Origin of the sequence: Mycobacterium sp. P7213, assembly GCF_900604305.1 — a bacterium.
GTDB lineage: Bacteria > Actinomycetota > Actinomycetes > Mycobacteriales > Mycobacteriaceae > Mycobacterium.
In genome coordinates, this window is the sequence record NZ_UWOA01000001.1 from 115,224 (window position 1) to 168,621 (window position 53,398).

Sequence of the window (53,398 nt, forward strand, 5' to 3'; positions counted from 1 at the left end):
GGTTGGGGTGGTCCCGGCGGCGGCGGGGGCTGCGTGCCCGGTGTGGGCTGCGGAGGGTGGCCGTGATCGACCGCGCCCTCGGGTAGTCCTCACAGCACAGCCGGAAGCCGGCCAGCAAGACAGCTGGCCGGCTTCGGTTCTGTCAGCGGCCCGAAGTTCTCGGCGTCAGCGCTGACAGGACGGGCACCAGAACTGAATCCGCTCGCCGTTGCGGTCGGACACCACACCGGTACCGCATCGCCGACACGGCAGGCCGGCTCGGCCGTACACCCACAGCTGTCGGCCCGGTCGGGTGTCGCCGGTGGTACAGCGCGACCAGCGCAACCGGTTCGCCCACAACATCTCGCGTGCCCGCGACACCAGCCGACGCGGATCCTTCAGTTCGGCGACCGGTGTCATCGGCAACCAGCCGACGACGAAGCACAACTCGTTGCAGTAGACATTGCCGATCCCGGCCATCACCGTCTGATCCAACAGCGCCGAGGCCAGCGGACGCTGCGGATCGGCGACCAGCCGTGCGGCGGCCGCCGCCGGATCCCAGTCGGCGCCGAGCAGATCCGGCCCCAGGTGCGCGACGGCGTCGTCGTCCTGGTGGCGGTCCAGCACCTCGAGCACACCAAGGTCGATACCGGTGGCACGAACAGGGCCCGCCTCCAAGATGATTCGTACCCGATGATCGAACGGGCCGGGTCGGGCAGGACGTCGCCCCACCCGCCAGCTGCCCTCCATTTTCAGATGCGAATGGATGCTGGCCGGTCCGACCCGGACGAACAGATGCTTGCCGCGGCTGATCACCTCGTCGACGCGCCGACCGCTCAGATCGACACCGGCGTACCGCGGAACCCGGATATCGCAGCGGGTCAAGGTCTTTCCCGTCAACGCGGCGGCCAGCACCGTGGCGGTATGAAAAACGGTATCCCCCTCGGGCATCAGCGCATCCGCAATCCGCGCGGGGTACGGGAGAACCCGGCCTCGGTCAACGCCTCCAGTGTCGGCGAGTCGGGCAACTCCAGGACCGGCACGCCGTCGACCCGCTCGATGAGAATCCCGTCGACCCGCCGGTCGCTGATCAGCCGCGTCAGCGCCCCGGCGGCCGCACGCTGCGCCTCGGCGGTGCCGGCGAAGTTCAACAGCGTCCGGCCGCCGCGCTCCACGAACCATGCCAGCTCCCCGTCGACCAGGACCACCAGCGCACCCGCCTTGCGACCCGGCCGGGCCGCCCCCGGGTGCGCCGGCCAGCTCAGCGCCGCGCCGTACGGGTTGGCCGGGTCGGCGGCGGCCAGCGCCACCGCGTGGTAGTCGGGCCGGGTCGGGTCGACACTGTCGAGATAGCCGCGCAGCCGGTCCACGGTGGAGGCCAGCGCGAATTGCGCTGCGCCCAATGACTCGATGAAATAGCCCCGCTGGCAACGCCCGGCATCCTCGAACGCGGTCAGCACCTTGTAGACGTTGGCGAAACCGCCGGGTATGGCCTCGGCGGCGACCGCCCCGCGGGTCAGCACGCCGTAGCGGTGCAGCAGCATCTCAGCGGTGTGATGCGCCCGCAGAGTCGAATCCTCCTGTGGGGCAGGCAATAGCGACCAGCGTCCGGCCACTGCCGGGTCGGCGGCGCGGGCCGTGGCGTGGGCGACGCTGTAACGACTGAGCCGGGGTGGGCGTCTGCTGCGGTGCGCCGGGGTGGCGCGTCGGGTGCCGGCCAGCACCGCGCGCACCGGAGCGAAGGTATCGCCGGTGATCCATCCAGCCCAGATCAGTTCCCACAGTGCCGCTTTGCGTTCCGCCTCGCTGGCGTCACCGCACAGTTGGCGGAAGAAGAAGGCGCCGCCGCCGCCCAGGGCGTCCAGAATCGCCCGGTGCGCGTCGCCGAATTCGATCGGTGTCCCCGGTGTCAACGTCAGCGGCGCCGAATCCGCGGTGTGAAAGCTGATCCAGCCGTCGGTGGCCGGGGCGCTGCCGGCTGGGGCGCCGGCGCCGGACCACAGCACTTCCCCGGAAGCCAGCAGTTCGTCGAGCATGGCCGGTGAGTAGTCGCGCACCCGCGGGCCGAAGATCAACGGCTCGACCGCCGACGCCGGCAGAGCCACGCCGGCCAGTTGCTCGATCACCCCGGCCAGCCCGTCGACACCGCTGGCGGTGGCGTCGGGGGTGCCGATCTGCTGCCAGGCCGGCAGGAAACGTCCGTAGGCGGCCGGTGACACCGGTTCGATGGCCGAGCGCAGCGCGGCCAGTGACCGGCGCCGCAGGATCCGCAGCACCTCGCTGTCGCACCACTGTTCGCCGGGGGAGTCCGGGAAATCGGCGAACTCGCCGCGCACCACCCGGGTGTCGGCGGCCAGTCGACCGAGCGCATCGGCCGCCACCCGCACACCCAGCCCGAATCGGTCTGCGGCCTGCCCGGTGGTGAACGGCCCCCTGGTGCGGGCGAATCGGCCCAGCAGGTCGCCCAGCGGATCGGCAACCGGGTCGGTGAAGCCGGTCGGCACCCCGGGTGGCACCGCTACCCCGAGGCCGTCGCGCAGCCTCCCGATATCCTCGATCGCCGCCCACCAGCGGTGCCCGCCGAATGCCACCGTGAGCACCCGCCGGGTGGCCAACAGGTGTTCCAGCCAACCGCCCACCGCCGCGCCCGCGGCGCGGGCACTCACCTCTTCGGTGGTCAGCGGACCGAGTAACCGCAGCAGATCGGCCACCCCTTCGGCATCGCGGGCGGCCTTCTCCGGCGTCAAGTGCTGCAGTTGTTCGGTGAGGCCCTTCATCACGTCGGGGTCGAGCAGTTCGCGCAGCTCGACTCGGCCCAACAACTGCGCCAGCAGCGTGGGATCCAGGGACAAGGCCGCCGCGCGGCGCTCCGCCAGCGGACTGTCGCCTTCGTACATGAACGCCCCGACGTAACCGAACAGCAGTGACGCCGCGAACGGGGACGGGGTGGCGGTCTCGACTTGGAACACTCGCACCCGGCGTTGGGCGATCTGCGCCATCAGCGCCGTCAGCGCGGGGACGTCGTAGACGTCTTGCAGGCATTCGCGCACCGTCTCCAGCACGATCGGGAAGGTTGGATATCGGCGGGCCACGTCGAGCAGTTGGGCGGCCCGCTGGCGTTGCTGCCACAGCGGTGTGCGCCGGCCGGGGTGCCGGCGGGGCAACAGCAATGCCCGGGCCGCGCATTCCCGGAACCGGGAGGCGAACAAGGCGGAGCCGCCCACCTCGGCGGTGACGACCGGCTCGATCTCGTCCGCGTCGAACACGAAGAGTTCAGCGCCGGGGGCTTCTGCACCGGAGTCGGTATCGGGCAGCCGGACCACGATACCGTCGTCGGAGGCCGTCGGCTTCTCGTCGATGCCGTAGCGCTCGTGCAGTCGCCGGCCCACCGCCAATGCCAACGGCCCGTGCACGCGCAGCCCGTACGGCGAGTGCAGGACCACCCGCCAGTCACCGAGCTCGTCGCGGAACCGTTCCACTACCAGCGTGGTGTCGGTGGGTACCGTCCCGGTAGCGGCACGTTGATCGTCGAGTAGCCGCCTCAGATTGTCGACCGCGTAATCGTCGAAACCCAAGCCCGCGCAGCGCTTGTCGAACGACTCTGGGTCAAGCCCGGCCAGCTCGCCGGTGAGCGCGCCGAGCGCCGCACCCAGCTCGGCGGGCCGCCCGACACCGTCGCCGTGCCAGAACGGCAGTCGGCCTGGCTGGCCGGGGGCGGGCGCTACCAGCACCCGGTCGTGCGTGATCTCGGTGATCCGCCAGGTGGTGGCGCCCAGCGAGATGACATCGCCGGGACGCGACTCGTAGACCATCTCCTCATCGAGTTCGCCGACCCGGGAGGGCTTTTCCGCGCCCGCCAGGTACACCGCGAACAGTCCGCGGTCCGGGATGGCGCCACCGGAGGTGACGGCCAGCCGTTGCGCGCCGGGCCGGCCAGTCAGGGTGCCGGTGTCGCGGTCATATACCAAACGTGGCCGCAGTTCCGCGAATTCGGTCGAGGGGTATTTACCGGAGAGCAGATCCAATGTTGCCTCGAAGACACCGCGCGACAGAGTGACGAACGGGGCGCTGCGGCGCACGGTGTCGAACCAGAATTCGGCATCCAGTGGCTCCAGCGCGGCCGCGGCCACCGTGTGCTGAGCCAGGATGTCCAGGGGATTGGCCGGTACCGTCAGGGTCTCGATCTGGCCCGCGAGCATCCGGTGTACCGCGACCGCGCAGCCGATCAGATCGGTCCGGTGCTTGGGAATCAGTACGCCCGAGGAGATCTCGCCGACCTGGTGTCCGGCCCGGCCGACGCGCTGCAGGCCACTGGCCACCGACGGCGGTGCCTCGATCTGGATGACCAGGTCGACCGCACCCATATCGATACCCAGCTCCAGGCTCGAGGTCGCCACCACCGCGCGCAACCGGCCGCTCTTGAGGTCCTCCTCGACGTCGGCTCGGGTCTGCAGTGATACCGAGCCGTGGTGAGCTCGTGCCAGGGGTGCGGTCGGCTCCGTGGAGTCGGCGTAACGTTCTGCGTGAATTTCGTTGAGCCGAGCGGTCAGTCGCTCGGCGAGCCGCCGCGAGTTGGTGAACACGATCGAGGACCGGTGGGCCTCGATCAGGTCGACGATGCGTTCTTCGACCTCGGGCCAGACGGTGCCCTCGGCCGGATTGGCCATGTCGGGCACCGGGACCTGCACCGTCAGATCGAACGTCTTGGCGGCGGGGGGAGTCACGATCGTGGTGGGGGACTGCCCGGACAGGAACCGGGCGACCTCTTCGGGCGGGCGTACCGTGGCGCTCAGCCCGATTCGCTGAGCGGGATGCTCGAGCATCGCGTCGAGGCGTTCCAGGGACAGTGCCAGGTGCGCACCACGTTTGGTCCCCGCCACCGCGTGTACCTCGTCGACGATCACCGTGCGCACGTCGGTCAACGTCTCCCGCGCCGCCGACGTCAGCATCAGAAACAGCGACTCCGGGGTGGTGATCAGAATGTCGGGCGGCTTGGCGACCAACTCGCGGCGCCGCGCCGGTGAGGTGTCGCCGGAACGCACACCCACGGTGATGCCGGGAGCGGGCAGCTCGCGGCGGGCGGCCATCCGGGCGATGCCGGCCAACGGAGTGCGCAGGTTTCGCTCGACGTCGACGGCCAGCGCTTTGAGCGGCGAGATGTAGAGCACCCGGGTGCTCTGACCGGGCTGCGCGGTCAGTTGATCCAGTGCCCACAGGAAAGCCGCCAGCGTCTTACCGGACCCGGTTGGGGCGACCACGAGGGTGTTGTGGCCGTCGGCGATCGCCGACCAGGCCTGCTCTTGCGCGGGCGTCGGCGCGGTGAAGGTGCCGGTGAACCAGTCCCGGGTTAGCGCCGAGAACCGAGCCAGCGACGCCGGGGTTCCTCGGTCTTGTGGGCTCACCCAGCCATGGTGCCAAGTTCGCGGCCGGAATGCTCCCGCGCTGCGGTTTTGGGCTCGTCGCCGCAGGGTATCCGGACTCGGTGATTTCGGTGATCGGAGGCGGGGATGATCATTCTGGATGACGGTGCGACGGCGGTCCGGCCGATCTTCGCCGATGCACACCCGCGCGCGGCAGGCGCCGCGCCGCCCGAGGCGCCACCCCGCGATTGGACGTGGGTGAACTGGGCGCTGTCGCTGCTGACCGCACCGGCCGCCGCACTGCTGATGGCGTTCGCGCTGGCCAGGGTGTCCGGCACCGCGCTGTGTAACAGGGCGGCGTGCCCGGACCTGAAGGTGAACGGCTCGCTGTTCGGCGTGCTGTATCACGGAGCGGCCGGCGTAGCGGCGCTGACGCTGTTCCTCGCCTTCTTCCTGGCGACGCATCCCCGCGGGATGGTGGTCTGGGCGTGCGGGTGGACGCTGTTGCTGGCCGACTTGGCCGCTTTGGTTGTGATGTTCTGACGGATCCGGCCTGCGAAAACCACTACCGAGTTCACTCCTCGACGGTGAAGAACGAGTCGCCGTCTTCGGGGGTGCCGGACACCTGCGCTCGGTGTCGACCGCCCCCTACCGCTTCGTCAGCTTCGTCGGGATCGTGGTCAGGACCGGCCACATCGGGTTGCTCGGCAGCCAGTTTGGCGTCCAACGACTCGTGCGCGGTCTCGCTGTCGGCGGCTTGCCAGGCGTCCGGTGGACCGACGGTTGCGTCGCCGTCGTCGTCGCGCAGCTCGTCGGAGTCGGTGGCCTCGCTCGGCGGCAGCGTGTCGTCGCCGGTGGTGTCGGTGGCCGCTGAATCGGAATCGGGTTGCTCTGTCATGGTGTCTGGCTCTCTCAGTTGGCGATGGCCCATTGCGGCTGGGGCAGTTCCGGCGCCATGTATCCGACGCCACGGACCGTGTCGATGATCGACTCGTGGTCGGCGCCGAGCTTGGCGCGCAACCGCTGCACGTGAACGTCGACTTTGCGACGGCCGCCCTCGCCGCCCCATATCTCGCGCAGCAGCCGGGCCCGGGTGAATGCTTGGCCGGCGTGCTGTACCAGGTAGCTGAGCAGTTTGAATTCGGTGAGCGTGAGGTCGAGATCGCGATTCGACAGTGACGCGTTGAAACTGTCCGGGTGGATGACCAAGGCGCCGAAATGCACCGCGTTAGAGGCGGGTTCGCGCCGACGGGCCAATGCCAGGCGCAGCCGCGCGCTCGCCTCGGCTGAACCCGCGGTCGCGATCAGGACATCGTCGACGTGCCAGTCGAGGCCGACTGACGGGAAGTCGTCGGCGGCGACGACGGCCAAGACGGCGGCCGACGGCGCCCAGGCTCCGAGTTTGCGACAGCTCTCCCGCGCTGCCGTCACATCAACACAGCCGTCCACCAGTACGGCTTTCGCGTCACGGCAGTCGGCTCGCGCGGTGACGGTCAGCGGCCTGCGGACGATCGAATGCCCGAAGACAGCCAACCCCGACAGTGACCCCGCGAATTCGTCGCGGTCGGTCAGTAACACGATCTCCATCGCCTGGCTCCAACCCATGGATGCTATGCAGCCTCAAGGCTTTTACTACCCGCTGCACCCAAGAAGTAACCCCTTCACGCGGCGACAGGCCCGGCCCGCCAGGCGGACCGGGCCTGCCTTCCCCTCGGGCTACTGGTGCGACTGCTCGCGCGCCTCGGCTGCCTTGGCACCCGCCCGGGCCGATTCGGCCTCGGCTTGGTGTTTGGCGGCGTCGCGCTGCGCTTCGCCCTTGTCCTGCTGCGCCCGGCCCTCGCGGGCCAGCTCGTCGTTGCCGGTCACGGCCCCTAGTGCTTCCTTGGCCTTGCCCTTGACGCCCTCCACGGCGCCGCGGATGCCGTCCTCGGTAGCGCTGTTCTTGTCGTCCGACATAGGTGCTCCCTTCGTATTCTGTGACAGCCCCCGCGGTGTAGAGGCCCGCCACAACGGCAAGGCTTCCCGGGTAACCGTGCGCCCAAACGTGGACCCAGGCGGATGAATCGCCTTGACGCAGAGCTGATCAGCGCGGACGGTAGGAGATGTGACACCGCGCACACCGCCGCGCTCCACGCCCGGTGGCGACCGACTGGGCCAGGAGGACCAGGAGGTCCGCGCGGCCGCTCGATTCGCCGGAATGATCACCGCCACCGCGCTGGCGTTTGTCGTGATAGCGGTGCTGTGGGTGGGCACCTGCGAACCGCACTCGGTCACGGCGGGGTGCGGACGGCCCTACCGGACCGTTCTCGCCGTCGGCGCCCCGGTGATCCTGGCCGCCGGTGGGTTGCGTGCGTTTGTGCGCACCTACCGGGTTTGGCGCGCGCGGGGTACCTGGTGGGGCTGGCAGGGCGCCGGATGGTTCCTATTGACGTTGATGCTGGTCGTCTTGCTGGTCAGCGCGGTGCCGATCATGGGGGTGGAGTGATCCGAGCATTGGCATCGGCATCGCTGTTGTATGACTGTGAACATCCTGCAAACCGGGCGCCCGCCCAATGTATCGGCATACGATAGTTTCGGGTCGCGGACGGGTCACGTCACATGGGTTGACTTCTGGGGCGGCTCCGGGTTGCTGTCCAGGAGGAGGAATTGCAATGGGCGACACGTTTCATGACCCCGTCGACCATGTCCGGACGACGCGGCCCCACGCGGGCCGCGCCATGATCGACGTCTTGGGTTGGCCGGGCTACTCCCTGCTGGTGGTGGGCATGGTGGCCGGTATCGGTTGCCTCGCCGCATTCGGGACCGGACACGACCGGCAGGGTGTGGAGGTCGCGGTCATCGCGGTTCTCGCCGCCGCCCTGGGCACGGTGTGGCTGCTGCTCGAGCATCGCCGGATCGGCAGGGTGAACCATCAGTGGCACTTGGCGCACGCCGAGCTGCGTCAGCAGCCCTCCACGAGTTAACCCGAGGGGTCAAGTCGGCCCGGCCGGTATTCCGGCCGGGCCGCGCTGTGGCCGATGTGCGAGATCGATGATTGAGTTCCCCGGTGATCGGGTACAGACATCCCATGACTGATCTCCGGGCAGCCGGCGTTGGGTGCTGACGATGTCGGCTGAAGGCGGAATACGCGAGGGTGCCTGCAGGCGAGGGTGGTGAGCAGTCGATTGACACGCAGCAGTAGTCTCGGTCCGATTTCGCCGGGAGGCCTCATGACCGACATTGACAGTGACCGGGCTCAGCGTTCTTGCAGTGAGCGGGCCGTCGAACTGCGGGTAAAGCCCAGGCTGGAAAGTCTGGCGGTGGTGCGCATGCTGGTCGGTGCGATCGCCACCTACGAGGATCTTGACGTCGACACCGTCGCTGATCTGCGGCTGGCGATCGACGAGCTGTGCACCCAGCTGATCCGGAGCGCCGCCCCCGGCGCGATGCTGTCTGTCGTCATCGACCCACACGACGACCATGTGACGGTCCAGGCGTCGGCAGCCGGTGACGGGGCCGGCGTACTGACCCCGGGAAGCTTCAGCTGGCACGTGCTCACCTCGCTGGTCGATGACGTCGAGGCATTCCGGGACGGGCACGACTCCAACGGTGCGGGTGAGGTATTCGGTGTCACGTTGACAACCCGCCGGGCGGACTCCGGGCGGTGAGCCCGCGTGCCGCCGGCAGCGGCTCACAGTCCGGATCGGAATACGCCGACGTCGGCGACATGTTTCGCGAGCTCGCCCAATATGACGCCGACTCGCCCGACTTCCGGAACCGCAAAGACAAGATCGTGGAACGGTGTCTGCCGCTGGCGGACCACATCGCTCGCCGGTTCGAGGGGCGCGGAGAGCTGCGGGACGACCTGGTTCAAGTAGCGCGGGTGGGTCTGGTCAACGCCGTGACGCGCTTCGACGTCGAAACCGGCTCGGATTTCGTCTCGTTCGCGGTTCCGACGATCATGGGCGAGGTCCGCCGGCACTTCCGCGACAACAGCTGGTCGGTCAAAGTGCCCCGCCGGCTCAAAGAGCTGCATCTTCGGTTGGGCGTCGCCACAGCTGAGCTGTCGCAACGCCTGGGGCGGGCGCCGACCCCCTCCGAGCTGGCGGGCGAGCTTGAGTTGAGCCGCGACGAGGTGGTCGAAGGACTGGTCGCGGGCAGCTCGTACAACACGCTGTCGATCGACGGCGGCGGCAGCTCGGACGAGGACGACGTCCGCTCGATCGCCGACACCCTCGGCGACGTCGACGCCCGGATGGACCGCATCGAGGATCGGGAGGCGTTGCGGCCCTTGCTGGATGCCCTGCCGGAGCGCGAACGCACGGTGCTGGTGCTGCGGTTCTTCGAATCGATGACCCAGACCCAGATCGCCGAGCGGGTTGGCATTTCGCAGATGCACGTGTCGCGCCTGCTGGCCAAATCGCTGGCTAAGCTGCGCGATCAGCTGCAATAGGCCTGCTCGTCGGCGGCTGCTCAGCTGCCGGCGGTCAGGCCGCGGGTGGCCGGGCCTTCCAGCAGGGTCCCGTCGGGAGCGAAGCGCGACCCGTGCAGCGGGCACTCCCAGGCCCGGTCGGCGTCGTTCCAGGTGACGATGCCACCCAGGTGGGGGCAGACCGGGGAGAGGCGGTGTTCAACGCCGTCCACCCGGCACTTGGCCTGCAGTCGCCACGGGGGTCCGCTGACCACGCCCGAGTCGGTGCCCAGGCATTGCTGGCCGATGTGGGCCGTCGGCGTGATCCAGCCCTTCGCCAGATTGAGGCCGACCGAGAGATTGGCTGCCAGGGCCGTCGGCAGGCCGCGTAGCTCGCTGGTTCTCCAGCTGGCGAACGCTCGGTCCCACTTCGGTCGTTTGCCGAGCAGTCGGCCCGACAACGCCAGCGCGGCGGCCGCCCCGTTGGTCATGCCCCATTTGTTGAACCCGGTTGCCACGTAGATGGTTTCGTTCTCCGGAAGAATGGGGCCGACGTAGGGCAGCTCATCGACGGGTGCGTAGTCCTGCGCGGACCACAGGTGCGTGCGGATGGCGCCCGGGTAATGCCGGACCGCCCACGACTCGAGTTCGGCCAGCGCATCCGTCGGGTGCTTTTCGCGGCCGACGGTGTGGCCCGCCCCGCCGACCAGGAGCAGTTCCGAGCCGTTGACCGGGGCGTAGCGCAGCGACCGCGTCGGCGAATCGGTGGAGATCATCATGGGCCGGGTGACTTCGCCGGGCACGTCGAACGCCATGCAGTAGGACCGGCTGGGTTTGACGCGGGCAAAGTATCCGCCGCGGTCCAGGATCGGGATTCCGGTGGCCAGCACCAGTTGAGTGGCCTGCACTTCGGCCTGCCTGTGCGGGCCGCCGACTTCCAGTCGAACTCCGTGCCGGTTGCTGGAAGCCTGCTTTACCCGGGTGTGTTCCAGAAGTTGGCCGCCGCGGCCGAGCAGCTCGGCGCGCAGCGCGTCGAGGAACGGCATGGGGTCGAACTGTGCCTGTTCGATCAGCCGGACACCGCCGTGGTAGTCGAACGGTACGTCAGCGTGCGCCTCCCACGTCGCCGGCAGACCCAATGCGCGGCAGGCTTCGAACTCGGCCCGCGCCGCCGCCACCCCACGCTCGGACTGGGCGAAACTGTAGGCGTCCTCCCGCTGGATCGGCACTCCGGCAGCCGCGCAGAACGACAGCAGCCAGTCCTGGCCGGCGCGGTTGCCGTCCAGGTAGGCAGCGGCCAGGCTTTTGCCCTGCTTCGCCGAGACCGTCGACAGCTGGGTGCCCTGCAGCAGGCTGATCTTGGCGGTGGTGTTCCCGGTCGCGCAGGCTCCGACCGTCCTGGCCTCCAGCACCAGCACGTGCCGGTCGGCGCGCGCCAGCAGCACCGCGGTCATCAAACCAGTGATGCCGGCGCCCGCCACCACCACGTCGGCGACACCGGGCACATCTTCGGCGGCCGAAGCCGGTGAGGTCTCGATCCGGTCGGCGAGCCACAACGAGGTCATGGTCGATCAGTACCCCGCGAGGCGGTGGTGAAACGTGCGGGTGCCAAGGAGCGCGGGTTTCGGTCCTATCCCGGCGGGTATGCGACCAAGCGGGGTCGGATCCGGACCCGCCAGCGAGGGGAGGAAACCCGTGGACGCATTGAGCTTTCTTCGCGCCGACCACGAGAGCGTGTTGGGCATGTTGCAGGTACTCGACGGCGCGCCGCAGGGCGACGGGGCGCAGCAGAGCGGCTTGGCGACCATGGTCACCAACTTGGTGATCGCCGAGTCCCAGCACGAGTCTGTCGAGGAACAGCTGTTCTGGCCGGCGGTCCGCGCGGCCCTCGAAGATGGCGATGATCTTGCGGACCACGCGATCGCTCAAGAGGAAGCGGGCAAGGTGCTGCTGCAGGAGCTTGAGGACGGTCAGCCGGGTGAACTCGAGTATCACCGGGCGCTGAGCGAATTCGTCACGGTGGCAAGGGAGCACATCAGTTACGAAGAGAATGTGGTGTGGCCGCGGTTCAAAGGGGCGGTCAGTGCAGACGATCTTGAGCAGCTGGGTGACAAGCTGCAAACCGCCAAGAAGATCGCGCCGACCCGGCCACATCCCAATGCCCCATCGGGCGGCTTGGCCCAGAACACCGTGGGAATGGCCGCTGCCATAGTCGACCATCTGCGCGACCAGTTGAGCGGGCGGGTGGCGGACAATCCGCCCGATGCGCCTAAGAGCTGACGAGGGCGCCTAATCGGGCGGCTCGTCCGGGACGCCACGTTTGGGCGTTTCGCGTGCCCTGGATTCGGTTCCGTATTCTTCGGCGACCTTCTTCTCGAGGCGGTCGACGGTGCTCTCCGAGGACGTCTTGTTCTTGGGCTGTTCGTCAGGACGGTATGTCATAGATGTGGCTCCCATGTGCGGCCGCGACGCCGGCAGGCTGGGCTACGCGGTGGCGGTGTGCTGTTGGTGCGCGAAGGGCTTGTCGGCGTCCACAGCGGGACTGCCCTCCGGGTTATCCTGCGGCCCAAGGTTTTTCCGTACAGAACCACCGAGCCAATCCCGGGACGGGCGCTTGACGTAGTCCCACTCCATGCCATTGGGCCACGGGCCCTGGCCTTGGTTCCACGGTCCCCGGCTGGTCTCGCCTTCGGACATGTTGAATGCCACGTTCTGAAAGCGCTCGTCGCCGGGCGCCTGGCCGGGCGGGAAGTTGACCGGCAGCTCGTTGAGCGCGGCGGTGAATTGCTGGAAGTGGGTGACCTCACGGGTCATCAGGAAGGTCAGAGTGTCCTGAACGCCGGGGTCATCGGTGAACTGCTTGAGGTATTCGTAGACCACCTTGGCCCGTGATTCGGCCCCGAGGTTGCTGCGCAGGTCCACCGACGGGTCGCCATTGGCGTTGATGTACGCCCCGGTGAAGGGTGTGCCCATTGCATTGCTGACGTGCGGGCCGCCGCCGGTCTCCACGAAGTGCAGCGGATTGAGCGCAACCTGGTGGATGATCTGCTCGCGACCGTCGCGGCCGGCCACCGCGGGCATCCAATCGCAGCGCTCGTTGGCGTTCTTCAGATCGTCGTTGAGGCCGTCGAGCAGCATGGTGATCAGCGAGCCGACCATCTCAAGGTGGCTGAGCTCCTCGGTGGCGATATCCATGAACAGGTCATACATCTTCGGGTTTTTGCGACGCAGCAGGAACGCCTGGGTGAAGTACTGCATCGCCGCCTTGAGCTCACCGTTCTCACCACCGAACTGCTCCTGCAACAGGTTGGCGAACCGTGGATCGGGCCGTTCGACCCGGACCTCGAACTGCATCTCCTTGTTGTGCACGAACATGTTGGCTCCCTAATAGCGGTGCTGAATCGATGACGGCTGCGTACCCGTGGGCACCCCGGCTAAACGTGCGACTCGGACCCAGTCGACGCGTGTTTGCGCCGCGCTGCGGGCGGGTAGCCCGGCGGTGTTCGCGCGATACGACGGAGGCGACCCGATGCGGGCAGTCACATGGCAGGGCAAGCGCAAAGTACAGGTCGACACGGTCCCCGACCCGGTGATCGAGAAGCCGACCGACGCCGTCATCGAAGTGACGACGACCAACATCTGCGGGTCGGATCTGCATCTCTATGAGGTGCTCGGTCCGTTCATGGATCCCGGCGACATCCTGGGCCATGAGCCGATCGGCATCGTGACCGAGGTCGGTGGTGAGGTCAGCAATCTCAAACCCGGTGACCGGGTGGTCATCCCGTTTCAGATCGCCTGTGGGCATTGCTGCATGTGCAAACGCGGTCTGCCGACCCAATGCGACACCACCCGGGTCCGCGAGCAGGACACCGGCGCTGCCCTGTTCGGTTACTCCAAGCTCTACGGGCAGGTTCCGGGCGCGCAGGCACAGTACCTGCGCGTGCCGCAGGCGCAATACACCCACATCAAAGTTCCCGACGGGCCGCCGGATTCGCGTTTCGTGTATCTGTCCGATGTGCTGCCGACCGCGATGCAGGCGGTTGACTACGCGGCGATACCCGACGGCGGCTCGGTGACGGTGCTGGGACTCGGACCGATCGGCGACATGGCGGCCCGCATCGCCACCCATCAGGGGGCCCGGGTGATCGGCGTGGATCTGGTGCCTGAGCGGCTGGGCCGGCTGGCAAGGCGGGGGATCGAAATCGTCGACCTGAGTGAGGTATCCGATATCGGTGAGGTGATTCGTGACCGCACGGACGGCCGCGGCACCGATGCCGTGATCGATGCTGTCGGTATGGAGGCGCACGGCTCCGCCGGCGCCAAGGCCGTGCAGCAGCTCAGCTCGCTGCTGCCGGACGCCGTGGCCGGACCGTTGATCAACAAGGCCGGTATCGACCGGCTCGCCGCGCTGTACGCCGCGATCGATATTGTGCGCCGCGGCGGCACCCTCTCGATCGTCGGTGTGTATGGCGGCAAACTCGACCCGTTGCCGATGTTCACTTTGTTCGACAAGCAGATCACGGTGCGGATGGGGCAGGCCAACGTCAAGCCGCGCGTGGACGCGCTGATGCCGCTGTTGACCGACGACGACCCGTTGGGTGTCGACACCTTCGCTACCCACGAACTGCCACTGGAGCAGGCGCCACAGGCTTACCAGATGTTTCAGGAGAAACGCGACGGCGCGGTGAAGGTCGTGCTCAAGCCATGAGATGAGCCGTGATGGAGTTGCCCAACACGTGCGCGGACTCGAACAGCAAGGCGTGCGCGAACGCCTGCGGCAGGTTGCCGCGCAACTGACGTTGCCCGACGTCATACTCCTCGGCGAGCAGTCCGGACGGGCCGCACGCGGTACGGCCCCGTTCGAACCACTGCAGTGCGGCAAGGTTGTTGCCCTGCTGATGATCTGCCAGCGCCATCACGAAGTTGCACAACAGGAACGCCCCTTCGGCCTCCCCGAGGCCGCGCTGGTCGGGCCGGTAGCGGTAGACGAAGCCATCCTGGGTGAGCTCGTCGCGCACCGCGGCCAGCGTCGCCAGGGTGCGGGCATCATCGGCAGGGACGGCTCCGCGTAGGGCCGGAAGCAGCAGGGCCGCGTCGACTCCGGAATCCTGCGGCGCGCGTTGCCACCTGCCGTCGCGGTGCAGGCAGTCCGTGCTGGTATCGCTGACTAGCTTGTCGGCCAGCTGCTGCCAGCGGGCACCTTCGGCCAATGACGCCACGCCGGCTATTCGGCGCAGTCCGGCGGCGCACATCAGCCGGGAGTGGGCCCAGCGTTGGTCGTCCAGTTCCCAGATTCCGGCGTCTGGCTCGGCGCAACGCTTTTCGATTGCGTCCACCAAGACCTGCACCGCACGCCAATGGGTGCTGTCGAGCCGGTCCAGGCGTCCTGCGGCGGCCAGCAGCAGCAGTGCCTCGCCGAAGTTGTCGAGCTGGAACTGGTCGCCGACCCAATTGCCGGTTTTGACGGCCGCGCCCGGGTAGCCGGGCAGTGGCAGATCGTGTTCCGGCGGCGCCATCGTGGCGTCGACGCAGTAGGCCGGTCGCAGGTCAGGTCCGTCGTCCAGGACGCGCTCGGTGACGAACCGGACGGCGTCGTCGAGCAGCGGGTGCGGGCCCGCGGCGGCGATCGCCTGTCCGGTGTAACACTGGTCGCGAATCCAGCAGTAGCGATAGTCGTAGTTGCGCCCTTCACTGGCCCGCTCCGGCAGCGACATCGTGGCGGCCGCGACCATTCCGCCGCCAGTGCTGGTCAAGCCCCGCAATACCGCATAGGAGAGTTGCGCATCGACGTCGGCCAGGGTGCCGGTGATCTCCGGAACAGCTTGTTGCCAGGCGTTTTCGGTGCCGTCCCAGGCCAGGTCTGCGCTCACCGGTTGCGCCGGCAGTTCGCGATCGGACAACTCCAGCACCAGGTCGTGATCGCGTCCGGGCGCGACGTCGAGCACCATGCGCAGCGACCCGTCGGCGGCGCGACGGGCCTCGGCGCCGCCCGTCCACCGGAAACGGTGCGGCCCCGACCGCCCGGTCCAGAGCCCCCCTTCGCAGGACAGTTCCGACATCGCGGTGGCGCCGAACTCGGCGCGAACGTCGAGCGCGACCTGCATTCGCATCGGCCGGTCGAGTGCCTGGATGCGGCGTAACACCACGGCCGTGTGCATGTCCCCGGGGAAGGCCAGGGCCTCGCGGCATTCCACGATCCCATCGGTGGTGACCCAGCGAGAACGCCAGATCAGCGATCGCTCCTCGTATCGGCCGCCCCAGACGTAGCGCAACTCCGGGGTGACGGCATAGACCCCCGGCCCACCGAGGAGCGAACTGAACACGGCCGGACTGTCCCATCGGGGCAGGCACATCCAGCAGAAGTCGCCTCGTGGCCCGACCAGGATCCCGCGCTCACCGTCTGCGATCAACGCATACTGGCGCAATACCTGCGGCGGGAAATGTTCGAGCAGCGGAGATCCCTCGTCCATGGCCGGGGCATACCCGCTGCCGGGGGCGGCTAGTCACCGATGGTCATGCAGGTTGCGGTGCCCGCCAGGCCGGCGCGCCGCGCGGCCCGGCTTGACGGTCAAAGCGACTGACCTGGATTGCTTCCCGGCTGCACCAGGTGCTCGACGACGAAGTCGGCCGCTTGCGCTGTCATGCCGTTAGCCGCGTATGCCGCGTGGGCCGCGCCATCGCCGCCCGCCGAGCAGACCGGATCGCCGAGCGCGCACAGATCGATCGTCTTGGCCGCGTAGCCCGGCCCCACCGTCACCGGTGGCGCACCGATGGAGTTCAGGAAGGCCTCCGACGGCCTTCCCAGCAGCGCCACGGCGGCGACGTGGTCCGCCGCCTCGGGCGGCAGTGGGTCCGCGAGCCCACCGGCCGTCGTTTCGGTGACGTACCCGATCAGCGCAGCGCCACGCGAGTACCCGCCAAGGACCAGCTGGGTACTCGGACAACCCGCTGCCATGTCGCGGATGTGGCCGGCCGCGTCGGTGACTCCGGCGGCGGACGGGCCGAAATCGGGTACGGCCGGAAAGTTGACCGGGTAGACGTCGACTTGGCGACCCCAGGTGCGCCACCGCAGTGCGTCGATGAACTGCTGGCCTATCCATCCGACGTCAGGCGGTTCGCCGGTGCCGCGCGCGAACACCACCTGGACGTCCGGGCAGCCGGCGGCGACCGCTTCGCCGCCGGCCGGCGAAGACAACAGCGTCCAGCCAGACAGCATCGCCACGGTGAGAATCCGAGTAATCACAGCAATTCGTTCGATACCCAATACAACCGAGGGGCAAACCGTGGTTTAGCCCGGGCGAAAACGGCAAGCCTAGTTCGGTGCCGTCGTCGACGGAACATGTGGCAAACGTGAATTGCAGGATTGAAGGGGAGAATCCAATGATCACAACGTCTTTGACCAGGCTTGCCGCCGCCGGCGGCATGGCGCTGGCGTTGGCGAGCGGCACCGGACTGGCAAACGCCGCGCCTACCCAGCCGACCCAGCCGACCCAGCCGGCCCAGCCGGGGCAGCCGACTCAACCGGCCCAACCCGGACAGCCGGTCCAACCGGGCCAACCGGGCCAGCCAAGCCAATGGTCGCAGAACCCTGCGGTGAACACGACATGCAGCTATTCCCAGGTGGTAGCGGCAATGAATGCTCAATCACCTGATGCCGCAGCACAATTCAATGCGGCACCGATGGCGCAGTCGTTTCTGCAGAACTTCCTCGCCTCACCGCCGCCGCAGCGTGAGCAGATGCTTGAGCAGGCCCAGGCGGTGCCGGAGGCGGCGCAGTACGTCAACCTCGTCGGGCCCATCGCCAAGACTTGTGACAAGTACTGAGCGGTGACTCAATCGACCGGGGCCGGCAGCACCCTTGCGGACGCGGCCAAGCGGGAGGCCGACGCGTACCGCGGCGACAACCCGCGTCCGCTGGGGGGATACGTGATGGTGCTGCTGGTCTATGGCGGGTTGGTCGCGGCGGTAACCGTGGCCGCCGCGGCCACCGGCCGCCGCCTGCCGCCGGGCTGGTCGGCCGCCGACCTGCTGACGGTGACGCTGGGGACCCACAAGCTGTCTCGCACGTTGGCTAAGGATGCGGTGACCAGCCCGCTACGCGCGCCCTTCACCGAGTACACCGGCACCGGCGGCCCCGCCGAGGTGATGGAGCAGACCAGACACTCCAGCGGGTGGCGTCACAGCCTGGGGGAGCTGTTGACCTGCCCGTTCTGCCTGGACATGTGGGTGGCGCGTGCGATGGCTCACGCTTCGACGTCTGCGACGGTGCGCTGCTGCGCGGGCCGGCCACCGGACGCCAGCCGGCCCTGCAATGCCGGGAAGTCGGCGGCCGGATCGAAGTTTGCAGGGTAGACCCGCAATGAGAAGCATCGCGTTCAACCTGCCGCGCACTGTCACGCTGGCCGCTGACGCCGCGCTGCTGGGCATGGCGGGTGTACACGCCTACCTGTTGGCCACCGCCATCGGTGCTCCCGGCTATTTCCAGGCCTACTGCGTCGCGCTGATCGCCGGCTGCCTCGTCACCAGCGGCCTCACCTGGATCGACATCAACGACATCGTGCCGACCGTGGGATGGTGGGCCGGCGGCGCCCTGTGCACCGCATTCGTGATCGGCTATCCGATCAGCCGCCTGGTGAGCCTGCCGGGCCTGCCGGCGCTGACAGGGCGCTGGGACCTGGCCCCAGGAAACCTCGCGTTGGCATGCGCCGGGGGCTTCCTGGGGCTGTATCTGACGGTGCTGTCCGGGGTCAACGTGGCGTTCGGGCAGCGCACAGACTGGTACGACTGATGACGCTCGACTTCCCGGCCTGGTTACGAATCGACCACTGGCTCAACGTTTTATTCCTGACGCTGCTGTTGCGTAGCGGCATCGAGATTCTGTCCACCCATCCGAAGCTGTACTGGCACGCCGACAGCGCGCCCGGAACGGAATGGGCCCGGTTCACCCGCAAGACGATGCCCACCGACCGGCTTTACGACACCCTGGACGAGGAGGAGGACTACCACCCGCTGATCGCACTGCCCGGCCACAAAGAGCTGGGGATGGGCCGGCACTGGCACTTCGCCGCGGTCATCGGCTGGATTCTGGTCGGAGTGTCTTATTACATCCTGCTTTTCGTGACCGGGCAGTGGCACCGGTACTGGCCGTATTCCTGGTCGATCCTTTCCGAGGCGTGGAACGACATCGTCACCTACGCCAGTTTCAACCTGCCGCCGCTGTTGCCGGGCGAACCGCTGGACGCCATTCAGAAGCTGACCTACGCCGGTGTGATCTTCGGCCTGGCGCCATTTCAGATACTCACCGGTGCCGCGCAGTCACCGGCGATCGAGGCACGGTTCCCGCGATACGTGCGGATGTTCGGCGGCCGGCAGGCCGCCCGCAGCCTGCATTTCCTCGGCCTGGTGGCGTTTATGGTGTTCATCGCGATCCACCTGTCGATGCTGTTCTTCTGGGGTTGGGGCCGACTGACCGCCTTGATGATCTTCGGGTCGGTCCGCAACGTGTATCTGGCGACCGCGCTGTCGTTGCTCATCGTGGCGGCGATCGTCGCCATCCACGTCGCGGCGACGGTGTGGAGTCAGCGCAACCCGCCGTCGGTGCGCCGCGTGCTCGGGGCCCTGATCGCCGTGCCGCGCAAGGGGCTGTTGCGCCGCTTGGACTCCCGGCAGAACTACCCGGAGCGAATGTTGTCCGCGGAGCACCGGGTCAACGGCAAGCCGCCGACCGCCGAGCACTACAAGGTGATGGCGGTGCACAACTTCGTCGACTGGCGCCTGCGGGTCGGGGGATTGGTGGAGCGACCGGTGACACTGGATCTGACCGCACTGCGCGCGCTGGCGGAGCCGCAGACCCAGCGGGTGCTGCACAACTGTGTGCAGGGCTGGACATCTATCGGCGAATGGACCGGTCTTCCGCTGGGCGCCCTGGTCGATCTGGTGCGGCCGATGCCGCAGGCCCGCTACATCTGCTTTATGAGCATGCAGGACAACAGCACCGACGAGCCGAGCGCGGAGGGCGAGGGCCAGTTCTACGAGGTCTTCGATCTCCAGCTGGCCCATAAGCCGCAGATGCTGCTGGCGTACGCCATGAACGGAATGCCGCTGCCGATCAAGCACGGTGCGCCGTTGCGGCTGCGGGCCGAGACCCAGGTCGGCTTCAAAATGGTCAAGTGGATCAACCAGATCGAGTTCGTCGACGACTACGCCCACATCGGGAAGGGACGCGGTGGCTGGCGCGAGGACAACGTCTACTACAGCATGGACGGGGAGATCTGACATGACAGCACTCGAAGAGGCCCGCCCGGAACTGATCGAGGTGGGCCAGGCCGCTCGTGATCGAGTATCGGAACTGGTCATGGTACGTGGCGGGCACTGTGCGGGCTGTGGTGGAACCGACTTCACGGTGGGGCGCGCGCTGTACCTGGGTTTCCTGTTCCTCGATGAAGAGCATGACGCCTACCTCATCGCGCTGACCTGCCGTAACCCCTCCTGCCCGCAACCGCGAGCCGCGATTCGGCTGCGATACCAGGAATTCCTCGGCTAGCTGCCCGGCGTCGGCCCTGCGCCCACGGCGGGGTGAACTCGCGCGCTTGCGCCGTGGACGCAGAGTCATTCAGCGGGGTAGGTCGGGGCGGGCCAGATCGAATCGCTTCACCAGATCCGCCACCTCGCGAAGCTCCTCGCAGACCACCGCAAAGCGGCGCTCGGCGTCGTCGCCGAGCAGACCACGGCTGTGGTAATACACCAATCGGCGAAGCCGCCCGGCCATCGCGGTGCCCCACCGGATGCTCAGGTCGTAGACCTGTTCGTCGTCGATTTCGCTGTGCTGCCCCAGATCCTGAAGCGCGCGCAGCTGCTCGGTGAGCACCGCGACGTCGTCGTCGATGTCGATGGTGCTCATAGCCGCGGTTTGGCGACGCTGGCCACGACCGGCTGGCCCCGCAGGGTCAGATATATCCGGTCAGGGCCGATCGCCATGCCGGACAGAGGGGCGGACCGGGCCGGCCCGGACGGTAGACCGGCCCGGTAGTCAATGACGCGCAGCACCGGGATGCTGGCGTGGGGATAGCCGGTGAAGGCTGCCGACTCGAAGACCGTCACGCCGGTGTCGGTGGCGGCATACACCCGGGTGTCGTCGGAGCCGAGGTAGCGGATCGGCGAGGAGACCGGAGTCCGGCCGATCTGTTCCAAGCCGTCCCCGCCGCGTGAGGCCTCGACGGCGTACAGCGTGTCGCGCCGGGCGTCTGTCAGATACACCCGGCCGGCCGCCGTACCGTCACCCGCGGCGGCGAAAACGGTTGTGTCGTAGTGGCCGCGCGGCTCCGGTGGTGAGGACGGCCCCTTGAAGTAGGAGACGCCGTCGGGGCCGTAAACGTGGAATTCGATCGCGCGGCCGCGATTGGCGCCGTCGATCACACCGGTGCCGCCCGCCGACACCTGCGCGCTCGGCAGCTTCCGTAGACCCAACTCGTCCACCGGGGTCACCGTCGCGCCGTCGGCGGACAACGCGAGCAGCACCCGCATCCCGGCATCTTCGGCCAGGTAGGCGGGAGCGGGCCCGGCGTCGATGTCGCCGACTTGGCGCAGGCCGGTCAACTCGACCTCTGCTACTCGGTTGCGCGCCGGCTGCGGCACGAACACGGTCCGATCATCGGCGCGACTGATTTGCATGTTTCGTCCGGCGTCCAGTGGATCCGACCACCGGGTTTCCACCGTGTCGGGGTTGGCGGGGTGATCGACTGCCGCCACTCGCCCGTCGTCGGTGAGGGCGAGCAGCGCCCCAGTCGCATAGGACCACACCGGTGCGTGTAGCGGCATCTGCACCTGCACTGAAACGGCTGGCGGTGCGCTCTGCGAGCCCGGTGCTGCGCAGCCGGCACACGCCAGTATGCCGACCACTGCCGTCCCGAACTCGGCCCGCCAATTCATGACCGCCGGGTACCCCCACACGCGCCCTCCTACACCGCTTCGTTTGTGGGCCAGGGGGGCCGGGTATGCCGGTCGGTGTTGGGCGCGCTGTCCGCAGCATGGAAAGGAGAGGTCATGTCCGGATCGCTGGAAGGACGACGGGTCGCGTTTCTGGTGGCGCCCGAGGGTGTCGAACAGGTAGAGCTGACTGAACCGTGGCGTGCCACGGCGGAAGCCGGTGCACATCCCATGCTGGTGTCGACAGCCGAGGGGCCCGTTCAGGCCTTCAACCATCTGGATCCTGCCGACAAATTCGGCGTCGATCGACAAGTCAAGGATGTCTCGGCGGACGACTTCGATGCGCTGGTCCTGCCGGGCGGGGTGGCCAACCCTGACCAGTTGCGCACCGATGAACGCGCGGTGTCGTTCGTCCGGGAATTCTTCGAGGCCGGTAAACCGGTCGCTGTTATCTGCCACGGTCCGTGGACGCTGGTGGAAGCCGGTGTTGTTGCCGGCCGGCGCATCACCTCGTGGCCGAGTGTGCGTACCGACATCATCAATGCGGGCGGCGATTGGGTCGATGAGGAGTTGGTGCGCTGCGACTGCGGGCCGTCGATCCTGTTGTCGAGCCGTAAACCCGATGACCTGCCGGCCTTTTGCGATGCCCTGGTGGAGGAGCTCGCGGTACGCGGGGCGACGCTGTGATGGCAGAGCCGATGCCGGTGCCGGTCAAGACCGACAACCGTCGTGCGCGGCTCTGGGTCAACTGGGTGTCGGCGCTCTTGACCGCCGCGGGAGCCGCGTTGGTGATGGTGGTCGCAATGGGTGCGGTGATGAGTACCGCCGCCTGCAGCACCGCCGACTGCCCCGACCTGGGGCCCAGCGGCGTGGTCTTCGGCCTGCTGTACTACGGCGCTCCGGCCATCGCCGCACTGACCATCCTGGCTTCGTTCGTCACGGCGGGCCGCCGGCGCGGGTTCCTGGTGCCGGTGGCCGGGTGGGCGCTTTTGGGGATCGATCTGTTGGCGCTGATGATCGCCTTTAGGCGCTGACGGGCAGGCGGCCCGCCGATGGATCAGCGCCGAGCACCTGTGCTGGAAGCCCTGGCCGATTACCAACGCAAGGATCGGTACGGCTTCAGCCCGCCGGGACACCGCCAGGGCTGTGGTGCCGACCAATCGGTGCGCGACACGTTGGGGCGCGATCTCTTCCGCGCCGACGTGCTCGCCCGCGGCGGTTTGGACGACTGGGAGGCGCACGGGAACGTTCTGACCGACGCCGAGCAGTTGATGGCCGACGCGGTCGGTGCCGAAACGGCGTTCTTCTCCACCTGCGGCAGTTCACTGTCGGTTCGCGCGGCCATGATGGCGGTCGCCGGGGGCTCTTCCGGGGGTCTGCTGCTTCCTCGTGACAGCCACAAGTCGATTGTCGGCGGGCTGATCTTCTCCGGAATCCAGCCCCGCTGGATCACGCCGCGCTGGGACGCCGAACGGCATCTGTGCCACCCGCCGTCACCCGATCGGGTCGCCGGTGCCTGGGAGGAGAATCCCGATGCCGCGGGCGCGCTGATCGTCAGTCCCTCGCCGTACGGCACTTGCGCGGACCTGGCTGCCATCGCCGAGATCTGTCATCAGCGCGGCAAACCGCTGATCGTCGATGAAGCCTGGGGAGCGCACCTGCCTTTCCACGGGGACCTGCCGACCTGGGCGATGGACGCCGGTGCGGACGTTTGCGTGGTCAGCGTGCACAAGATGGGCGCCGGATTCGAGCAGGGCTCCGTCTACCACCTCCAGGGTGATCTCATCGATCGGGCAAGACTGACGGCATGCGCGGATCTGTTGATGACCACCAGCCCCAGTGTGCCGATCTACGCGGCGCTGGACGGTTGGCGGCGCCAGATGGTGCGGCACGGCCGCGAACTGCTGGACGCCGCGTGCAAGCGGGCGCGTGACGTGCGTCGGCATATCGCGGAGATTCCCGATGTCGAGGTGCTCGAGGACGTCCTGTTGGGCGCCGAGGCATCCCACGATCTGGATCGGCTGCAGGTGCTGGTGGATGTGTCGGCGACCGGGACGTCGGGCTATCAAGCCCGCGACTGGCTGCGCGAACAACGCCGCCTCGATGTGGGTTTGGCCGATCACCGGCGCATCCTGGCCACCCTGTCCTTTGCCGATGACCGCGGAACCGCCGACCGGCTGCTTGATGCGCTCACCGGTTGGCGCAGCGCCGCAACCGCTTTCGAACCACCGCCGCCGATCCGTCTGCCTTCGCCGCAAGAGATTCAACTGGAGACCGTGCAGCTACCCCGCGACGCGTTCTTCGGCCGCACCGAGATGGTCGCCGCGTCGCAGGCCGCCGGACGTATCGCGGCCGAACAGATCACGCCGTACCCGCCCGGTGTGCCGGCGGTGGTGCCCGGCGAGCGCCTCAACAGCGCGGTCATCGACTATCTGCGGTCCGGGCTGACGGCCGGGATGGCATTGCCCGACGCCGCCGATTCGTCGTTGGAACACATCCGGGTGGTGGCATAAGGCCCGGCGCGGGTTTTGCCCCCATCTGGTCGGGGTAGCCCAAAGCCATGGCACAGACGACATTGCACAGCAGGAGTGACGTAGTCGATTTCCTCACCGAGCAGCACCAGCGCATCAAGACGCTGTTCGACGAGACATTGTTGGCGGCCGGGGACGAACGCGAGGAGTCCTTCATCCGGCTGCGCCGGCTGTTGGCGGTGCATGAAACAGCCGAAGAGGGGATCGTGCATCCCCGGGCCGCCCGCGAACTCGACCACGGCCGTGAGGTGATCAGCGCGCGGCTGGAAGAGGAGAAGCAGGCCAAGACGATGCTGGCCCAGCTGGAGGACGTCGACGTCGATTCGGAGTTCTTCACCGAGAAGCTGCGGGAACTGCGCGACGACGTGATCGACCACGCCGAACACGAGGAACACGAGGAATTCTCCGAGTTGCAGGCCGAACTCAGCGACGACGAGCTGCAGCGGCTGCAGCGGGCGGTCAAGCTCGCTGAGGCGATCGCGCCGACCAGGCCGCACGCGGGGGTCGAAAGCGCGCTGGCCAATGCGCTGGTGGGGCCCTTTGCCTCGATGATTGACCGGGCCCGTGACGCGATCCTGGGGTATGACTCGTGATCGGCCTCGGGTTGTTGCTGCTGATCCTGGGGCTGGTCTTCAACGTCTACGTCCTGTGGGCGATCGGGATCGTCCTGCTGGTCGTCGGAGCGGTGTTCTGGCTGCTGGGAGCGGTCGGGCGCCCGGTTGGCGGCAGACGCTACTGGTACTGATCCACCGTGCCGGCCGTGTTTGAGCGCAACGTCGCCGACGGAGTCCACCGGCTGGCACATGCGGCGGTCAACGTCTATCTGATCGAAGATGACAGCGGTGTCACCATTGTCGACACCGGTTTACCGGCCACCTTCAGGCACATCGAATCGGCCCTGGGTCAACTCGGGCGCTCCGCCGAAGATGTGGCAGCCGTGGTGTTGACCCACGCGCATTTCGACCATGTCGGCTCGGCCCGACGGGCGCGTCAGCGGTGGCAGGTGCCGGTGTGGGTGCACGCTGCGGATCAGTACCTTGCCGCGCATCCCTATCGATATGCTCACGAACGCAGCCGCTTGATGTATCCGCTGCGCTATCCGAGATCGATTCGCTACCAGGCGAAGATGGCAGCTTCCGGCGCTCTGTTGGTGCGTGGCATCACCGACACCACCTGCTATGGCGCGGGCAGCGTGCTCGATGTACCCGGCCGGCCGCGGGTGGTGTTCAGTCCCGGTCATACGCTGGGGCACTGCGGATTGCACCTGGCAGACCGCAGCACCCTCATCTCCGGGGACGCGCTGGTCACCCTGGATCCCTACACCGGCGTGGCGGGTCCGCAGATCGTCTCGGGTGCCGCCACGGCGGACAGCAGCGAAGCGCTGGCCTCGTTGACCGCGCTGGCCGACACGGGCGCAAAAACCGTACTTCCCGGCCACGGCGAACCCTGGCTCGACGGCGTGGCATCGGCGGTGCAGGCGGCGTTGCGGGCAGGGCCGTCCTGAGCCAGGTCGCCTGTCAGACGGTCAGACTCGGCCTCCCGCTCCCAGCGTGCCCTGCATATCGGGCTTCATCGCCACCAGCTGGGCGTTCCAGTAGCCCCAACTGTGCACTCCGGCAGCGTCGATGTTGAAGGTCGCATTGTGACCGCCCGCCCCGGTGTAGGCGTCGCGGAAGGCGACGTTGCTCTGCATGACGACCTGCTCGATCACCTGGCCGGGCAGGCTTCCCTCGCCGATCTCCGACGGGGTGCCGTTGCCGCTGTAGATCCACAGCCGGGTGCCGTTGCCGGCCAGGCGCCCGGCTTGGACCGTGGGGTCGTTGCGCTGCCATCCGGCGCTCCCGGAGGGGCCCCACATGTCCTGGGGGTTAAAACCGCCCTCGTCATTCATCGCCATTCCGATCAGCGTGGGCCCGTTGCCGCTGGACGGTGTCAACAACGCCGAAAGAGATGCGGCATAAGCGAATTGCTGCGGATGGTAGGCCGCCAGGATGAGGGCCGACGACCCGGACATGGAGATGCCCACCACGGCGTTTCGGGTGGATCGCACGCCCTTCCCGGCAAGGAAATTCGGCAGCTCACTGGTCAGAAACGTCTCCCATTTGTAAGTCTGCCCGTTGGCCGACCCATACCAGTCGGTGTAGAAGCTGGAGCGTCCGCCGACCGGTGCCACCACCGAGATCCCGGAGCCGGCGTACTCACTGAACGCCGGTGTCTCGATGTCCCAGCCGCTGCGATCGTCACGGGCCCGCAGCCCGTCCAGCAGGTAGACAGCCGGCGCCCCGCCGCCCTGGAACTCCACCGTGATGTTGTGGCCCATGCTCGGCGAGGGCACAGACAGGAACTCGGGCCCGGCGGCGCCGGCTGGCGGGGCCGATGCGCCTAAGCCGATCAATGCCGGCAGCAACGCCGCCGCGGTTGCGACCACGCCGACCCGGCGCGTTAGGTCATTCCACATTGTTCTCCCCTTTCGCGCAGACCAGAGCGCCAAGGCCCGTCGGCCGGGTGTGCGAGAGGGGAGAGATCGACACAGGGCCCGGAGGCTTTGGGTCCGTCCGTCGGCATTGCTAGATGCCGCGGATGGCTGCCCTGCAGTCTGAAGACAGATATCTGACTTACTTGTCTTAACAAAGTGGGGGAACGTTGTCCAGAGCGTTCGTCATAGCGCTACCGAAAAAAATTTCCCTGCATGCTGTTTGAGGCGGCGCCACGGCGGGCACCTACACCGACATGTCCGAGCTTGACCCCACCTCCTTCCTTGGCGCTCTGGCGATCGCTGCGTCGGCCGCCGGTGCCACAATGCTTTTCGCCCCCGCTGTTCCCGCCGCGCGGGCTGCGCCCTGTCCCAACACCGAAGTGGTTTTCGCGCGCGGAACCGGTGAGCCGGCCGGCGTAGGACCGACGGGGCAGGCGTTCCTCAATGCGCTGAACGCACGCCTGGGCTACAGCCCGGCCGTCTACGCGGTCAACTACCCGGCCACCGATCAGTGGGACACCGGAGTCGATGGCGTACGGGACGCGGGGGCGCACGTCGTCTCCCGCGCGACCAATTGCCCCAACACAAAGATGGTGCTGGGTGGCTACTCCCAAGGCGCCGCGGTGATGGGTTTCGTCACCTCTGCCCAGGTACCCGACGGGGTAGATCCGGCAACGGTACCCAAACCCCTCGATCCGGACGTCGCCGATCACGTCGCCGCGGTGGTGTTGTTCGCCATGCCCAACGAGCGCGCGATGAATTTTCTCAACGAGCCGACTATTGTGATCGGACCCCTGTATCAGGCAAAGACCCTGCAGGTCTGCGCGGTAGAGGACGCGGTGTGCTCCGACGGCATGAACTTCGCGGCGCACGACAGCTACGCCGGCGACGACGCGACCATGGTTCAGCAGGGAGCCGACTTCGCCGCTCGTCAGCTGCTCCAGGGCCGCGTGGGATAGCCCACTGGCCGGCCGCAGGAACCGCCGAGGACGCTGGCGGCGCGAGCAGATCCGGGTCGCCGATCCCGACCAAGTCCGGCGCTCGATCCGCGGCACCGCCATCGGCAACTTCATGGAGTGGTACGACTTCGGTGTCTACGGCTATCTGGCCACCACCATCGCGCGGGTGTTCTACCCGGGCGGCGGCGGCCTGATCGGCGCGTTCGGCACCCTGGCCGCAGCGTTCGCGGTGCGCCCCATCGGCGGATTGGTCTTCGGCCCGCTCGGCGATCGGATCGGACGTAAACCGGTGCTGGTCACCACCCTGCTGCTGATGACGCTCGGCACCACCGCCACCGGGCTGCTTCCGAGCTATAGCGCTATCGGCGTCGCGGCCCCCGTCCTGCTCGTCGCGACGCGAATGGTGCAGGGCTTCTCCGCCGGCGGTGAATACGTCGGCGCGATGGTCTACGTCGGCGAACAGGCCCCCGACAACAAGCGCGGCATGATGGCCGGATTTCTTCCGCTGAGTTCGCAGGCCGGCTACGTCGTCGCGGGTCTGCTGGTCACCGCACTGCAGAGTCGGCTGAGTGACGAGGCAATGGTCAGTTGGGGGTGGCGAATTCCGTTGTTGCTCAGCGCTCCGCTCGGGCTGGCCGCTCTCTACCTCCGGTTGCATCTGGACGAATCACCGGCTTATCAGCAGGCGGGCGGTCGGCGCGATGAGCCCGACGACTCCGCCGCGAGGCAGCTGCGGCGCACCGCCAAGCAGTGGCGGCCCCTGCTGCTGTGTGTCGCACTGGTCTTGACTTACAACGTCACCGACTATCTGCTCACCGGCTATCTGCCCACCTACCTGCAGACCACCGCGAAGATTCCAGACACCGCCGGCCTGTTGCTGATCGTGCTGACGCTGTTGGTTCTGATGGCCTCCGTGGTCTTGGTGGCCCGGTTGTCCGATCGCATCGGGGTCAAACCGGTGCTGTGGACGGGATGTGCCATGCTGCTGGCTCTTTCGGTTCCGGCATTCGGCCTGATCCGGTCCGCCCACAACTATCCAACGGCATTCGCCGGGGTTCTACTGGTCGGGCTGATGCTGCTGTGCTTCGATGCGACATTGCCGGGGACGCTGCCCGCCCTGTTTCCCACCCGGGTGCGCTACGGGGCGCTGGCTATCGGCTTCAACCTATCGGTCTCGGCGTTCGGCGGCACCACGCCGCTGATAGCCGAGACAATGGTCGCCCGCACCGGTAATCCGATGGCCCCGGCCTACCTGCTGGTAGCCGCCGGAGCCATCGGAGCACTCGCGCTGGTCTTCACCCCCGAAGTCGCGGGAAGGCGACTGCCCGGCTCAGGGCCGGCCGTGGAGAGTGAGGCGCGGGCACGCCAACTCGCCGGGGGCAGTGAGGGTTAGTGGACGCGTTGGAAGCCCTCCACTCCGACCAGCGCGTCGGCCACAGACGAGGTGGTCGGCACGGCGTTATCCGGGTCGCAGATTCGCAGCAGCCGCGACATCGCGACGCCAGGAACCGTCGTGCAGTGGACCAAGGCCTCGGCGCATCGGTCGGTGATCGTCTTGAGTGCCGAAAATGCAGCCGTGCCAACGAATTCCAGATCGTTTAGGTCGAGCACCAGCCACTCGCAGTAGCCCGCGCACCGTTGCGCGTAGTCGGCCAACTGGTCTGCGTTGGAGGCGTCCAGCTCGCCACGAACGCTGATCACGGCACCGGAGCGGCCCCAGCGGGTGACCGAACGGGCGGTGCGGCTCGCCCAGGTATCGGAGGGGGGAGAATTTATTCGGCTCGCCGGGGACACTGATCCGGCGGTCTTTAAAGCGGGCATTGAATTACTCCATCAGTCGAAACTCGTACTGTGGATCGCGTCGATGCGAGTTACACCTTCACGGATGAGATACCGGGAGCAAGCCCCCGGCTAGCGTGGGTGACGCGTCTTTCCGGGTGGCTGTGAACTCAACCTGCTAACGAACCTACGCCGATCCTCGTCACTGTGCAACGGTTCGGTAACGGCGCATCTGCTGACCGTCCGCGAATTCCCTTGCAGCAAAACGTTTCGGGGGGCATTTCCACGTTTAGACGCCGGCGCCTGGGGTAACAACCGATTGTGGCATCTCCGCAGATCAACCGGCGTTCGGTGCTCGCCTGGCACGTGCACGGCTCGTGGATGGACTCCTTCGTCGCCGGCGAACACCGCTACCTGATTCCGGTCAACGCCCCGGGCGATCCGGACGGGCGCGGATTGTGCGGTCGCGACTGGCCGCAGGCGCGAGAGGTGCCGCTGACGGCATTGCGTGACCAAGAGATCGATCTGGTGGTGCTGCAGCGACCGCATGAGCTGGAATTGGCTGCGCGGCTGCTGGGCCGCCGGCCCGGGATCGACGTTCCTGCCGTGTACGTCGAGCACAACACCCCGCGGCCGTTCGTGGTGGAGAGCCTGCACCCGATCGCCGACCGCGATGACATCCCGTTGGTCCACGTCACCGCCTTCAACCAGCTGATGTGGGACAACGGCCGGGCGCCGACCATGGTCATCGACCATGGGATCGCCGACCCTGGCCATCTGTATACCGGGGACATCGCGGCGGCCGGTGCCCTGATCAACGAACCGCTGCGGCGGTGGCGCACCGTCGGCGCGGACCTGCTGGGCGCGTTGGGGCAGTCTGTGCCGGTCGACGTGTGGGGGATCGGAAGCGAGGACCTCAACGACCCGGCGCATCGGTGCGCAGGTGTCGTCGGCCACGGGGACCTGCGCACCAACCAGCTGATGAAGGAACTGGCACACCGCCGGGTCTACCTGCACACCGCGCGCTGGACGTCGCTGGGTCTGTCGCTGCTGGAGGCCATGTTCCTGGGGATGCCGGTGGTGGCGGTGGCGGCCACGATGGCGCCGATGGTGGTGCCCCCGGAGGCGGGTGTCGTCAGTGCGGACATCGACACGTTGCGGGCTGCCCTCAGTGGGCTGGTCGCCGACCGCTACCTGGCCGAGGTGGTGGGCAAGGCGGCCCGTAACTACGCCATGGAGCACTTCGGTCTCGACCGATTCCTGCGGCAGTGGGATGAGGTCATCGAGGCGCAATGCCGCGCCGGGAGTAGCGGGGGAATACTGCCGTGAAGATCGCAATGATTTCCGAACATTGCACGGTCCGACCACGGCCCACTCGGGTCGCCCGCGCATCGTGGCGGTTGGCAGGTTCTTCCCACGCAAGGGATTCGACACGGTGATAGAGGTACTGACCACGGTGCCCAGCGCCGAGTTGGTGATCGCCGGCGGGCCCCCGCGGGCCGAACTCGACACCGTTCCGGAAGCCTGCCGGCTGCTTAGGATGGCCGCCGAACCCGTTGTCGCAGAACGGGTGTCACTGTACGGCCCCATCGCCCGCGCCGATATGCCAGCGCTGCTGCGGTCTGCCGATGTCGTTGCCTGTACGCCCTGGTACGAGCCCTTCGGCATCGTGCCACTGGAGGCGGTGGCGCGCGGGGTTCCGGTGGGGGCGTCGGCGGTGGGAGGCATGCTCGATACGGTCGTCCAGCAGGGCCGGGGCGCATCGCGGCCCGGGCATCCGGGGCGCGGGGATGGCCCCCGCTCCGTGTAACACCTGAGCGTTATCTGGCAAGCCGCTTGGTTCCGGCCCGGATCGGCGTACGCAACGTTGGAAGTGGTTGCTGCGGCTGGATGATCGGAGGAACATGGATGCATCTATTGGGGAAGATGGGCGGAGCGACGACATGGCGGTGACGAGCCGCAACGACATGATGCGCGACGTGGCGGACCTGGTGCAGACCTTGAATCAGCGCTCGGGCGTCGAACCCGAGGGCGCGCTGGATGAGCTATTGGTGAACCTGCTGGCACATATGCCCTGTGCTCAGCATGCCGGTGTCACGCTCACCACGTCGACCGGTGAGGTGCATACCCTGTCGGCCACCGACCCGTACCCGGCGGCGCTTGACGACATTCAGCGGAAGCAGCGCGAGGGGCCGTGTCTGGCCGCGGCCTGGAAACAGCATGTGGTTCGCCTGGATGACGTCTGCTCTGAGGAGCGCTGGCCGTCGTATTGCCGGGAGGTCGCGGCCACGACACCGATTCGGTCCATCCTGGCGTTCGAACTGTTCACCGGTGAAGGCAGCACCGGCGCACTGAACTTCTACTCCCAGACCGACAACGCTTTCGACGATGACGCGGTGGAGTTGGGTTTGATCCTGGCGACCCACGCCGCGCTGGCCTGGCACATGGTTCGCCGCGACGAACAGTTCCGCAGTGCGCTGGCCTCCCGCGACGTCATCGGTCAAGCAAAAGGCATGCTGATGGAGCGGTTCGGCATCGACGCGTTGCAGGCCTTCGAGCTGCTCAAGCGACTGTCGCAGAACTCCAACACCCCGTTGGCCGGCGTGGCACAGCAGGTGGTGAGTCATCGATGAGCCCGTCGGCGGCGGTTGCACGCGGCGAGCTGGCGCGTCTGCGGGCCCAGGAGCTGCAGCTGCGACGCGCCGAGTTGGCTGCGGGGATAGCGGTGACCCCGAACAATGGGTGATTACCACCAGGGTGTCCTCGCCGGTCGCCACGATCTGCGCCACCGGCCTTGCTCGAAATGCCAATTCCCGCAACGTCACCAGACCGGCAAGCTGACCGTGCCGCTCGTACGTCGACGCCGCCGGGTCGTAGTGATCCAGGCCGCTGTACGAGCCGGCCACCTCGCGGAAGATCCGATGCTTGAGGCTCAGGGGGAAACGATCGCTGTGGCTCAGCAGCATCTCGGCGTGGCCGAGAAACTGGGTTCCCTGCGCTGGCGATGTAAAATGCAAGCGGCCCAACACATTACGTTGCATCTCTGCTTTCATTTACATCAAGGTGTTGCGGCACAACAACAGGTCCACCCGCGAGACCGGCGCGTCCCTGACCAGGTCGTCGCGACCGAAGATCACCCGCGGCGCAAGTCTTTGTGAAAGATGTACCGTCGGTTGACCTGGTCGCAGTAGCGGTCCAGATGCTCCGGGCACCGATTCGACGGCTTTGGCGTCGTAAAGTCGAAGCCCCGGGAGTCTCGCAGGTATCACAACAGGGCCCGCGAACGCCTCGTCCAACCCTTCGTTCTGCCCGTCCATCTCGCCCCGGCCGCGCGGAGAATGTGCGCTGACGCACACACTACTCGCGGGACGGTCCGGGTCGGTGAAGGTCAAAGCCGGTCCTCCGGGCCGAGCATCGCCCACACCGTCTTGCCGCTCTGCGTGGGGCTGCTGCCCCAGGCGCTGCACAGGGCACTGAGCACCGCCAGGCCGGAGGGCCACTCGGGGCCGCCGCCGACGCCTTCGCGGAGCATCGCCGGGCTGGAATTGGTGTCCTGGACCGCGACAGTGACTGTGGAGCCGGCGTATTCCAGCAATAGCACCGGTGGACTGTCGGTATGGCAGAGCACGTTCTCCACCAGCACGTCGACAACCACTTTCGCCGTGGGGATCACCGGGACCTGCGACCAGTTGGTCAGCCACTCGGCCACGAAGTCACGGGACCTGCGCAGACTGCTCAGCGAATGCGAGAGGGCGATACGAGCTCGGCGCCGTGGATACGGGCCCTCCGCCAGCGACGCCACCGCGGACTCGACATCGGCATGCACCGCGACGTAGCGGGTCACGCCGGTGCTCGAGATCCGGGCGGCCACCTTCGGTTGCGGACAAACCAGCAGGATCGGAATATCCGGCCAGGTGCTGACATGCCAGCGAGCGCTGGTGAACACCGACCACGCCGAGGGCGCCGGGACATCGAGCCGGCTGACGTCGACCAGCACGGCGGGGGGTTCGTCGAGCGCCGCCTTGATCACGCTGTCGCGCAGCTCGAGATAGTTGCTGCTGTCCAATGTCCCGGTAGCAGTCAACAGACACACACCTGCGACGGCGGCCACTGTCACCGTCAGCTGACTCGGTGTGCTATTCAGGGCCGTCCTCCTGCGCACCTTCGACGGGGGTCAACCGCCGGCCGAGCCCCGAGGTCGCGTGTTAGGCCTCGCGGGCCAGTACCTCGTAGTGGTCGCTCAAGATGCCGGGGCGGACCTGGTCGGCGAGCCGGCACGACAGTTTGACCTTCTCCAGGCAGGTCGCCGATCCGTGCCGCCGGCGCCTGTTGTTCGACCATGCCTGCGTTGATCGTGTTGTTCGGCATGGCCGGGAGCATTACGTCAGTGGGCGATTGGGCGATCGTCGCCCCGCCGCGCGATCGGCGGGCGGCCAACCCCACCACCCCGTCGTCCAGTACTCCGGACAGCAGCACTCCGATAGCACGGTGGCCATGGGCCAGCGCGATCGACCGAAACAGCGCGTTGATGGCGGGTCGGTGCCCGTTCTCGGTGGGACCTTCCGACAGCGCCATCCGCCCGTCGTCGGCTAGGAGGTGGTGGATCGGCGCAGCGACGTAGATCTTGCCGTGCTCTATGGGGGTCCCCGCGGTCGCGGTCTCTGCCGCCAGCGGGCCGGCCCGGTTCAGGATCCGGGCGAGCACACTGGGCGCTCCCGGTGGAATGTGCAGGGCTACCAGAACGGCGCAGGGCAAGCTCTTCGGCAACGCTGCCGTGAAGCTCTTCAGCGCCTCCACCCCGCCGGCCGACGCGCCTACGCCGACAACGTTGAGGGGACTGGGGTTCCCTGCCATCGCACTCTCCACCTTCAGGTGGCTACCCACTCCGGCTGCGCAGGCAACCTCAGCGTGCGGTGCGATTGAGCGCAGTCTTCGCGCGGTGTTCAGGTAACGGTCAACAGGGTGTGGTCCAGATCGGAGAGCGCAGCGGCCGGCAGCCTGCCGGTGTAAGCGGCCAGGAAGCGGGCTGCCAGGTCGCGCACCTTGATGTTGGTCTCCTGGGAGCGCCACACCAGAATGTCGAACGCGCGCTCGGCGGAGATGCCGTACGCCACCATCAGCACGCCCTTGGCCTGCTCGATCACCGCACGTGACTGGGCGACCTCGGAGACCGCAGCGCTGACGTCGGCCTGCAACACATCGGTGACGTCCACATAGAAGCCGGCCGTGCCGGTCACCGTGTCGTGGTCGTCGAGCATGCGATCCCCGACCACGATCACCCAGTGCACCTGCCCAGCGGTGTCGATAATCCGGTGCCGGCTGCTGAACGGCTCGCCCTGCACGACGCGCTCGAGCACCGCTGCCACCTCGGCGCGGTCCTCGGGATGTTTGTGTTGCAGCAGCAACTCGGTGCTGGGTGTCACCGTGCCCGGCTCGTAGCCGTGCATGCGGGCGACCGTATCCGACCACTCCCAGCGCTGCTCGCCAAGCCAGTAATGGAACCGGCCGACCCGCTGCGGCTCGCCGTGGCCGACTACCAGATCGAGATCACTGTGGATCTCGGAGTCATCGCCCATTGGCGTCGTGAACGACGCGTTGACATCCCCGACCACCGCATACCCGCCTTCTCGTACTCCAACAGTATGAGCTGATTCCAACGGCCGGCGGGCAAACCGCAGCCTGGAATCGCAGGAATGAGCGCACGGACGATCCAGACTGGCGCTGCATCCTGAACGCCCGAGCGACGTAACTATCCACAATTTCCAGACGCTGCGCAACTACCACCGGGTTTCCCCGTCGGCCGGGCAGGGTACGCGTTGCGGCAGGTGTGTTCCAGCAAAGCGGACCGCCACTGAAATATCGACTCGATGGAAGGAGTCAGAAGTGAAGCTCTCCAAGACTGCAGCCAAGACGGCCGCCGGCGCGGCAGGAATCGCCGCGGTGAGTGTTTTCTCCGCGACCACCGCCATGGCCGAGCCGGCGATCCAACCGTTCGGCATGCCCGAACAGCTCAATGATGGGGCGATGGCAACGTCCTACACGGTCAGCAACCTGGGCCCGGCCAACATCACCATTCCGGGCTACCAGCCCCGAGGCAAGCTGTATCAAGCCGACGTGACCGCGCGTGCCGATCGTGGAACGGTGACCCCGGTCGTCTCGGACTTCAACGCCAGGGCGGCCAACAGTGAGACCTACCGCGTGATCAACACGGTGCCGACGCCCGGCGGCATCAATCCCGGGCCGATCGGTCAGGGGGCTGCCGCCAACGGCAAGATCTACTTCGATGTCACCGGCCCACCGCCGGACGGAGTGGTCTACAACGACGGTGTGCAGGACGTGCTGATCTGGACCAGCAAGGCCTGACGCCGACCCGAGATGGGGCCGATCGGGGGGTCGGGCCCATCCGGATGTGGTTGCCATGCGAGCGCTGAGGCGGGTACTGATCACCGGCGGTGCCGGGTTTCTCGGCAGCCGGCTGTGTGTGCGGCTGCTCTTTGCCGACCCGGCCCGGTTCGGGCCGGTGGGACGCCGTCTTCCATCTGGCCCCGCCGCTTCGCCGCCGGACTATCTGCGATTGCCGATAGCGACCTTGCGTGCGAAGACGGCGGCGCTGACCTGTGTGCCGTGGAACGTGCGTTGGCTCGGCTCGCCGACACGCTGCCACCCGGGTCTGCGGGCGCGGTGAAATCCACAGTCCCGGTCGGTGGCGCCGGAATGGCCTGCGTGGGCAACGGATCTGAGCGCGGCAGGTACGCCGGCGATGTTGATGCTCAGGCTCGCGCTCTGGACGCGCGAAGATGATTCCGAACCGCTGACCACGATTAGCCCCCGCCACGACGGGTATGTCATGACTCATGACGACTCTGGGTTATGCGTTGTCGTGCGAGGAGTTCCCTCCCAACGAGCTGGTTCGCCAAGCTGTCCGGGCGCAGCAGGCGGGCTTCGAGGCGCTGTGGATCTCCGATCACTTCCATCCCTGGAACGACCGGCAGGGCAACAGTCCGTTCGTGTGGTCGGTCATCGGCGCGCTGTCGCAGGCGTGCACGCTGCCGATCACCACCGCGGTCACCTGCCCTATCGTGCGGACCCATCCGGTGGTCATCGCGCAGGCGGCAGCGACCAGTGCCGCGTTACTCGACGGCCGCTTCACCTTGGGGGTCGGTACCGGCGAGGCGTTGAACGAACACATCACCGGCCGCCGCTGGCCCACGGCCGCCATCCGGCGCGGCATGCTCGACGAGGCGGTCGCGGTGATCCGTGAACTGTTCACCGGCGCGCAGGTCAACCACCACGGGCGTTACTACACCGTGGAGAACGCCCGGCTCTACACACTGCCGCCACGGCCGACTCCCATCTATGTTTCGGGCTACGGTCCGCACTCGGCGCGGCTGGCGGGCCGGATCGGCGACGGCTACCAGTGCAGCATGCCGGCGGCGGAGCTGGTTTCGGAGTTCCATCACGCCGGCGGTGTGGGCAAGCCCGCTCAAGCGGGGTTCAAAGTCTGTTACGGAGCATCGAAAGAGGATGCGGTGCGTACCGCGCACGCCACCTGGCCGATTGAGCAGCTTCCCGGCGAACTAGGTCAGAACCTGCCCACACCAGCGCATTTCGAGCAGGCGTCGAGCCTGGTGACCGCCGAGGCAGTGGAACGATCAGTTCCTGCTGGGCCGGAAGCGAAGCCGTATCTGGACCGAATCCGCGAGTTCGTCGACGCCGGTTTCGACGAGGTATACGTTCAGCAGATCGGAGCGGACCAGGAGAGCTTCTTCGCCTTCTGGGAATCCGAGATCGCGCCCGAGCTCGCGGAGTCGGCGTAATGGTAGCGACGAAAGAGACTGGGGCGCAGCGCTACCTACCGGAGCGGCGGACGCTGGGCGCGCTGCGTCAGGCGGCTGCCCAGTGCCGCGGTTGCACGCTCTACCGTGACGCGACCCAAACCGTGTTCGGTGAGGGGCGCCGGGGTGCGCCGCTGATGCTGGTCGGTGAGCAACCGGGCGATCACGAAGATCTCGAGGGTCACCCTTTCGTCGGCCCGGCAGGGCGGTTGTTGGACCGTGCGGTGCGCGACGCGGGCATTGACCCGGCGCAAATGTATGTGACCAACGCGGTCAAGCACTTCAAGTTCACTCGCCGCGAGGGCAAACGCCGGATCCACCAGAAGCCCGGCCGCACCGAGGTGGTGGCGTGCCGGCCGTGGTTGATCGCTGAGATCGACTCGGTGCGGCCAGAAGTGGTGATCTGCCTGGGCGCCACGGCGGCGCAGTCGCTGCTGGGTGCGTCGTTCCGTGTCTCGACCGGGCGCGGTGAGCTGCGGTGCCTGCCTGGTCTGGCGGGTTCCAACGGTCGGCCCAGGGTCCTGGCGACCGTTCATCCCTCGGCGGTGCTGCGCGACCGCAGCGACCAGCATGCACAGGCTTACCAAGCGTTCGTCGACGACCTGCGGGTGGCCCGCGACGCCGTGACCAGAGGTGGGACACCGCTGGTGCACCCCGCCGTTTGACAAAACAAGGGGCGGGTAACCGTTTCGCGTTGAAGGGAGCAACCAATGCCGAAAACCGCGGATTTCATCCTCGACAGGCTCCGTCAGTGGGGGGTGCACCGGATCTTCGGGTATCCCGGTGACGGCATCCTCTCGATGCTGGGCGCCTTGGATCGCGCCAACGGGGACCCGGAGCTGATCCAGCCCCGCCATGAGGAGATGGGTGCGTTCATGGCCACCGGCCATGCCAAGTTCACCGGCGAACTCGCCTGCTGTCTCGCCACGTCCGGTGGTGGCGCGATCCACCTGCTCAACGGGCTCTATGACGCCAAACTCGACCACCAGCCGGTGGTCGCGATCGTCGGCCAGCAGAAGCGGATGTCGCTGGGTGCGGCTTTCCAGCAGGAGATCGACCCGATGTCGTTGTTCAAAGACGTCTCGTCGGACTTCATCCAAACCTGCATGGCGCCGGTACAGGCGCGCCACCTGGTAGACCGGGCCTGCAAGGTGGCGCTGACCAATCGGACGGTCGCCACCATCATCCTGCCCGAGGACGTCGCCGAAGAGGACGCGGTGCCGTCGCCGCCACGGATGCACGGCGCGGTGTTCAGCAGTGTCGGTTGGTCTCGGTCACGGATGCTTCCGGCGCAACCGGAGTTGCAGAAGGCCGCCGACATCCTCAATGACGCCGAGAAGGTGGCGATTCTGATCGGGGCCGGCGCGGCCGACGCGTCGGACGAAGTGGTGCAGGTGGCCGAGCTGCTTGGCGCCGGGGTCGCCAAAACCTCGCTGGGGCGGGCCTCGCTGCCCGATGATCTGCCCTATGTGACCGGTCCGATCGGGCTGCTGGGATCCACGGCCAGCGAAGCGATGATGTCGGGCGCCGACACCCTGTTCATGATCGGTTCCAGCTTCCCCTATTCCGAATGGCTTCCCAAGGAGGGCCAGTGCCGGGGTGTGGAGATCAATCACGACGGCCGGATGATCGGAGTCCGGTATCCGATGGATGCCAATCTGATCGGCGACTCCAAAGACACCCTTCAAGAGCTGATTCCACTGCTCAAGCGCAAAGACGACCGGTCCTGGCGGAAGAAGATCGAAGGCGAAGTGCAGGAGTGGTGGCGGGTGCTCGACAAGCGGGCCCACGACAAGGCCAGCCCGCTCAACCCCGAGCTGGTGGTGCATGAGCTGTCCAAGCGGCTGCCCGACAACTCCGTCATCACCACCGATGCCGGCTCGGTGGCCAACTGGTGGGCTCGGCATCTGCGGCTGCGCCCGGGAATGGCCGCGTCGCTGGCCGGCAATCTCGCCACCATGGGACCCGGCACGCCGTATGCGATCGCCGCCAAGCTGGCGCACCCGGGCCGGCCGGTGATCGCCCTGGTCGGCGACGGGGTCTTCCAGATGAACGGCATGGCCGAGATGATCACCGTCAAGCGGTATAAAGAGCGGCTGTCCAAAGGCCCGCTGATCTTCTGTGTGTTCAACAACCAGGACCTCAACCAGGTCACCTTCGAGCAGCGGGCGATGGGCGGGGAGAAGAAATTCGAAGGGTCACAAAGCATTCCGGATGTGCCGTACGCCGAGTTTGCCAAGCTGCTGGGGCTGACCGGCATCCGCTGCGATGACCCGAAGGACATCGGGCATGCCTGGGATCAGGCGCTGGCCGCCTCGAGCCCGGTGGTGCTGGAGGTGGTCGTCGACCCGGATATCGCACCGGTGCCGCCGCAGATCCGGATGGACATCGCGAAGAACACCGCTAAGGCGGTGATCAAAGACCCGGACCGCGTCAACATCGCCACCAAGAACGCCAAGCAGAAGATCCACGAGTTCACCGAGTCGGCCAGGCAGGCGGTGCGCGATCTGCGCGACACGGACGACTAATGAGTTTGCTCAAACATCGCCATACCGGGCAGGTTCCCGCCCGGCCGGACACCCGGTTCGTAGCGGGGATGGCGGCGGTAGACCGGGTCAACGTGATCGGGCTGGAAAAGCAATTGCGCCTCGCGGCTGGGATAGCAGCCGCTGCCTTCGGATTCAGGCGACGCGGAACTCGTCGAGGTCGACCTGTTTGACGCTCAGCCCGTGTCCGGGGGAGGTGCGGTCCGGGCGTAGCACCCCGCCGGGCTCGGGGGTGATCACACCGTCGAAGGCCAGCCCTTCGATCCGGACATGGTCGTGGAAGTACTCCAGATGGCGCAGATGCCACAGTGCCGTGCCGACCTGAGCGCTGATCTGCGGCGCGCAGTGCAGCGACAGGTCGACGCCGCGGGCGTCGCAGAGCGCACCGACTTTGAGCACACCGGTGATACCGAGCGCACGGGTGACGTCGGCCTGCAGGCAGTCCACCGCGCCGGCGGCCAGCATCAGCTCGAAACATGGCAGGTGGTAACCGTATTCTCCGGCGGCGATGTCCATCCCGGGCGGCCCGTTGCGACTCAGCTGGTGCAGGCCCTCAAGATCATCAGAGCTGACCGGTTCCTCGAACCACCGCACGTCGAAATCGGCGAAGCGATGAGCCCACCACAGGGCCTGCTTGCGGTGGTAGGCGCCGTTGGCGTCGACGAACAACTCGATCCCGTCGCCGATCGCGGCGCGCGCCGCCGACACCCGGTTGGCGTCGGCATCCGGGTCGCGACCCACCTTCATCTTGACCCGGGGGATGCCGGCGTCTGCCCAGCCGCACAACTGCTCGCACAAGATGTCGTTGGCATAGGAGGTGAATCCGCCGCTGCCGTAGATCGGGGTGGTGTCGTGGACGGCGCCGAGGGTGATGACCAGCGGCTCATCGAGCAGGCGGGCCCGTAGATCCCACAGTGCGATGTCAACCGCCGAGATCGCCTCGGCGACCACGCCCGGTTTGCCCAGGTTGCGCACCGCGTGCTGCATCGCGGCCCACCGGGCCGCCGGTTGCAACGCGTCCTCGCCGGTAATAACGCCGGCCAGCTTGGCTTCCACCACGGTGGCCACCGCCGTTCCGCCGTAGGTGTAGCCGGTTCCGACGAGCCCGCCGGCGCGGACGCTGACCAGCACAAAGGTGGTGGAGTCCCAGCTCAGCGTACCGTCGGACTCCGGGGCGTCGGTGGGGATCGCGTAGGCCGAGACGTTCACGGACTCGATCGGGATCGCGGAAGCTGCGCGCAAGGTCATCGATGATGACTACCCGCGACGCGGATCGGGTATGCCCGCGAACGTGGACTGAGCAGTGCCTGCAGTCCGCGCGTGATCATCATCGGCGTTTGTCCGCCGCTGTGGCCGGGTAAACCGGCTAAGTGAACCCCATCACCGCTACCTGCCCTAGCAGGCCTCAGTTGCTGACCCATACGGGCGTCTATGCCCCGCAGCAGGATTCGCACCTGCTGATCGACACGATGGAATCCTCGGGCCTGGCCCGGCGGAGCAGGGTACTCGATCTGTGCACCGGGTCCGGGGTGGTGGCGATCGCGGCTGCTGAACTGGGCGCCGACAGCGTCACCGCGTACGACATCTGCCCGCGCGCCGTGCGCTGTTCGCGGGACAACGCTCGTGCCGCGGGAGTCGAGGTGGATATCCGGCACGGCCCGTGGACCGGCGCGCTGGCCTGCGAACCCTTCGACTTGGTCGTGTCCAACCCGCCCTATGTGCCCAGCCCGCGCCACAGCGGCCAAATCCCCGCCGCGGGCGGCCCGGAGTGGTCGTGGAACGGCGGCATCGATGGCCGGGTCATCCTCGACCCGCTGTGCCGCGCGGCCACCACGCTGCTACGCAGCGGCGGTTCGGTGCTGCTTGTACAGTCCGCACTGGCAGACGCCGGCCGGTCGCTGAAGGTGTTACGAGAAAGCGGTATGGATGCCAAGGTGGTGGCGTCCCAATGGATTCCGTTCGGCCCAGTGCTCTCATCGCGCGCCGACTGGCTGGAACGAACCGGGCGAATGCCCCGCGGCTGCCGGGAAGAGCAGCTGGTGGTGATCCGGGCGGACAAGCCGTGAGCGGCGACGGTACGCGCCTGGTGAAGCCGGTCCGCAACGGCCCGGTGCTGGTGTCGGGGCCGGTGCGCATCGAGACGCCCGATGGAGTGGTCGAATCGGATCGGTTCATGGTGGCCATCTGCACGTGCGGGCGCAGCGGCAACTACCCGTTATGTGACACCAGTCATCGCCGCCGGAACCGGTCCTCTCGCCGTGCCGAGGCCGAGGTCGTCAAGGCCGAATAGCTGCCGGGCGGGCCGACTTACCGGTCGGCGTCGTAGTCTTCCTCGGGCAGCGGAACGCTGATGGCCTGATCGATCACGTCCGCCGGATTGGCGTCGGCGTCGCCGGCGTTAGCTAGGACGGTCTGATCCAGTCGGTCGTCGTCGCTGGCGTCGACGGCGATGCGCTGTTCGGCGAGATCTGCTTCCGGGACTTCTTCGGTTGCTGGTAGCCGTTCAGGGTTGGTCATCATGACCCTTTCGTTTCCGCATTCGGGGTGGGTCCGCGCGTTGGGCGGCGAGCAGTGCATAGTCCGTTTTCAGTTGGGAATTGTCCGATTTGAGCCGGGTGTTGTCGGATTCCAGTCTGCTGTTGTCGGACTCCAACCGGGCGTTACGTGCTTCTAGGCCCAGGATCTGCCCGATACCCGCCACGTTGATGCCGATGTCTACCAGCTCCGTGATCCGTCGAAGCCGCGCAATATCGTCATCGCTGTAGCGACGCGTCCCGCCCGCGGTGCGCGCCGGGGTCAGCAGGCCGCGGCTCTCGTAGAGCCGCAAGGTCTGCGGACCGATTCCGGACAACTCAGCTGCCACCGAGATGCCGTATACCCCAAGCCCGGACCGGGCATTCATCGCGTCGGCCACTGCTCGTCGCTTCCACTCGTAGGAAAATCTTCGGACTCCGCTTGCGCAAAGCTACCACAGCTGCTATATAAAAATCTATGTCGGTGGACATAGATGATCTGCCGCAGTTCAAGGAGGTGGAGATGATGTTGATGCGTACCGACCCGTTCCGTGATCTCGACCGCTGGACCCAGCAGGTGCTGGGCACCGCGGCACGGCCGGCGGTCATGCCGATGGATGCCTGGCGTGACGGTGACCAGTTCATCGTCGAGTTCGACCTGCCTGGGGTGGCAGAGGATTCCCTCGATCTCGATGTCGAACGCAACGTGCTGACGGTGCATGCCGAGCGTCCTGGGCTGGACCAGAGCCGCGAGATGGTGTCCGCGGAACGGCCACGCGGTGTGTTCAGCCGCCAACTGTTCCTCGGCGACAATCTGGACGCCAGCCAGATCCAGGCCAGCTATCAAGACGGCGTGCTGAGGTTGACAATTCCGGTCGCCGAGAAGGCGAAGCCCCGGCGGATCAAGATCGCGAGTGGCCACGGCGAGCGGGCCATTGACGTCTGATCGAGAGGGGCCGGGCGACGGCCTTCGTCAAATGGTTGTCGGAAAGGGAGGTGATGGTATTAGGCGATCAACAGCGGGCGGTGACACGTGCGTCGCTCACAGCTATCCGACTATTGTGAGTGCGTTCGACGCAGACCGGGGCCTGCGTGCGCATAGCCACCGATGTGGCAGCGAAGTACGCTGAGCTGCAAGCGATGTCACCGCAGGGCTCGACGAGGCCCCGCTGCCGTCAGTGCTCTCCCCGGCAGCGGGCCTCGCCGGCCGAGAGGCCGATCAGGTACCACTGGGCGATAAGCGTCACGCCGTCGTCTCGATGCGAACGTTGGCGAAGTCCAGGAGGCTGACCAGCCGGTGCACGACTGCCCGATCGCTGCGCAGTAGCGCTGTTCGGCCGTGGGCGGCGCAGTAGCGGTCGAGCAGGCAGAGTTGTCGGTGCCCGACGAATTCCAGTTCCCGCGCGTCGATCTCGAGGACGTCCTGGGACAGCAGCGGCAGGACCCGCTGCAAGGTGGTGAGGAACAGCGGCTCGCTGGCGGCGTCGAGTGTGCCGGCTAGTGCGATGGCGTTGCGCCCAGCGGGCTGGGCATACAACTGGAACGGCACCGCGCTCGGGCCGGCCGCCGGGTGCAGACACAACAGCCCGGCCGCGGCATCACCGAGTTCAGCGACGTTGTAACCGCACATCGCCGCGACCGGCAGGGTGGAGATTCGCCGGTCTCCAAGGAATTCCAGGGCCGCTTGGGCGTCGCGTTGTGCGGGTGTGCGCACCACGGGCGTGACATCGATGACGAGCCGAAGGCCGCTGTAGCCGGCAGCGACTGCGGCGACCGCTGCCGCCGCATAGCGTTCGGTCATGCGCTCAGCGTCGACGACATCACCGCGGAACAGGTAGTGCTCCGGCACGGTCTTTACGTGTACCTCTCGCGAGCCACTTCCCAGCCCGGCGGCGGCCAAGGCGGCTCGCATGGTGGCCGGATCGTCCGCGCCGACGTAGGCGACTCGCTGGTCGAGGTTCAGACCGTCCGCGACATACTCTGCCGCGCGGTGCAGGAAATCAGCATGGTCCTGGTATTCCCAACCGATATGGCCGTACTCGCCCGTCCGGTCCGCCCGATACGCCCCCATCACGCCAACTTCCTCATTCGTAGATGCGCCTGCACCGTGGTACCGCTCGCCGCGGTGTGGATACGTACCAGGTCCGCTGTTGCATTGACCACGAACAGTCCGCATCCGTGGTCGTAGTCGTTGACGATCGCCCGCCGGCCGGCCAGCCGGTCGGTCATGCGGCCGGCATCGCGTGCCTGACAGATCAATTGGTCGTCCGCCGCCCACAGCAACAGAGTGCAGGGGCCTAGTCCGTGTTGCAGGCTGTTGGATGCCAGCTCGTTGACGATCAGCTGCAGGTCTGCGATGTCGGCGGTCGAGAATCCGAACCAGCGGGCGTACTTGGCGGAGAATTTGCGGGCGCCGGCCAGGTCGGTGAGCCGGTGCAGGGTATAGCTCGCCGCCATGGGGCTGCCGGGCAGCGGCTCGTTATAGCGCGTCCACGCGGCCTCGGGCGCGAAGCCGGCGCTGTTGCGCTCCGGGTGTCCGAAACGGCCCAGCCTTGGATGGGTGATCTCAGCGTCGACGAGAATGTCGGCGTCCAGACTTGCTGCGTCGTACGGGCAGAGCACGGTGATATCCCGGCCGGCGAACGCCTCGTTGACCAGCGCCTCATGCTGCACGCAGGCCGGATACTCCAGCTTCGACCGACCGCTCCAGACCGGCTCGCCGACCATCCGTACCGGTCCCGACGGGTGTCGGGCGGCGAACGCCTCCATGACACCGCCCAGTATGTGACTGGGGTTACGCCCGACCTGGGCCATATCGGACAGGCTCACCGACTCGACTGCTCCGGCGGGCAGGGCGTCACGAAGCAGCGACAGGTTGGGTTCTGGCACCGCCACCAAGACCGGAATTCCGGCGGCCACGCTGTCGGTGACGTAGGGCACCAGGTAGTCCAGATACTCCTGCGGTGACCGGTACAACAGCGCGATATGACGGAACACACCGCGATCAGTGCCGGCACCGACAGTCATCGCATGTGCCCCTGTCATCCGACGTGAACGGGCCGCAGAGCCACCCCAGGCCTACTGTTCGAAGCACGCCCGACGGGGTGTGGGCACGCCGCGGTCGGCTCAATACCAGTAACGCCGACCCGCGACCGGGCGACCGACCGCCCCCAGAATCCACAGTGCCGCGCCGACAACCAGCAGAATGACGCCGATCGTCCACAGGATGTTGATCTTGAAAATGAGCGCCAGAATGAGCAGGATCACTCCGAGGGCAATCATCACCAATCCCTTTCTTAAACAATCAAACCGACCGCACCCAACGATGAGGGTTGCGGCAAATGACAGTCGGACACCACCGGGTTGAACCCGAGGTAGTTCAAAGGACCTGCCAACGTCGTGACAGCGATCGTTCCGGCATTAGCACAACTGGTTTGGCTCCCGTGGAAGTAGTCGCGCTGCCATGCCGCAAACACGCCGATTAGCAGCCAGATCAGCACAACTGCCCCGGCCAGTCCACCGAATCGCATCCGTCCTCCATTCATCTGTACCCGATCAGTTCCCCGTTCGACGGTTGTCCAAACCTGGAAATCAGTCCGGACGATGTTTGGTCGCCACGGGGCCGGGGTATCGCCGGGTTCAGCGGTACATCGGCGAACGGAACGGGGTGCGCAGATGATGTTGCTGGAAACAGGCGAGTCCGGTGTGCGGGTGGGTAGCCACGAGGAATGGATCGGCGAAGCTGGCGATATCGTCGATCGGATGTTGCGCAATGTCGCGCATGGCCGCTTCGAAAGGTCTTTGTCGGCGCTGACGGCGGTCGCCGCGATGGTCACGACCGCGGAAATCTATCTTGAGCATTACAAGGCCGGGTTCGGCAACAAGTGGATGTGGAGCCCGGTTCTGGTCACGCCGCCGGTGGTGGTCGCCGGGATCGGTGGCGTGTTCTCGCGCCGCTGGGCCAAGCGCTGGCTGCCGCTGACCGCGGGGGTGTACGCCGCCAACGGTCTGCTGGGTGAGTACCTGCATGCTCGCGGGGTGGCTCGCAAGCCCGGCGGCTGGAAGATGGCGTCCTACAACGTCCCGATGGGGCCGCCGATCGCAGCGCCCGGCCTGATGGCCATGGTTGGCGGGATGGGCCTATTGGCCGCGGTGCTGCGCCGCGAACGCTGAGGTGCCCATGGCGGACACCTCGCGACCCGATCACCTGCCGAATCGGCGGGCAGATCGCCAGCCTCCGCACCCGTCGTGGCTGCCCAAGCAACGCCGCGGAACCACACCGCAGATGATCGGCCGCTACCCGGACTTCGACGTGCTCGAGACGCAAGACAGCTGGGATGCGGCCACCCGGAAGGTAGTGCTGGCCCGGCTGGATCCGCCCGGCCCGCTGCGATTCTTCACCGCCGAGGAGGAACCCACGCTGCGGGCGTTCTGCGACATTGTGCTGGCGCAAGACAGCGAACCTCGCGTTCCGGTGGCCGAGTTCGTCGACGCCAAACTCGCCGACGGGCAACTCGACGGATATCAGTACGCGGACATGCCTGATGATCGCGACACCTGGCATCTGGTGCTCCGCGGCTTGGACGAGGCCGCCAGCGCGCAGTACGGCAAGGCGTCGCTGGCACTGGCCGACGTGCCCAGCCAACTGGCGCTGGTGGGGCAGTTCTCCCGTGGCCAACTGCAGGGCGGAAGTTGGTCACAGCTCAACGTGAACCGGGCCTGGTCGGTGTGCATGCGGATGATGCTGACGGGGTTCTACTCCCATCCATGGGCGTGGAACGAGATCGGTTTCGGGGGGCCGGCCTACCCGCGCGGCTTCATGCGTTTAGGCGGTCCGAGCGGACCGTCGGCGGTGCGGGAACCGTTCGAAACCCGCGGTGCCGTCGCCAAAGACCCGGTGGAACTGGTGCAAGAAGAGGAATCGTAGTGGGCGATTTCTGGCGGGGCCTGCTCAAGGGGTCGCTGGGCCCTCCCGACAACGACTCACGGTTCTTGCTGGACGTGCAGTCGCGCCAACTGCCCGGCGAGAAGACCATGCGCCGCTATGCAACAGACGACGAAGTCGATCTGGTAGTCGTCGGTGCCGGGGCCGGCGGATCGGTGCTGGCGCAGCGCCTGGCACGGGCGGGCTGGCGGGTTGTGATCATCGAAGCGGGCCCGTTCTGGCATCCCGACACCGACTGGGTCTCCGATGAAGCCGGCTCCCACGCGCTGTACTGGACCCAGAAGCGCATCATCGGCGGGGCCGACCCGATCGAGTTGGGCAAGAACAACTCTGGTCGCGGAGTCGGCGGTTCGATGGTGCACTACGCCGGGTACTGCCCTCGGTTCCACCCCAGCGATCTGCGCACCCGCAGCCTCGATGGGGTCGGGGTGGACTGGCCCATCGACTACGAGGACATCCGCCGGCACTACGAGGTGCTGGAGGCCGAACTGCCGGTGGCAGGACAGAACTGGCCCTGGGGCTATCCCCACCGCTACCCGGCGTCGCCGCACCCGGTCTCCGGGGCCGCGTCAAAGCTCTGGGAGGGCGCGCGCAATCTGGGCATCGAGATGCGAGTGGGCCCGGTCGGAATCGTCAACGGCACCTTCGGAAACCGGCCGCACTGCATCTATCGCGGATACTGTCTGCAGGGCTGCAAGGTCAACGCCAAGGCCAGCCCCTATGTCACCCACCTGCCCGATGCGCTGGCCCACGGGGTAGAGATCCGCGCGGAGTGCATGGCTTGCCGGGTGGAGCTCGACGACACCGGGGCAGCTCGCGGTGTCGTCTACTACGACCGTCACGGCACCGAGCACCTGCAACGCGCCAAAGTGGTCGCGGTCGCCTGCTACTCGATCGAAACCCCGCGGCTGCTGCTCAATTCGATCAGCCCTCGGTTTCCGCACGGGTTGGGAAACAACACCGACATGGTGGGGCGCTACGTCATGGTGCAGGGCGCCGCCCAGACCGCGGGCCGCTGGCCGCAGGAGCTGCGGATGTACAAGGCACCGCCGCCGGAGGTGTCCAGCGAACAGTTCTACGAGACCGACGCCGCCCGGGGGTTCGCCCGCGGATTCTCCATCCAGACGGTGTCACCACTGCCCATCGGATGGGCCGAACATGTGCTTGCCGACGGACACTGGGGTCGGGCGCTGCGCGAATACATGCGCGACTACAACCACTGGAGCACGATCGGGGTGCTGAACGAGCTACTGCCACTGCCGGACAACCGGATCACGCTGGCCGATGAAACCGACAGCTACGGCATCCCGGTGGCCCGAATGGACTACACCCGGTGTGACAACGACAAGGCGAACATGGAGTACTCCACCAAAGTGATCACCGACATCCTGCACGCGGCCGGGGCGCAGGACGTGCTGACCATTCAGCGCTACGCCCACCTGATCGGCGGCGCCCGGATGGGGACCGCACCGGAGAATTCTGTCGTCGACGCCGACCACCGGGTCTGGGAGGTGCCCAATCTGTTCATCGCTGACGGCTCGGTGTGTCCGACCCAGGGCTCGGCCAACCCGGCGTTGACGATCATGGCACTGGCCTCCCGGCTCGCCGAGCGTCTGGCCGGGAAGAAACCGACACACAAGGGGGTTCGATGACTCAGACCGTCGTCATCACCGGAGCCAGCGCCGGCATCGGTCGCGCCGTCGCGCAGCTGTACGGCGAGCGCGGAGCCAAGGTGGCGTTACTCGCTCGCGGCGAGGCGGGATTGCGCGGCGCGGCAAGCGATGTCGAACAGGCCGGCGGCGCTGCGCTGGCCATTCCGACCGACGTCGCCGACTATTCGGCCGTCGAAGCCGCCGGCGATCGCGTCGAAGCCGAGTTCGGTCCGATCGACACCTGGATCAACGTCGCCTTCACTTCGGTGTTCGCCCCGTTCACCGAGATCGGGCCCGAGGAGTTCAAACGGGTGACCGAGGTCTGCTATCTCGGCTTCGTCTACGGCACCATGGTGGCGCTGGCGAAGATGAAGCCCCGCGATCACGGCACCATCGTGCAGGTCGGTTCCGCGCTGGGGGAGCGATCCATCCCGCTGCAATCGGCGTACTGCGGAGCCAAACACGCGATCAACGGATTCACCGAGTCAGTGCGGTCTGAACTGCTACACGACGGGTCCCGGGTGAACATCACTATCGTGCAGATGCCGGCGGTCAACACCCCGCAGTTCTCCTGGGTGCTCTCCCGACTGCCCCGGCACCCGCAGCCGGTGCCGCCGATCTACCAACCAGAGCTGGTGGCTCGGACCGTGCTGCGAGCCGCCGCGCGTCCGCGTCACAAGCAGTACTGGGTGGGCGACAGCACCGTGGCCACGCTGCTGGCGCAGAAGTTCGCCGCGCCGCTGCTCGACCGCTACCTGGCCCGCACCGGCTACGACTCGCAACAGACCAGCGAATACATCGACGGCGAGGCGAAGCACAACCTGTGGGAGCCGGTGGACGCCGCCACCGACCATGGGGCGCGCGGGGAGTTCGACGACTCCTCACACGCGCACAGCCCGCAGATCTGGGCGGCCCGGCACCCGGGTCTGGTCGCCGCGACCGCGCTGGGGATGGCCGGAGCCGGCGTACTGGCCGCGCGGCGCCCGCGTTGAGCCGGACGCGTTGAGCTGCCTCAGAAGATGGGCTTGCCTCCAGTGACAGCAATTCGGGCCCCGGAGATGTAGCTGGCGTCGTCAGAGGCAAGCAGCACGTAGGCGGACGCCAGTTCGGCCGGCTGACCGGCGCGGCCCAGCGGCACGTTGACACCAAGCCAGAAACGATGACGCGTAGGGGTTTGACGCAAAGGCGCGATGGCTAATCAGCGCCCACTATGTCTTCGAATACAGCAGGTGCCGGAATAGTCGTCGGAGTGGATGGGTCCGCGGCATCGCGGGCCGCCGTGCGGTGGGGAGCGCAGGAGGCCGAACGCCGTGCGCTACCGCTGACCCTGGTGCACGCCGCCTCCACCCGGTTGTCGCCTCTGATGGCCCGATGGGCGGTGTTCGGCCAGCATGAATTGCCGCACCGGCGCGTCCAACGGATTGTCGATGACGCCGTCGGTGTCGCCACGGACAGCGCTTCGGACGGCGCGCCCGCGCAGCTGAACACCCAAGTGGAGTTCACCGATCCGGTTGACGCGCTGGAGGATTTGTCCCGGCGAGCTGATCTGGTCGTGGTCGGATCGAGCGGCCGTTGGCGGTTGTGGCATCTGCTGTTCGGCTCGGTCGGCGCGGAGCTGACGTCACGCTGCCACTGCCCACTGACCGTACTGGACGAGGACGACTTGGCGCTGCAGCAGCCCTCGGCCGCCTCAGATGCCGCGGGACAGGTCGATCCGACGGGCTGGTGACGGTCGGCCCCGCGCATACCCGCGAAGTACACCGAGATGAATGGGGCACGGCCGGTGAGCAATTGACCCAAGCGTTCAGCATTCACGATTATTCGGCTTGCCTGATCGTCGTGCCGACGAATGTGGACGCCCCCGAAATGGTTGCTCAGCCGTGGCAGGGGGTAACCAACTCCGATCGCAGTCGGTGATTGGAGGTCTCATGCCCAAGACGACGAAGAGCGGCACCGTCAAGCGCGGCGAGTTGCCCAGCACGCTGCAGCGCTCCGGCGCCAAGGCGCAACGCACCTTCGCCAAAGCGCACGACGCCGCCGCCAAGGAGTACGGCAGCGAGCAGCGCGCGCACCGGGTCGCCTATGCGGCGCTCAAGCACAGTTTCGAAAAGGTCGGGGACCATTGGGAGCCCAAAAAGAAGCGCGGCCCGTCGGATAAGCGCGCGGCCGGAGGCGGCCCGAACAACTCCGGACCGTCCGCGGAGGGCGTCGACGCAAACGCCAGCAAGCAGCATCTGCTGGACGTCGCCCGCCGGCTGGACATTCACGGACGATCGACGATGCGGAAATCCGAACTGGTCACGGCGATCAAGAAGCACAACCGCCGTGTCCGCGGTAAATAGCCCGCTGACGGGAGTTTTAGGCGAAACGCTGCTGTGGTGGCTGGCCACCGGCGCGGTGTGGGTGGTGACGCTGACAGCGCGGACCACCCAAGAGTTGTTTACCGCGGCCGTGTGCACGCTGCCGTGTGCGGTGGCTGCCCGCGCCGCACGGCGGGCCAACGGCGGCAACTGGCGGTTTCGGCCGGCATGGCTGCGCTGGGCGCCTGCTGTTGCCAGTGAGCTGCTGGCACAACCGGCCCAGGTGTGGGCCTACGTCCTGATCCCGTCACGGCGTCCGCAGGCGACGGTCGGCTCGGTGACATTGCCCCGGGAGCCGGCAGCGGTGGCGGCCGCCCGCAGTGCTGCCGCAACCATGACGCGATCTTCGGTGGCGTCTCGGTCATGGCGTGCTGCGCGGTCGGGGCAGCGGCGCTCGGTGCGGTGTTGGACCGGCTGCACCTGCTCAGCGTGGCCACGTCTGTCGGCTTCCCGCTGACCGGGCTGGGGTTGATCGTGCAACGCGGCCTCTCCGAAGCGTCGGTGATGGTCTTGCTGATCACCGCGCTGGTGTTGCTGTCCGCGCCGGTGATGTCGGCGGCCACCGCCCGGCTGACCGCCGACGAAGCCGGTGTGGTGGAAGCCGATTCGCCCTCATGACCGCCCTGGTCCTGGTCTCGCTCACGACGGTCGGCATCATCGGGACCATCGTCGCGCTGACCGGCGAGCCGCAGCGGCAGGCGATCATGTTGTCGGTCTTCGGCTTGGCCCTCACGGTCTTGTTCGTGCTGCTGCAGGCGCCCGACGTGGCGTTGTCCCAGTTGCTGATCGGCGGTGTGGTGGTGCCGTTGATGGTGATGCTCACCGTGCGTACGGTGCAGCGCCGGCACCGGCAGATCGGCCGGTGAGCCACGCTGGGCGCACAGCGCTGTTCCTGGCCGGGGCGGCCGGACTGGGGATTCTGCTGGCGCTGGGATTCGCCGACCTGCCCGCGTTCGGGCAGGCGCATCACGTTTACCGCGATCTTGCGGTGCGGGCAGCGTTTTCGCACGCCACCGCCAACGTGGTGGCATCGGTGAACTTCGACCAGCGCGCGCTGGACACGCTCGGTGAGGAGACCATTCTGGTCGCCTCGGTGACCGGTGTGATGGCCCTGCTGCGGCCGGCCGTCGAGGAGCGCGAGTATCACAACTCAGGTCGCCGAACTGCCCTGGAGGCCACCCGGTTCGTCGGATATCTCCTGCTGCCGGTGACCCTGGCGGTGGGCGTCGATGTTGTGGTGCACGGGCATCTCACTCCGGGTGGGGGTTTCCAGGGCGGCGTACTGCTGGCTTCCGGTCTGCACCTGCTCTACATCACCGGAAGCTTCCGGGCGCTGGATCGGCTGCGGCCGGTCAACGTCTTCGACGTCGGGGAGGCGCTGGGCGCAGCAGCGTTCGCCGCGATCGGCGTCACCGCACTGATCACCGGCGGAGCATTCCTGCTCAACGTAATGCCGACCGGCACCCGAGGCCAGTTGCTGTCCGCGGGGACGGTACCGCTGCTCAACGCCGCGGTGGGTATCGCGGTGGCGTGCGGCATGACCGTACTGCTGGCGCAGTTCCTGGCCCAGGAGATCACTGTCGCACCACGGCGGGAAGGATCGTGAGCAGCTACATATACGGCGTGGCGGGCTGGCTGGTACTGGTCGGGGCCTTCGGGATCGTGCGCAGCCACAACCTGATTCACGCAGTGGTGTGTCTGTCGGTGGCGCAGTCGGGCACCTACCTGCTGCTGTTGACCGTCGGTTACCAGCATGGCGCGTCGCCGCCGATCTTCGTCGACTCTCCCGGACCGACCGCTGTGGTCGACCCCGTGGTTCAGGCGATGACACTCACCGACATCGTTATTCAGGCCACCGTCACCGCATTGCTTCTGGCACTGGCCATTCAGGTCCACAAGCGCCACCACACCTTGGATCCGGATCAGCTGTCTGCATTGCGGGGCTGAATCACCGTGCCGGCCGCCAACGCCGCGTTGTTGCCACTGCTGTTCGCGGTGCCGATCCTGGCGGCATGTCTGTTGCTGGCGCTGAGCGGCAGGGTGACTCGGTCGGTGGCCAATACGTTGGTGCTGGCGGTCGCGGCGGCCTGCACTGCGGGTGCCGGCTGCGCGTTGGTCGCGGCGTCGGGCCGCACGGTGGTGGCCTGG

65 protein-coding genes and 4 pseudogenes (2 of these 69 only partly in view) are annotated in these 53,398 nt (G+C 67.2%); 43 read left to right on the forward strand and 26 right to left on the reverse strand.

Annotation, left to right across the window (positions count from 1 at the left end; translation table 11 throughout):
* Positions 1-66, forward strand: partial view of a hypothetical protein gene (locus EJK91_RS21585; protein ID WP_024441555.1) — the final stretch only. It extends 360 nt beyond the left edge of the window; the window shows 66 of its 426 coding nt (coding positions 361-426); its start codon lies beyond the left edge, outside the window; the stop codon is at positions 64-66.
* A gap of 99 nt (positions 67-165) precedes the next feature.
* Here EJK91_RS21585 and nei2 read toward each other — a convergent pair whose 3' ends face one another.
* Both nei2 and EJK91_RS00505 read right to left on the reverse strand, forming a co-directional pair.
* Positions 166-930 (reverse strand): endonuclease VIII Nei2, encoded by a 765-nt coding sequence (gene nei2 / locus EJK91_RS00500; RefSeq protein ID WP_024441554.1) that lies wholly within the window; start codon positions 928-930, stop codon positions 166-168.
* Positions 930-5,381 carry an ATP-dependent helicase gene (locus EJK91_RS00505; protein ID WP_125077973.1) on the reverse strand — a complete coding sequence of 1,484 codons (4,452 nt, stop codon included), beginning with the start codon at positions 5,379-5,381 and terminating at the stop codon, positions 930-932. Before EJK91_RS00505 ends, nei2 begins: the two co-directional genes overlap by 1 nt.
* Positions 5,382-5,486: 105 nt before the next feature.
* Here EJK91_RS00505 and EJK91_RS00510 point away from each other — a divergent pair, with 105 nt between their 5' ends.
* Positions 5,487-5,882, forward strand: coding sequence for a hypothetical protein (locus EJK91_RS00510; protein ID WP_024441552.1), 396 nt, complete (start codon positions 5,487-5,489; stop codon positions 5,880-5,882).
* Between the two features lie 31 nt (positions 5,883-5,913).
* Here EJK91_RS00510 and EJK91_RS00515 read toward each other — a convergent pair whose 3' ends face one another.
* The 3 genes from EJK91_RS00515 to mbp1 form a co-directional block, all read right to left on the reverse strand.
* Positions 5,914-6,237: a hypothetical protein gene (locus EJK91_RS00515; RefSeq protein WP_024441551.1), complete on the reverse strand. Its 324-nt coding sequence runs from the start codon at positions 6,235-6,237 to the stop codon at positions 5,914-5,916.
* A gap of 14 nt (positions 6,238-6,251) precedes the next feature.
* Complete coding sequence (locus EJK91_RS00520; RefSeq protein WP_024441550.1) at positions 6,252-6,926, reverse strand: winged helix-turn-helix domain-containing protein; 675 nt, start codon at positions 6,924-6,926, stop codon at positions 6,252-6,254.
* Between the two features lie 129 nt (positions 6,927-7,055).
* Positions 7,056-7,295, reverse strand: coding sequence for a microaggregate-binding protein 1 (gene mbp1, locus EJK91_RS00525; RefSeq protein WP_024441549.1), 240 nt, complete (start codon positions 7,293-7,295; stop codon positions 7,056-7,058).
* 148 nt (positions 7,296-7,443) lie between these two features.
* Here mbp1 and EJK91_RS00530 point away from each other — a divergent pair, with 148 nt between their 5' ends.
* From EJK91_RS00530 to EJK91_RS00545, 4 genes are all read left to right on the forward strand, one after another.
* On the forward strand, positions 7,444-7,824 hold the full coding sequence (locus EJK91_RS00530) for a hypothetical protein (RefSeq protein WP_046300501.1): 381 nt from the start codon (positions 7,444-7,446) through the stop codon (positions 7,822-7,824).
* Positions 7,825-7,990: 166 nt separating this feature from the next.
* A complete protein-coding gene (usfY, locus tag EJK91_RS00535; RefSeq protein WP_024441547.1) occupies positions 7,991-8,302 on the forward strand; it encodes a protein UsfY in 312 nt (103 codons plus the stop codon).
* Between the two features lie 246 nt (positions 8,303-8,548).
* Positions 8,549-8,986, forward strand: coding sequence for an ATP-binding protein (locus EJK91_RS00540; protein ID WP_046300502.1), 438 nt, complete (start codon positions 8,549-8,551; stop codon positions 8,984-8,986).
* Positions 8,983-9,771: an RNA polymerase sigma factor SigF gene (locus EJK91_RS00545; RefSeq protein ID WP_024441545.1), complete on the forward strand. Its 789-nt coding sequence runs from the start codon at positions 8,983-8,985 to the stop codon at positions 9,769-9,771. The genes EJK91_RS00540 and EJK91_RS00545 overlap by 4 nt, the downstream gene beginning before the upstream one ends.
* 20 nt (positions 9,772-9,791) lie before the next feature.
* Here EJK91_RS00545 and EJK91_RS00550 read toward each other — a convergent pair whose 3' ends face one another.
* Positions 9,792-11,294 (reverse strand): FAD-dependent oxidoreductase, encoded by a 1,503-nt coding sequence (locus EJK91_RS00550; RefSeq protein ID WP_125077974.1) that lies wholly within the window; start codon positions 11,292-11,294, stop codon positions 9,792-9,794.
* Between the two features lie 130 nt (positions 11,295-11,424).
* Between EJK91_RS00550 and EJK91_RS00555 the strand changes: the two genes are divergently transcribed.
* Complete coding sequence (locus EJK91_RS00555; RefSeq protein WP_125077975.1) at positions 11,425-12,009, forward strand: hemerythrin domain-containing protein; 585 nt, start codon at positions 11,425-11,427, stop codon at positions 12,007-12,009.
* Between the two features lie 9 nt (positions 12,010-12,018).
* Here the strand turns inward: EJK91_RS00555 and EJK91_RS21590 are convergent, their stop codons facing one another.
* Entirely contained in the window at positions 12,019-12,171 is a 153-nt protein-coding gene (locus EJK91_RS21590; RefSeq protein ID WP_164517840.1) for a hypothetical protein, read from the reverse strand.
* 42 nt (positions 12,172-12,213) lie between these two features.
* The gene (locus EJK91_RS00560; protein WP_125077976.1) at positions 12,214-13,104 is read right to left on the reverse strand and encodes a manganese catalase family protein; all 891 of its coding nucleotides are present in this window, start codon (positions 13,102-13,104) and stop codon (positions 12,214-12,216) included.
* A gap of 154 nt (positions 13,105-13,258) precedes the next feature.
* Here EJK91_RS00560 and EJK91_RS00565 point away from each other — a divergent pair, with 154 nt between their 5' ends.
* Positions 13,259-14,437, forward strand: coding sequence for an alcohol dehydrogenase catalytic domain-containing protein (locus EJK91_RS00565; protein WP_024441541.1), 1,179 nt, complete (start codon positions 13,259-13,261; stop codon positions 14,435-14,437).
* On the opposite strand, the gene EJK91_RS00570 is transcribed toward EJK91_RS00565, so the two are convergent.
* Together EJK91_RS00570 and EJK91_RS00575 are read right to left on the reverse strand one after the other, a co-directional pair.
* Positions 14,427-16,199, reverse strand: a complete 1,773-nt coding sequence (locus EJK91_RS00570; protein WP_125077977.1) for a glycoside hydrolase family 15 protein — start codon at positions 16,197-16,199, stop codon at positions 14,427-14,429. The two genes, EJK91_RS00565 and EJK91_RS00570, sit on opposite strands and share 11 nt — an antisense overlap.
* 98 nt (positions 16,200-16,297) lie before the next feature.
* Positions 16,298-16,945: a cutinase family protein gene (locus tag EJK91_RS00575; RefSeq protein WP_125078034.1), complete on the reverse strand. Its 648-nt coding sequence runs from the start codon at positions 16,943-16,945 to the stop codon at positions 16,298-16,300.
* A 368-nt stretch (positions 16,946-17,313) separates the two neighbouring features.
* Here EJK91_RS00575 and EJK91_RS22105 point away from each other — a divergent pair.
* From EJK91_RS22105 to EJK91_RS00600, 5 genes and pseudogenes are all read left to right on the forward strand, one after another.
* Positions 17,314-17,553, forward strand: a pseudogene (locus EJK91_RS22105) (hemophore-related protein); the annotation flags it as partial.
* 3 nt (positions 17,554-17,556) lie between these two features.
* The gene (locus EJK91_RS00585; protein WP_024441537.1) at positions 17,557-18,081 is read left to right on the forward strand and encodes a DUF1360 domain-containing protein; all 525 of its coding nucleotides are present in this window, start codon (positions 17,557-17,559) and stop codon (positions 18,079-18,081) included.
* 7 nt (positions 18,082-18,088) lie between these two features.
* Positions 18,089-18,517 carry an oxidoreductase gene (locus EJK91_RS00590; RefSeq protein WP_125077978.1) on the forward strand — a complete coding sequence of 143 codons (429 nt, stop codon included), beginning with the start codon at positions 18,089-18,091 and terminating at the stop codon, positions 18,515-18,517.
* Entirely contained in the window at positions 18,514-20,004 is a 1,491-nt protein-coding gene (locus tag EJK91_RS00595; RefSeq protein WP_125078036.1) for a molybdopterin-dependent oxidoreductase, read from the forward strand. The genes EJK91_RS00590 and EJK91_RS00595 overlap by 4 nt, the downstream gene beginning before the upstream one ends.
* A gap of 1 nt (position 20,005) precedes the next feature.
* A complete protein-coding gene (locus EJK91_RS00600) occupies positions 20,006-20,272 on the forward strand; it encodes a hypothetical protein (RefSeq protein ID WP_125077979.1) in 267 nt (88 codons plus the stop codon).
* Positions 20,273-20,341: 69 nt separating this feature from the next.
* Here EJK91_RS00600 and EJK91_RS00605 read toward each other — a convergent pair whose 3' ends face one another.
* The gene (locus EJK91_RS00605) at positions 20,342-20,629 is read right to left on the reverse strand and encodes a hypothetical protein (RefSeq protein ID WP_125077980.1); all 288 of its coding nucleotides are present in this window, start codon (positions 20,627-20,629) and stop codon (positions 20,342-20,344) included.
* Complete coding sequence (locus tag EJK91_RS00610) at positions 20,626-21,657, reverse strand: hypothetical protein (RefSeq protein ID WP_125078037.1); 1,032 nt, start codon at positions 21,655-21,657, stop codon at positions 20,626-20,628. The genes EJK91_RS00605 and EJK91_RS00610 overlap by 4 nt, the downstream gene beginning before the upstream one ends.
* Before the next feature lie 114 nt (positions 21,658-21,771).
* Between EJK91_RS00610 and EJK91_RS00615 the strand changes: the two genes are divergently transcribed.
* The 6 genes from EJK91_RS00615 to EJK91_RS00635 are packed head-to-tail and all read left to right on the forward strand — an operon-like array spanning position 21,772 to position 25,689.
* Positions 21,772-22,341: a type 1 glutamine amidotransferase domain-containing protein gene (locus tag EJK91_RS00615; protein WP_024441531.1), complete on the forward strand. Its 570-nt coding sequence runs from the start codon at positions 21,772-21,774 to the stop codon at positions 22,339-22,341.
* A complete protein-coding gene (locus EJK91_RS00620) occupies positions 22,341-22,688 on the forward strand; it encodes a hypothetical protein (protein WP_024441530.1) in 348 nt (115 codons plus the stop codon). Before EJK91_RS00615 ends, EJK91_RS00620 begins: the two co-directional genes overlap by 1 nt.
* 18 nt (positions 22,689-22,706) lie before the next feature.
* A complete protein-coding gene (locus tag EJK91_RS00625; protein WP_125077982.1) occupies positions 22,707-24,167 on the forward strand; it encodes an aminotransferase class I/II-fold pyridoxal phosphate-dependent enzyme in 1,461 nt (486 codons plus the stop codon).
* A 47-nt stretch (positions 24,168-24,214) separates the two neighbouring features.
* Positions 24,215-24,778: a hemerythrin domain-containing protein gene (locus tag EJK91_RS00630; protein WP_125077983.1), complete on the forward strand. Its 564-nt coding sequence runs from the start codon at positions 24,215-24,217 to the stop codon at positions 24,776-24,778.
* The gene (locus tag EJK91_RS21595) at positions 24,775-24,930 is read left to right on the forward strand and encodes a hypothetical protein (RefSeq protein WP_164517841.1); all 156 of its coding nucleotides are present in this window, start codon (positions 24,775-24,777) and stop codon (positions 24,928-24,930) included. Before EJK91_RS00630 ends, EJK91_RS21595 begins: the two co-directional genes overlap by 4 nt.
* A 15-nt stretch (positions 24,931-24,945) precedes the next feature.
* Complete coding sequence (locus EJK91_RS00635; RefSeq protein WP_125077984.1) at positions 24,946-25,689, forward strand: MBL fold metallo-hydrolase; 744 nt, start codon at positions 24,946-24,948, stop codon at positions 25,687-25,689.
* Positions 25,690-25,710: 21 nt separating this feature from the next.
* On the opposite strand, the gene EJK91_RS00640 is transcribed toward EJK91_RS00635, so the two are convergent.
* Positions 25,711-26,643: an esterase family protein gene (locus EJK91_RS00640; protein WP_125077985.1), complete on the reverse strand. Its 933-nt coding sequence runs from the start codon at positions 26,641-26,643 to the stop codon at positions 25,711-25,713.
* A 272-nt stretch (positions 26,644-26,915) separates the two neighbouring features.
* Here EJK91_RS00640 and EJK91_RS00645 point away from each other — a divergent pair, with 272 nt between their 5' ends.
* Positions 26,916-27,620 (forward strand): cutinase family protein, encoded by a 705-nt coding sequence (locus EJK91_RS00645; protein ID WP_125077986.1) that lies wholly within the window; start codon positions 26,916-26,918, stop codon positions 27,618-27,620.
* A 49-nt stretch (positions 27,621-27,669) separates the two neighbouring features.
* Positions 27,670-29,013, forward strand: coding sequence for an MFS transporter (locus EJK91_RS00650; RefSeq protein ID WP_444850783.1), 1,344 nt, complete (start codon positions 27,670-27,672; stop codon positions 29,011-29,013).
* Here the strand turns inward: EJK91_RS00650 and EJK91_RS00655 are convergent.
* Positions 29,010-29,441, reverse strand: a complete 432-nt coding sequence (locus EJK91_RS00655) for an STAS domain-containing protein (RefSeq protein ID WP_125077988.1) — start codon at positions 29,439-29,441, stop codon at positions 29,010-29,012. The two genes, EJK91_RS00650 and EJK91_RS00655, sit on opposite strands and share 4 nt — an antisense overlap.
* A gap of 339 nt (positions 29,442-29,780) precedes the next feature.
* On the opposite strand from EJK91_RS00655, the gene EJK91_RS00660 reads away from it, so the two are divergent.
* From EJK91_RS00660 to EJK91_RS00670, 3 genes are all read left to right on the forward strand, one after another.
* Positions 29,781-30,728 (forward strand): glycosyltransferase, encoded by a 948-nt coding sequence (locus EJK91_RS00660; RefSeq protein ID WP_125078038.1) that lies wholly within the window; start codon positions 29,781-29,783, stop codon positions 30,726-30,728.
* Entirely contained in the window at positions 30,673-31,209 is a 537-nt protein-coding gene (locus EJK91_RS00665; RefSeq protein WP_444850778.1) for a glycosyltransferase, read from the forward strand. The genes EJK91_RS00660 and EJK91_RS00665 overlap by 56 nt, the downstream gene beginning before the upstream one ends.
* A gap of 133 nt (positions 31,210-31,342) precedes the next feature.
* The gene (locus EJK91_RS00670) at positions 31,343-32,032 is read left to right on the forward strand and encodes a GAF and ANTAR domain-containing protein (protein ID WP_046300711.1); all 690 of its coding nucleotides are present in this window, start codon (positions 31,343-31,345) and stop codon (positions 32,030-32,032) included.
* Between the two features lie 111 nt (positions 32,033-32,143).
* On the opposite strand, the pseudogene EJK91_RS22230 reads toward EJK91_RS00670, so the two are convergent.
* From EJK91_RS22230 to EJK91_RS00690, 4 genes and pseudogenes are all read right to left on the reverse strand, one after another.
* Positions 32,144-32,635, reverse strand: a pseudogene (locus EJK91_RS22230) (CheR family methyltransferase); the annotation flags it as partial.
* Positions 32,636-32,787: 152 nt separating this feature from the next.
* A complete protein-coding gene (locus EJK91_RS00680; RefSeq protein WP_444850784.1) occupies positions 32,788-33,543 on the reverse strand; it encodes an STAS domain-containing protein in 756 nt (251 codons plus the stop codon).
* Between the two features lie 161 nt (positions 33,544-33,704).
* Positions 33,705-34,253: pseudogene (locus EJK91_RS00685) on the reverse strand (chemotaxis protein CheB); the annotation flags it as partial.
* Between the two features lie 89 nt (positions 34,254-34,342).
* The gene (locus EJK91_RS00690) at positions 34,343-34,975 is read right to left on the reverse strand and encodes a PAS and ANTAR domain-containing protein (RefSeq protein ID WP_125078039.1); all 633 of its coding nucleotides are present in this window, start codon (positions 34,973-34,975) and stop codon (positions 34,343-34,345) included.
* 307 nt (positions 34,976-35,282) lie between these two features.
* Here EJK91_RS00690 and EJK91_RS00695 point away from each other — a divergent pair, with 307 nt between their 5' ends.
* The 5 genes from EJK91_RS00695 (at position 35,283) to EJK91_RS00715 (ending at position 39,762) form a co-directional block, all read left to right on the forward strand.
* A complete protein-coding gene (locus EJK91_RS00695; protein WP_125077991.1) occupies positions 35,283-35,762 on the forward strand; it encodes an MPT63 family protein in 480 nt (159 codons plus the stop codon).
* Positions 35,763-35,817: 55 nt separating this feature from the next.
* Positions 35,818-36,084, forward strand: coding sequence for a hypothetical protein (locus tag EJK91_RS00700; protein ID WP_125077992.1), 267 nt, complete (start codon positions 35,818-35,820; stop codon positions 36,082-36,084).
* A gap of 169 nt (positions 36,085-36,253) precedes the next feature.
* A complete protein-coding gene (locus EJK91_RS00705) occupies positions 36,254-37,216 on the forward strand; it encodes a TIGR03557 family F420-dependent LLM class oxidoreductase (RefSeq protein WP_024441517.1) in 963 nt (320 codons plus the stop codon).
* Positions 37,216-37,899: a UdgX family uracil-DNA binding protein gene (locus EJK91_RS00710; RefSeq protein ID WP_024441516.1), complete on the forward strand. Its 684-nt coding sequence runs from the start codon at positions 37,216-37,218 to the stop codon at positions 37,897-37,899. Before EJK91_RS00705 ends, EJK91_RS00710 begins: the two co-directional genes overlap by 1 nt.
* 45 nt (positions 37,900-37,944) lie before the next feature.
* On the forward strand, positions 37,945-39,762 hold the full coding sequence (locus EJK91_RS00715) for a thiamine pyrophosphate-requiring protein (protein ID WP_125077993.1): 1,818 nt from the start codon (positions 37,945-37,947) through the stop codon (positions 39,760-39,762).
* 153 nt (positions 39,763-39,915) lie between these two features.
* Here EJK91_RS00715 and EJK91_RS00720 read toward each other — a convergent pair whose 3' ends face one another.
* A complete protein-coding gene (locus EJK91_RS00720; protein WP_125077994.1) occupies positions 39,916-41,028 on the reverse strand; it encodes an enolase C-terminal domain-like protein in 1,113 nt (370 codons plus the stop codon).
* 131 nt (positions 41,029-41,159) lie between these two features.
* Between EJK91_RS00720 and EJK91_RS00725 the strand changes: the two genes are divergently transcribed.
* Both EJK91_RS00725 and EJK91_RS00730 read left to right on the forward strand, forming a co-directional pair.
* Complete coding sequence (locus EJK91_RS00725; protein WP_024441513.1) at positions 41,160-41,846, forward strand: HemK2/MTQ2 family protein methyltransferase; 687 nt, start codon at positions 41,160-41,162, stop codon at positions 41,844-41,846.
* The gene (locus EJK91_RS00730; RefSeq protein ID WP_024441512.1) at positions 41,843-42,070 is read left to right on the forward strand and encodes a CDGSH iron-sulfur domain-containing protein; all 228 of its coding nucleotides are present in this window, start codon (positions 41,843-41,845) and stop codon (positions 42,068-42,070) included. The genes EJK91_RS00725 and EJK91_RS00730 overlap by 4 nt, the downstream gene beginning before the upstream one ends.
* A gap of 17 nt (positions 42,071-42,087) precedes the next feature.
* Here EJK91_RS00730 and EJK91_RS00735 read toward each other — a convergent pair whose 3' ends face one another.
* Together EJK91_RS00735 and EJK91_RS00740 are read right to left on the reverse strand one after the other, a co-directional pair.
* Positions 42,088-42,297: a hypothetical protein gene (locus EJK91_RS00735; RefSeq protein ID WP_125077996.1), complete on the reverse strand. Its 210-nt coding sequence runs from the start codon at positions 42,295-42,297 to the stop codon at positions 42,088-42,090.
* On the reverse strand, positions 42,284-42,682 hold the full coding sequence (locus tag EJK91_RS00740) for a MerR family transcriptional regulator (protein WP_036457530.1): 399 nt from the start codon (positions 42,680-42,682) through the stop codon (positions 42,284-42,286). The genes EJK91_RS00735 and EJK91_RS00740 overlap by 14 nt, the downstream gene beginning before the upstream one ends.
* Positions 42,683-42,816: 134 nt before the next feature.
* Between EJK91_RS00740 and EJK91_RS00745 the strand changes: the two genes are divergently transcribed.
* Positions 42,817-43,239, forward strand: coding sequence for an Hsp20/alpha crystallin family protein (locus tag EJK91_RS00745; protein ID WP_024441509.1), 423 nt, complete (start codon positions 42,817-42,819; stop codon positions 43,237-43,239).
* A gap of 297 nt (positions 43,240-43,536) precedes the next feature.
* Here EJK91_RS00745 and EJK91_RS00750 read toward each other — a convergent pair whose 3' ends face one another.
* The 4 genes from EJK91_RS00750 to EJK91_RS00760 form a co-directional block, all read right to left on the reverse strand.
* The gene (locus EJK91_RS00750) at positions 43,537-44,364 is read right to left on the reverse strand and encodes an MEDS domain-containing protein (protein ID WP_024441508.1); all 828 of its coding nucleotides are present in this window, start codon (positions 44,362-44,364) and stop codon (positions 43,537-43,539) included.
* Complete coding sequence (locus EJK91_RS00755) at positions 44,364-45,320, reverse strand: sensor histidine kinase (RefSeq protein WP_125077998.1); 957 nt, start codon at positions 45,318-45,320, stop codon at positions 44,364-44,366. Before EJK91_RS00755 ends, EJK91_RS00750 begins: the two co-directional genes overlap by 1 nt.
* Positions 45,321-45,419: 99 nt before the next feature.
* On the reverse strand, positions 45,420-45,575 hold the full coding sequence (locus EJK91_RS21600; RefSeq protein WP_164517843.1) for a DUF6131 family protein: 156 nt from the start codon (positions 45,573-45,575) through the stop codon (positions 45,420-45,422).
* Positions 45,576-45,589: 14 nt separating this feature from the next.
* Entirely contained in the window at positions 45,590-45,823 is a 234-nt protein-coding gene (locus tag EJK91_RS00760; protein ID WP_081654490.1) for a hypothetical protein, read from the reverse strand.
* A gap of 232 nt (positions 45,824-46,055) precedes the next feature.
* On the opposite strand from EJK91_RS00760, the gene EJK91_RS00765 reads away from it, so the two are divergent.
* The 4 genes from EJK91_RS00765 to EJK91_RS00780 are packed head-to-tail and all read left to right on the forward strand — an operon-like array spanning position 46,056 to position 49,882.
* Positions 46,056-46,466, forward strand: coding sequence for a hypothetical protein (locus EJK91_RS00765; protein ID WP_444850785.1), 411 nt, complete (start codon positions 46,056-46,058; stop codon positions 46,464-46,466).
* A gap of 7 nt (positions 46,467-46,473) precedes the next feature.
* Positions 46,474-47,220, forward strand: a complete 747-nt coding sequence (locus EJK91_RS00770; protein WP_125077999.1) for a gluconate 2-dehydrogenase subunit 3 family protein — start codon at positions 46,474-46,476, stop codon at positions 47,218-47,220.
* Positions 47,220-48,890: a GMC family oxidoreductase gene (locus EJK91_RS00775; protein ID WP_125078000.1), complete on the forward strand. Its 1,671-nt coding sequence runs from the start codon at positions 47,220-47,222 to the stop codon at positions 48,888-48,890. The genes EJK91_RS00770 and EJK91_RS00775 overlap by 1 nt, the downstream gene beginning before the upstream one ends.
* A complete protein-coding gene (locus tag EJK91_RS00780; RefSeq protein WP_046300695.1) occupies positions 48,887-49,882 on the forward strand; it encodes an SDR family oxidoreductase in 996 nt (331 codons plus the stop codon). The genes EJK91_RS00775 and EJK91_RS00780 overlap by 4 nt, the downstream gene beginning before the upstream one ends.
* A 20-nt stretch (positions 49,883-49,902) precedes the next feature.
* On the opposite strand, the pseudogene EJK91_RS00785 reads toward EJK91_RS00780, so the two are convergent.
* Positions 49,903-50,037 (reverse strand): annotated as a pseudogene (locus EJK91_RS00785) (SDR family oxidoreductase); the annotation flags it as partial.
* 63 nt (positions 50,038-50,100) lie between these two features.
* Here EJK91_RS00785 and EJK91_RS00790 point away from each other — a divergent pair.
* The 7 genes from EJK91_RS00790 to EJK91_RS00820 form a co-directional block, all read left to right on the forward strand.
* Complete coding sequence (locus EJK91_RS00790) at positions 50,101-50,619, forward strand: universal stress protein (protein ID WP_081654489.1); 519 nt, start codon at positions 50,101-50,103, stop codon at positions 50,617-50,619.
* A gap of 199 nt (positions 50,620-50,818) precedes the next feature.
* Positions 50,819-51,232 (forward strand): ChaB family protein, encoded by a 414-nt coding sequence (locus tag EJK91_RS00795; RefSeq protein WP_024441500.1) that lies wholly within the window; start codon positions 50,819-50,821, stop codon positions 51,230-51,232.
* Positions 51,233-51,475: 243 nt separating this feature from the next.
* Positions 51,476-51,868 (forward strand): monovalent cation/H(+) antiporter subunit G, encoded by a 393-nt coding sequence (locus tag EJK91_RS00800; protein WP_125078001.1) that lies wholly within the window; start codon positions 51,476-51,478, stop codon positions 51,866-51,868.
* Complete coding sequence (locus tag EJK91_RS00805) at positions 51,865-52,116, forward strand: Na(+)/H(+) antiporter subunit B (RefSeq protein ID WP_125078002.1); 252 nt, start codon at positions 51,865-51,867, stop codon at positions 52,114-52,116. Before EJK91_RS00800 ends, EJK91_RS00805 begins: the two co-directional genes overlap by 4 nt.
* On the forward strand, positions 52,113-52,856 hold the full coding sequence (locus EJK91_RS00810; RefSeq protein ID WP_125078003.1) for an MnhB domain-containing protein: 744 nt from the start codon (positions 52,113-52,115) through the stop codon (positions 52,854-52,856). Before EJK91_RS00805 ends, EJK91_RS00810 begins: the two co-directional genes overlap by 4 nt.
* Positions 52,853-53,197, forward strand: a complete 345-nt coding sequence (locus tag EJK91_RS00815; protein WP_046300699.1) for a sodium:proton antiporter — start codon at positions 52,853-52,855, stop codon at positions 53,195-53,197. Before EJK91_RS00810 ends, EJK91_RS00815 begins: the two co-directional genes overlap by 4 nt.
* 6 nt (positions 53,198-53,203) lie before the next feature.
* A protein-coding gene (locus EJK91_RS00820; protein WP_206430373.1) for a complex I subunit 5 family protein crosses the window boundary here: on the forward strand, positions 53,204-53,398 show its beginning. Its footprint extends 1,602 nt past the window's final position; 195 of the gene's 1,797 nt are visible here — the first part of the coding sequence; it begins with the start codon at positions 53,204-53,206; its stop codon lies beyond the right edge, outside the window.

Bases quoted from the DNA above. Each gene is read 5' to 3' on its own strand.
- nei2 (WP_024441554.1), bottom strand. From the start codon at position 930: ATGCCCGAGGGGGATACCGTTTTTCATACCGCCACGGTGCTGGCCGCC.
- EJK91_RS00510 (WP_024441552.1), top strand. From the start codon at position 5,487: ATGATCATTCTGGATGACGGTGCGACGGCGGTCCGGCCGATCTTCGCC.
- EJK91_RS00515 (WP_024441551.1), bottom strand. From the start codon at position 6,237: ATGACAGAGCAACCCGATTCCGATTCAGCGGCCACCGACACCACCGGC.
- EJK91_RS00520 (WP_024441550.1), bottom strand. From the start codon at position 6,926: ATGGAGATCGTGTTACTGACCGACCGCGACGAATTCGCGGGGTCACTG.
- mbp1 (WP_024441549.1), bottom strand. From the start codon at position 7,295: ATGTCGGACGACAAGAACAGCGCTACCGAGGACGGCATCCGCGGCGCC.
- usfY (WP_024441547.1), top strand. From the start codon at position 7,991: ATGGGCGACACGTTTCATGACCCCGTCGACCATGTCCGGACGACGCGG.
- EJK91_RS00540 (WP_046300502.1), top strand. From the start codon at position 8,549: ATGACCGACATTGACAGTGACCGGGCTCAGCGTTCTTGCAGTGAGCGG.
- EJK91_RS00550 (WP_125077974.1), bottom strand. From the start codon at position 11,294: ATGACCTCGTTGTGGCTCGCCGACCGGATCGAGACCTCACCGGCTTCG.
- EJK91_RS21590 (WP_164517840.1), bottom strand. From the start codon at position 12,171: ATGACATACCGTCCTGACGAACAGCCCAAGAACAAGACGTCCTCGGAG.
- EJK91_RS00560 (WP_125077976.1), bottom strand. From the start codon at position 13,104: ATGTTCGTGCACAACAAGGAGATGCAGTTCGAGGTCCGGGTCGAACGG.
- EJK91_RS00565 (WP_024441541.1), top strand. From the start codon at position 13,259: ATGCGGGCAGTCACATGGCAGGGCAAGCGCAAAGTACAGGTCGACACG.
- EJK91_RS00570 (WP_125077977.1), bottom strand. From the start codon at position 16,199: ATGGACGAGGGATCTCCGCTGCTCGAACATTTCCCGCCGCAGGTATTG.
- EJK91_RS00575 (WP_125078034.1), bottom strand. From the start codon at position 16,945: ATGCTGTCTGGCTGGACGCTGTTGTCTTCGCCGGCCGGCGGCGAAGCG.
- EJK91_RS00590 (WP_125077978.1), top strand. From the start codon at position 18,089: ATGAGAAGCATCGCGTTCAACCTGCCGCGCACTGTCACGCTGGCCGCT.
- EJK91_RS00600 (WP_125077979.1), top strand. From the start codon at position 20,006: ATGACAGCACTCGAAGAGGCCCGCCCGGAACTGATCGAGGTGGGCCAG.
- EJK91_RS00605 (WP_125077980.1), bottom strand. From the start codon at position 20,629: ATGAGCACCATCGACATCGACGACGACGTCGCGGTGCTCACCGAGCAG.
- EJK91_RS00610 (WP_125078037.1), bottom strand. From the start codon at position 21,657: ATGAATTGGCGGGCCGAGTTCGGGACGGCAGTGGTCGGCATACTGGCG.
- EJK91_RS00615 (WP_024441531.1), top strand. From the start codon at position 21,772: ATGTCCGGATCGCTGGAAGGACGACGGGTCGCGTTTCTGGTGGCGCCC.
- EJK91_RS00620 (WP_024441530.1), top strand. From the start codon at position 22,341: ATGGCAGAGCCGATGCCGGTGCCGGTCAAGACCGACAACCGTCGTGCG.
- EJK91_RS00625 (WP_125077982.1), top strand. From the start codon at position 22,707: ATGGATCAGCGCCGAGCACCTGTGCTGGAAGCCCTGGCCGATTACCAA.
- EJK91_RS00630 (WP_125077983.1), top strand. From the start codon at position 24,215: ATGGCACAGACGACATTGCACAGCAGGAGTGACGTAGTCGATTTCCTC.
- EJK91_RS00640 (WP_125077985.1), bottom strand. From the start codon at position 26,643: ATGTGGAATGACCTAACGCGCCGGGTCGGCGTGGTCGCAACCGCGGCG.
- EJK91_RS00645 (WP_125077986.1), top strand. From the start codon at position 26,916: ATGTCCGAGCTTGACCCCACCTCCTTCCTTGGCGCTCTGGCGATCGCT.
- EJK91_RS00655 (WP_125077988.1), bottom strand. From the start codon at position 29,441: ATGCCCGCTTTAAAGACCGCCGGATCAGTGTCCCCGGCGAGCCGAATA.
- EJK91_RS00660 (WP_125078038.1), top strand. From the start codon at position 29,781: ATGGACTCCTTCGTCGCCGGCGAACACCGCTACCTGATTCCGGTCAAC.
- EJK91_RS00665 (WP_444850778.1), top strand. From the start codon at position 30,673: ATGAGGTCATCGAGGCGCAATGCCGCGCCGGGAGTAGCGGGGGAATAC.
- EJK91_RS00670 (WP_046300711.1), top strand. From the start codon at position 31,343: ATGGCGGTGACGAGCCGCAACGACATGATGCGCGACGTGGCGGACCTG.
- EJK91_RS00690 (WP_125078039.1), bottom strand. From the start codon at position 34,975: ATGGGCGATGACTCCGAGATCCACAGTGATCTCGATCTGGTAGTCGGC.
- EJK91_RS00700 (WP_125077992.1), top strand. From the start codon at position 35,818: ATGCGAGCGCTGAGGCGGGTACTGATCACCGGCGGTGCCGGGTTTCTC.
- EJK91_RS00705 (WP_024441517.1), top strand. From the start codon at position 36,254: ATGACGACTCTGGGTTATGCGTTGTCGTGCGAGGAGTTCCCTCCCAAC.
- EJK91_RS00710 (WP_024441516.1), top strand. From the start codon at position 37,216: ATGGTAGCGACGAAAGAGACTGGGGCGCAGCGCTACCTACCGGAGCGG.
- EJK91_RS00715 (WP_125077993.1), top strand. From the start codon at position 37,945: ATGCCGAAAACCGCGGATTTCATCCTCGACAGGCTCCGTCAGTGGGGG.
- EJK91_RS00720 (WP_125077994.1), bottom strand. From the start codon at position 41,028: ATGACCTTGCGCGCAGCTTCCGCGATCCCGATCGAGTCCGTGAACGTC.
- EJK91_RS00735 (WP_125077996.1), bottom strand. From the start codon at position 42,297: ATGACCAACCCTGAACGGCTACCAGCAACCGAAGAAGTCCCGGAAGCA.
- EJK91_RS00740 (WP_036457530.1), bottom strand. From the start codon at position 42,682: ATGAATGCCCGGTCCGGGCTTGGGGTATACGGCATCTCGGTGGCAGCT.
- EJK91_RS00745 (WP_024441509.1), top strand. From the start codon at position 42,817: ATGATGTTGATGCGTACCGACCCGTTCCGTGATCTCGACCGCTGGACC.
- EJK91_RS00750 (WP_024441508.1), bottom strand. From the start codon at position 44,364: ATGGGGGCGTATCGGGCGGACCGGACGGGCGAGTACGGCCATATCGGT.
- EJK91_RS00755 (WP_125077998.1), bottom strand. From the start codon at position 45,320: ATGACTGTCGGTGCCGGCACTGATCGCGGTGTGTTCCGTCATATCGCG.
- EJK91_RS21600 (WP_164517843.1), bottom strand. From the start codon at position 45,575: ATGATTGCCCTCGGAGTGATCCTGCTCATTCTGGCGCTCATTTTCAAG.
- EJK91_RS00760 (WP_081654490.1), bottom strand. From the start codon at position 45,823: ATGCGATTCGGTGGACTGGCCGGGGCAGTTGTGCTGATCTGGCTGCTA.
- EJK91_RS00765 (WP_444850785.1), top strand. From the start codon at position 46,056: ATGTTGCGCAATGTCGCGCATGGCCGCTTCGAAAGGTCTTTGTCGGCG.
- EJK91_RS00770 (WP_125077999.1), top strand. From the start codon at position 46,474: ATGGCGGACACCTCGCGACCCGATCACCTGCCGAATCGGCGGGCAGAT.
- EJK91_RS00780 (WP_046300695.1), top strand. From the start codon at position 48,887: ATGACTCAGACCGTCGTCATCACCGGAGCCAGCGCCGGCATCGGTCGC.
- EJK91_RS00790 (WP_081654489.1), top strand. From the start codon at position 50,101: ATGTCTTCGAATACAGCAGGTGCCGGAATAGTCGTCGGAGTGGATGGG.
- EJK91_RS00795 (WP_024441500.1), top strand. From the start codon at position 50,819: ATGCCCAAGACGACGAAGAGCGGCACCGTCAAGCGCGGCGAGTTGCCC.
- EJK91_RS00805 (WP_125078002.1), top strand. From the start codon at position 51,865: ATGACCGCCCTGGTCCTGGTCTCGCTCACGACGGTCGGCATCATCGGG.